Raw genomic sequence first — 54465 nt, forward strand, 5'->3', positions numbered from 1 at the left:
GAGCGCGTGGTGGCCAGCCTGCTCAACGCGGCGCCCGACCTGGCGGCGCGGCTGGCGCAGGACCTCGGCATGGACCTGCCCGCCCCGATGCCGAAGGCGCTGGAGAATCCGGCGTCCCCCGAAGTCGAAAGCTCGCCGGCGTTGTCGCTCCTGGCCAGGCCCGGCGACGGTGGCATCCGGACGCGCAAGATCGCGGTGCTGGTTGCCAACGGCGTCGAAGGCGCATCGCTGGGCAAGCTGCTGACAGCGCTGGTGGCGGCGGGCGCCGTGCCCCGGTTGGTGGCAGCCCGTCTCGGCACCTGTGTGGGGATGGGCGGCGAGAAATTCGCGGCCGACGCGACCCTGGAGAACTCGCCTGGCTTCCTGTTCGACGCCTTGGTGCTGCCGGACGGCGCAGATGCGGTCGCCGCGCTCGATGCGGACGCCCACACGCTCGAGTTCGTGCGCGCGCAATACTGGCACTGCAAGACCATCCTGGCTTTCGGCGCCTCGCAAGCACTGCTCGCCGAAGCGCAGATACCGATGACGATGCCGGATGGCTCTGCCGACCCGGGCCTGATCCTGGCCGACGCGACCGCCGCCGACGAAGCGATCGCAGATTTCATCGGTGCCATGGGCAAGCCTCGGCATTTCGGCCGCGAGAACGATCCGCCATTGGCTTGACGCCCGGAGTCCGCCATGGGGCGCCGATGCAAAATGAGGGCGATCTCAATCGGAGCGACCCATGCGCATCGAACACATCGCCCTCTGGACCCAGGACCTCGAACGCTTCAAGCGCTTCTACGTCGACTACTTCGGTGCCGCGGCGGGCAGCGGCTACGTCAATCCCGCAAAGGGCTTTGCGTCCTGCTTCCTGAGTTTCGGCGACGGTGCGCGGATCGAGGCGATGACGACCAGCACGCTGAATCCGGTCGCCATCGAGCCGGGCGCCCAACGCATGGGCCTGACGCATTTCGCGGTGTCGCTGGGCTCCGAGAGCGCGGTCGACGAACTGACGCAGCGCTTGAAGGCCGACGGCTATCCGGTGCTCGACGGGCCGCGGCGGACCGGCGACGGCTACTACGAGAGCGTGGTGCTGGATCCGGATGGCAACCGGGTAGAGATCACCGCCTGATTCGGGCGGGGCAATTGACAAGACTCCGCGAAAGTATATACTCTTTGTATATACAAAAGGAGCCCGCATGACCTATGCCCGTGTCTTCCAGTCCGGCAACAGCCAGGCGGTGCGGTTGCCCAAGGAGTTCCGCTTCAACGCGGAGCAGGTGGAGATTTTTCGTCAGGGCAACGACGTCGTCCTGCGCGAGCGGCCCGTGAGCGCGGTCACGATCCTCGACGCACTGGTCCGCATGCCGGCCGATTTCATGGCCGGAGGCCGCGGTGACGGTCCACCCCAGGAACGCGAGACCTTCTGATGGCCATCCGCTTCCTGCTTGACACCAATATCTGCATCTACATTGCCAAGCACAATCCACCGGCCGTGCGGGCGCGCTTCGAGCAACTGGCGCCTGATGTGCTGGCCATGTCGGCCATCACCTTCGGTGAACTGCAATACGGTGCCGAAAAGAGCCAGGCCCGCAACAAGGCATTGGTGGTGTTGGAGCAACTGCAACACGCCATCCGGATCGCGCCGCTGACCGAAGCGGCGAGCCAGCACTATGGTGAGATTCGCAGCCGCCTCGAGCGCATCGGCCAGCCTATCGGCAACAACGACCTCTGGATCGCGGCGCATGCGCGCGCCGAAGGCTGGGTGCTCGTCACCAACAACGAGCGTGAGTTTCGCCGTGTGGAGGGGCTGTCGGTCGAGAACTGGGCGACAGCGCCCTGACCCTCAGCGTCCCGGAAGCTCGACCCGATGCGCCAGCGGCAACAGGTAGCCGTCGCGGTAGACCCCCTGGATCAGTCCGCTGACCCGGTCGTTCGAGCGGGCCGTGACGAACTCCCTTTCCGAGGTCTGGTAGACGACGATCGTGCAGGGAATGCGCTTGCTGAGGGTGCGGGCGACACCGGTCGCCTGGCTGGAGGTAGGGTAGGTGTTCATGAGAACCATATCGGCAGCGCATCCGAATGCTGAAGGGCTGCGCCGCCGTATCGATCTCAAGCGCCGCCGCCCTTGAAGAACGCGTTCAACTCGTTCCCTGAAGCAGCCTCCGCGAAGCCGTCGAAGCGCCCCTCGTCGGCGAGGCCGCGTGCGGCCCGGATGAACCCGCCCCACGCCGCGCGCGCGAGCGCGCCGCCGACGCTGACCCGCCGCACGCCCAGCGCCTCGATGTCCTTCATCGTCAGTTCGCTGGTCGAACCGACCAGCAGGTTGACCGGCTTCGGCGCCACCGCGGCGACCACGGCCGCGATCTGCTCGCGCGTGCGGATGCCCGGCGCATAGAGGCAGTCGGCGCCGGCCTCCGAATAGGCCTTCAGGCGTGCGATGGCGTCGTCCAGGTCGGGCCGGCCGGCGAAGAAGTTCTCGGCCCGCCCGACCAGCAGCACGTCGCCGCCGGCTTCGTCGATGGCGGCGCGGGCGGCGCGCAGGCGCGCCACCGCAACATCGATGTCAAACAACGGATGCGCGGGATCGCCGGTCGAATCCTCGATCGACAGACCGGCCACGCCGGTGTCGATCGCCAGCCGGACGCTCTGCGCAACGCCTGTGGGATCGGAGGCGAAGCCGCTCTCGAAGTCGGCATTCACGGGCAGGTCGGTGGCCGCCACGATGGCGCGCAAGTGGGCCAGCACGGTCTCGCGCGACAGCGCGCCGTCAGGCCGCCCGAGCGACCAGGCGCAGCCCGAGCTGGTGGTGGCCAGGGCCTTGAAGCCGAGGCCTTCGAGGTAGCGCGCGCTGCCGATGTCCCAGGGATTCGGGAGCACGAAGGAGCCCGCGGCGTGGAGCGCGCGGAAGTCGGCGCATTTCTGGGCAACGGTGCGTGTCATGGGGGACCTCCAGGAGCCGCATTCTGCACCCTACCGCCCGGTAGGAGCGCGAGTCTCCAAGGCGACGCCGCCTCCGGACAAACCTTAGTCGGCGCCGCCGCGCCTGCTTCCACAATGGCTCGGCGCGTTCGATGCAGCCGCGGCTGCATCGCCTGGGTCACACCGAGGAATCATGTGGAAATGTTCTTTCAGCAACTCCTGAACGGCCTGACCGTCGGGGGTGTCTACAGCCTGGTGGCGCTGGGCCTGACACTGGTCTACGGCATCCTGCACGTGCCGAACTTCGCCCATGGCGCGTTCTACATGGCGGGTGCCTTTGCGGGCTACTACCTGATGGCCAAGATGGGCCTCAACTACTGGCTCGCGATGGCCGGCGCCGCCGCGATCGTGGCGGCGATCTCGATGCTGACGCAGCGGCTGGTGTTCCACCCGCTGCGCAACGCGCCCGAGCTGCACGATATGATCGCCGCCATCGGCGTGCTGCTGTTTCTCGAGGCCGGCGCCCAGGCGCTGTTCGGCGCCGATTTCCATCGCATGCCGACGCCTTACGGCCAGGTGGTCGAGGTCTTCGGGCTGACGGCGCCGCTGCAGCGGCTCCTGATCATCGCCGGCGCCTTCGGCCTGATGGTGCTGCTGCACCTGTTCCTGAACCACACGGTGATCGGCTCGACCATCATCGCGATGGCCCAGAACCGCGACGGCGCCGCCCTGGTGGGCATCGACGCCACCCGCGTGACCCTGCTGGTGTTCGCGATCTCCGGCGCGCTGGCGGCGGTCGCGGCGGTGCTCTACGCGCCCATCAACCTGGTGTACCCGGCGATGGGCAACCTGGTCATCACCAAGGCCTTCGTGATCATCATCCTGGGCGGCATGGGCAGTTTCCCGGGGGCGATCGTGGGCGGGCTGATCATCGGCATGGCCGAGAGCTTCGGTGGCTTCTACTTCTCGACCGACTACAAGGACATCATCGCCTTCGTGCTGCTGGTGGTGATCCTGTCGTTCCGCCCGCAGGGCCTGTTCACCGCCAAGGGAGCGCGCTGATGAACTGGCTGCAAGGCAAGACCGGCTGGGCGCTGCTGGCCGCGGCGGCGCTCGTGTTCCCGCTGTTCGCCCAGAACAACTACCTGATCTCGGTGGCGACACAGGCCTTCATCATGGCCATCGCCGCGCTCGGCATGAACCTGATCACCGGCTACACCGGGCAGTTCAACCTCGCGCACGGCGCCTTCATGGCGGTGGGGGCCTATACGGTCGGCATCCTCACGGTCGACCACCAGGTGCCGTTCTGGATCGCCTTCCTGGCGGCCGGCGTGGTGACCGCGGTGCTGGGCTACTTCATCGGCCTGCTGTCGCTGCGCCTGCGCGGCCACTACTTCTCGATCTTCACGCTGTGCGTGAGCTACATCATGTTCCTGCTGATCGAGAAGTGGGAAAGCCTGACCCACGGACCGGTCGGCATCATGGGCATCCCGGCGCCGACCGGCATCGGTCCGCTGCAGTTCGGCACGCCGCTGTCGCAGTACTACCTGGTGCTGGCCTTCCTGGTGCTCGGCCTGTGGATCATGGCGCGCATCGTGCGTTCGCTGCTGGGCCGCAGCTTCATGGCGGTGCGCAACAGCGACGACCTGGCCGAGGCGCTCGGCATCGACCTGATGCGCACCAAGACGCTGTCCTTCGTGCTGTCGGTGGTGTACGCCGGCTTCGCGGGCGCGCTCTATGCGGGACAGGTGCGCTTTCTCGGCCCCGACCTGGCGAGCGAGGCCGTGACCTTCGACCTCGTGATGTTCGTGCTGGTCGGCGGCATCGGCACCTTGCTGGGCCCGCTGCTCGGCACCTTCATCGTGACCTGGCTGACGCAGAGCCTGCAGTTCCTGCAGGACTATCGCATGGTGGTGTTCGGCCCGGTCCTGATCGCATTGATCATCTTCCTGCCGGACGGCATCGTCGGCACCTGGCTCAAGCGGCGGGCCCAGCGCGCGGACGCGGCGCAGGCCGCGAAGGCGGCCACCCCGGGCGCCGCGGCGCAGGAGGCGCAGAACAATGCTTGAAATCGAATCGCTGACCAAGCAGTTCTTCGGCCTCACCGCGGTCGACGACATCTCGACCCGCTTCGAGCGCGGGCAGGTGAGCGCGATCATCGGGCCCAACGGCGCCGGCAAGACCACCTTCTTCAACCTCGTGGCCGGCACGCACAAGCCGAGTTCGGGGCGCATCCGCTTCAACGGGCAGGATGTCACCGGCCTCAGGCCCGACCACGTGGCCAAGCTCGGCATCGCGCGCACCTTCCAGACCACGCACCTGTTCGACAACGCCACCGTGCTCGACAACCTGATCGTCGGCCACCGCCTGCGCACCAGGTCGGGCCTGTGGGACGTGCTCGCCAACACCCGCCGGCTGCAGGAAGAAGAGCGGCTGTGCCGCGAGAAGGCGCGCGAGGCGCTCGACTTCGTCGGCCTGTCGCATGTGGCCCACCGCATTGCCGCCGACATCACGCAGGAGGAGCGCAAGCGCGTCGCCTTCGCGCTGGCGCTGGCGACCGACCCCGAACTGCTGCTGCTCGACGAGCCGGCCGGCGGCGTGAACCCCGAAGAGACCGTGGGCCTCGCGGCCCTGATCCGCAAGCTGGTGGACCATGGCAAGACCGTCTGCCTGATCGAGCACAAGATGGACATGATCATGCGACTGGCCGACAAGATCGTCGTCCTGAACAACGGCGCCAAGATCGCCGAGGGCACGCCGGAGCAGATCCGCCGCGACCCGCAGGTGATCGAAGCCTACCTGGGAGCCGACCATGTTGCGGTTTGAAGGCGTCGACCTGCATTACGGCAGCTTTCGCGCGCTCTCGGGCGTGACGCTGCATGCGGCGCCGGGCGAACTGGTGGTGCTGCTCGGCGCCAACGGCGCCGGCAAGACCTCGATCTTCATGGCCGCCAGCGGCATCCACAAGCCGAGCGCCGGCAGCATCCGCTTCGGCGAGCGCGAACTGGTGGGCCAGCGGCCGGCCCAGATCGTCGCGTCGGGCCTGGTGCACTGCCCCGAGGGACGCAAGCTGTTTCCGATGATGTCGGTCAAGAAGAACCTCACGCTGGGCGCCTACGTGCACCGGCGCGATGCGGCCGGCATCCAGCGCTCGCTCGACGAGGTGTTCGCGCTGTTTCCAGTGCTGGCGCAGAAACAGGACCATCCGGCGGGTTCGCTGTCGGGCGGCCAGCAGCAGATGGTGGCGATCGGCCGCGCCTTGCTCGGCCGGCCCAGGCTGCTGCTGCTCGACGAGCCCTCGCTCGGCCTCGCGCCGCTGATCGTCAAGCAGGTGTTCGAGGTCATCCAGCGCATCAACCAGGCCGGCACCACGGTGCTGCTGGCCGAGCAGAACGCCTACTCGGCCCTGGCGATCGCCGACCGCGCCTACGTGATCGAGCGCGGCCGCATCGCGCTCGAGGGCGATCGCGATTCGCTGCTGCACAACGAGGCGGTGCGTGCGGCTTACATCGGCGCCTGAGACCTTGCGGGACAGACCAAGAAACTGCGCAGCAGTTTTTGCTCTGTCCTCAACTGACTAGAGAAACGTTCAACCACCTGGAGACACCCCCATGAGCATCAGAACAAAAGCCTTGCCTCTCGTCGCTGCCCTCGCCGCGGCCTTCGGCGCCGGCGCCGCCTTCGCGCAGGAAACGGTCAAGATCGGCTTCACCGGCCCCTTGAGCGGCGGTGCTGCCCTCTACGGCAAGAACGTCGTCAACGGCATGGAGATGGCCATCAAGGAGATCAATGCCGCGGGCCTCGAGGTCGCCGGCAAGAAGGTCAAGCTCGAACTGGTGGCGCTCGACGACAAGTACGCGCCGGCCGAGGCGGCGATCAATGCGCGCCGCCTGGTGCAGCAGTACCAGAGCCCGGCGGTGTTCGTGCCGCACTCGGGCGGTATCTACGCGATGCAGGCCTTCAACGAGCAGGAGAAGTTCATCGTGATGGCGTACTCGAGCACGCCCAAGATCACCGAGACTGGCAACAAGCTCACCATCCGCATCCCGCCGACCTTCAACTCCTACATCGAGCCCTTCACCAGCTACGAGATGAAGAAGTTCGGCAAGAAGGTCGGCATGCTGCCGGGCGACCACGAGTACGCGAAGAACTGGACCCAGCTCTTCGGCCCGGCCTGGGAGAAGGCGGGCGGCACGATCGCCTCGAACAATCCGATGTCCTACAACCGCTCGGCCGACTTCTACAGCGGCGTGAGCCGGGTGCTGGCCGAGAAGCCCGACGTGCTGTTCGTCGGCGGCCCGTCGGAGCCGACCGCGCTGGTGGTCAAGCAGGCACGTGAACTGGGCTTCAAGGGCGGCTTCCTGATCATGGACCAGGCCAAGCTCGACGAGATGGCCAAGGTCACAGGCGGCCTGGCACCACTCGAAGGATCGATCGGCGTGCTGCCGGTGTCGTACGACGAAAGAGTCGGGCCCAAGACCTTCGCCGCCGCCTACCGCAAGGCCTACGGCGCCGACAAGGACCCGACCACCGAGTCTTCCTACAACTACACGCTGACGCATGCACTGGCCGGCGCGATGAAGCTCGCCGGCACCACCACCGACGCGGCCGCGATCCGGGCCAAGATCGGCGAGGCGCTGACCAAGCTGCCGAAGGAGACCAACGCCGGCGAATTCAAGGGCGTCGACGCGGTCGGCGGCACCATCGTCGATCCGCTGGTCGCCACGGTCGAAGGCGGCAAGATCAAGCCGGTCAACCTGAGCGAACTCAAGTAGGCCGGCGCCGGACCCTCAGCGGGTCGGCAGCTGCTCGATCACCGGCGGCGGGGGCGGCACCGGCATCGCCGGCGGCTGCGGATTGAAGGGCGGCGTGATCACCGGCGGCACCACCGGGACGGCCGAGGTGCCCGGGCGCGGCAGCGAGGCCGGCGGCACCGGCACCGGGCTTTGGGTGGCGGCCGAGGGCTGGGTCGGCGAGGCTTCGCTCTGGACGCTCGCGCGGCCGCCGATCGCCAGCGTGTCGTTGATGGGCTGCAGGTCGTCGGCGCTCAGCGTGCCGTTGGCCTGGCGCAGCTTCAGGTTGCCCACCAGCACGTTGTAGCGCGCCACCGCGAGGTCGCGCTTGGTCTGGAACAGCTGCGCCTGCGAGTTCAGCACGTCGATGTTGATGCGCACGCCCACCTGGTAGCCGAGGCGGTTGGCGTCCAGGGCGCTCTGGCTGGAGGCTTCAGCCGCTTCGAGCGCCTTCACCTGGCCGGCGCCCGAGATCAGCCCGAGGTAGGCCGAGCGCGTGGCCTGCGAAACGCTGCGGCGGGTCGCCTCCAGCGTCTGGCGCGAGTTCTCCTCGAGCGCCAGCGTCTCCTTGACCCGGTTCTCGGTCGCGAAGCCCGCGAACAGCGGCATGTTGAAGACCAGCGCGATGCTCGCGGCATTGACGCGCACCTTGCCGGTGGTGGTGCTGGTGGTGCTGCCGTTGGGGTTGTTCGTGACGTTGTAGCCCAGCTGCGCGTCGAGCGTGGGCTTGTGGCCGGCCTGGGCCTTTTCGACCTCGAGCTTCGCGACTTCCAGGCCCAGCCGCGCCTGGTCGATCGCGGGATGGATGTCGTCGGCCTGCGTGACCCAGGCGTTGATGTCGGCTGGCTGGACCGCCGGCAGCGCCACCGGCGCGGCCAGCGGGATCGGCTGGGTGCCGGTGCGGCCGACCAGCTGGTCGAGCACGATCTTCTTCACCTGCAGGTCGTTCTCGGCCGCGATTTCCTGCGCCAGCACCAGGTCGTAGCGGGCCTGCGCCTCGCGCGTGTCGGTGATGGTCGAGGTGCCGACCTCGAAATTGCGCTTGGCCGAGGCCAGCTGCTCGGCCACGCCGATCTTCTGCGCCCGCACCAGCGCCAGGCTGTCCTGGCTCGAGAGCACGTCGAAGTAGGCCTGGCTCACGCGCACCACGAGATCCTGTTCGGCGATCTTGAGGGTGTCCTCGGCGATGCCGAGCTGCCGCTTGCTCTGCTCCCAGACCGCCCAGTTGGCGGGCCGGTAGAGCGGCTGCGTGGCGTTGATGCCGGCGGCCTGCGTCGGGATGCCGCGGGTCAGCGACGCGTTGTCGGTCGAGAGCTCCTGGTGGGTGGAGGTGGCGTTGCCCGACAGCCCGACCGCCGGCAAGATTCCGGCCTTGGCCTGCGCGGCCCGCGCCAGATTGGCGTCGTACTGCGCCCGTGCACCCTGGTAGGTGGCGTCGAAGCCGCGCGCGGCGTCGTAGAGTTCGATCAGGCTCTGGCCATGGGCCGGCAGCGCGATCGCCGCTGCGAACACGGTCGCGAGCGCTGCCGAAAGAGGAAGAGGCCTGGGCACGGGCATGAAGCGTCCTTGGGGATACGAAAATCGGGGCGGGGCGGCGGCGCGGGCCGCTCAGTAGCGCGGCACGGAAGGGTCGTGCTGGGCCGACCAGGCATCGATGCCGCCGGCGATGTTCGCCACCTCGTCGAAGCCGTTCTGGGCCAGGAAGGCGGCCACCCGCTGGCTGCGTGCGCCGTGGTGGCAGAGGCAGGCGATGCGCTGGCCCGGATCGAGTTCGCTGACGCGGGCCGGGATCTCGTTCATCGGGATCGTCGCCAGCGTGAAGCCCGTCGGCGCCACGCTCGCGGTCTGCAGCTCCCAGGGTTCGCGCACGTCGAGCACCACCGGCCTCGCGTTCGGGTTCCTGGCGAACCAGTCGGCAAGCTCGGTCGGGCGGATTTGATCGATCATGAAAGGGCGGGGGATCAGAAGTTGAAGCGCGAGGGCGCGGGGAAGTTCAGGAGCCGCGGCGCCACGGTGTCCCAGGGCTGCAGCACGTCCCACTTGCCTTCGCCGGTGCGGGTCACGAAATGGGCGCGCATCATCGGCTCGTCGCCGACCACGGCCGCCAGCCGGCCGCCGATGTTCAGTGAGCCCAGCAGGCCCTGCGGGATGCGCGCCACCGAGCCGCTCAGCACGATGACGTCGAAGGTCGGGCCGCTGGCCAGCGGCGTGGCGCCATCGGCATGGCGCACCTCGACGTTCATGACGCCGTTGCGGCGCAGGTTGGCGGCGGCGAAGGCGGCCAGGCCGGGGTCGATCTCCAGGCTCAGCACCTGGGCCGCGCGATGGGCCAGCAGGGCGGCCATGAAGCCGGAGCCGGCGCCGATCTCGAGCACGGTCTCGTGCTTCTGGACGTGCAGGTCCTGCAGCATGCGGGCCTCGACCTTGGGCGAGAGCATGCACTGGCCGGGTTCCTTGGCGGTGCTGGCGTCCTCGAGCGGGATCTCCATGTCGAAGAAGGCCAGCGCGCGGTGCGCCTCGGGCACGTAGTCCTCGCGCCGGATCTGGGCCAGCAGGTCGAGGATGTCGAGATCGAGCACGTCCCAGGGACGGATCTGCTGTTCGATCATGTTGAAGCGCAGGCGCTCGAGCGTGGGGGTGGGGTTCATGGGGTTTCTCCTCGCGGACTCAGGACAAACTTTCGATTTTAGGCGCCGCCACGGGCGTGGCTTCGGCGGCCGGCTTCGGCTGGCCGGTCCAGCGGCGGCGGGCCCAGTTGGCCAGGTCGTCCATGTAGCAATAGACCACCGGCACCACCACCAGCGTCAGCAGCGACGAGGTGATGACCCCGCCGATCACGGCCTGGCCCATCGGCGCGCGCTGCTCCGAGCCTTCGCTGATCGCGAAGGCCAGCGGCACCATGCCGAAGATCATGGCCAGGGTGGTCATCAGGATCGGGCGCAGCCGCACGCGGGCCGCCAGCAGCAGGGCCTCGGCGCGCGGCAGGCCCGGTACCGGCGTGCCGTCCTCGGCGACGCCAGGCTCGCGCGAGCGAATCGCGAAGTCGACCAGCAGGATCGCGTTCTTGGTCACCAGGCCCATCAGCATGACCACGCCGATGATCGAGAACATCGACAGCGTCGAGCGGAAGATCAGCAGCGCCAGCACGACGCCGATCAGGGTCAGCGGCAGCGCCGTCATCAGCGCCAGCGGCTGCAGGAAGCTCTTGAACTGGCTGGCCAGGATCATGTAGATGAAGATCACCGCCAGCGCCAGCGCCGAGACCGCGTAGCCGAAGGACTCCTGCATGTTCTTGGTCGAGCCGCTGAACTGCCAGCCGTAGCCCGGCGGGAAGGCGATGCCGGCCAGGGCCGCGCGGACGTCGGCCGAGACCTCGCCGGCCGAGCGGCCGTCGACGTTGGCGTTGATGCTCACCTCGCGCGCCAGGGCCCGGCGGTTGATCTGGTTCGGTCCGGTCGATTCGCGCACCTCGGCCACTTGCGCCAGCCGCACGATGCGGCTCGAGCCGTCGGCATTGGCGCCGACCGCGGTGCTCAGGAAGGGCAGGCGGGCCAGGTCGGCCGGCGAGTTGCGCACCTCGGGCGCCAGGCGCACGTTGACGTCGTAGGTCTGGTCGTCGGGCGCGCGCCAGTTGCCCACCGTGGTGCCGGCCACCAGCGTGCGCAGCGCGGCCGCGATCGGTGCCACGCCGAGGCCGAGGTCGGAGGCGGCGTCGCGCCGGATCACCACGCTGACCGTCGGCTTGTCGGGCTTCAGGCTGGAGTCGAGATCGACCAGGCCGGGGATCGGGCGGATCTTGTCCATCACGCGAACGGTCAGTCGCTCGAGCTCCTTCAGGTCGGGCCCCTGCAGCGAGAACTCGATCGGCTTGTTGCCGCCGACCGAATCGCGCAGGCCGACGTGCGTGACCGTGATGCCCGGAATGGCGCGCAGCCGCTCGCGCAGCACGGTCGACATCTGGTCGACGCTGCGGCTGCGCGCGCGCCGGTCGACCAGCCGCACGTAGATGCTCGCGTAGATCTTGCCCTGGGCGTCGCCGCTGTTGATGGTGCTGAGCGTGTAGCGCACCTCGGGCATCTCGCGCAGCACCGCCTCGACCTGCCGCGCCTTGGCCTCGGTCACTTCGAGCGAAGAGCCCACCGGGGTGTAGAAGCTGATCGAGGTCTCGGAGAAGTCGGCCTTGGGCACGAACTCGGTGCCCAGCAGCGGCACCATGAAGATGCTGCCGACGAAGATGCCGATGGCCGCGAACACGGTGGCGAGCTTGTGCACCAGCGCCCAGCGCAGAATGCCCTGGTAGCCCTCGGCCAGCCGCTCGGTGGCGCGGTCGAACCAGCCGGTGACGCGGCCGATGGTCTTGTCGTAGAAGGTGACGGGGGCTTCGTTCTTGCCGTGCTGGTCGATCGCCGGGTCGTGCCAGATGCTCGACAGCATCGGGTCGAGCGTGAAGCTCACGAACATCGAGATCATCACGGCCGCCACGATCGTGATGCCGAACTCGTGGAAGAACTTGCCGATGATGCCTTCCATGAAGCCGATCGGCAGGAACACCGCGACGATCGACAGCGTGGTCGCCAGCACCGCCAGGCCGATCTCCTGGGTGCCGTCGAGCGAGGCCTGGTAGGGCTTCTTGCCCATCTGCACATGGCGCACGATGTTCTCGCGCACCACAATCGCGTCGTCGATCAAGAGGCCCACGCACAGCGACAGCGCCATCAGCGTGATCATGTTGATGGTGAAGCCGAACATCGCCATGAACCAGAAGGTGCCGATCAGCGCGATCGGCAGGGTCAGGCCGGTGATCACGGTCGAGCGCCAGGAGTTCAGGAACAGGAAGACGATGAGCACCGTGAGCAGGGCGCCCTCGATCAGCGTCTGGCGCACGTTGTCGACCGCCACCCGGATCGGTCGCGAGGCATCCGCGATCGGCTCCAGCCGCACGCCCGGCGGCAGCTGCGGCTTGATCTCGGCGATCGCCTTGACCAGCCCGTCGACCACCTGGATGGTGTTCTCGTCCTGTGCCTTCTGCACCGACAGCAACAAGGTGCGCTGGCCGTTGTAGAGCGCCAGGCTGTCGATCTCCTGGGCGCCGTCGCGCACCGTCGCGACCTGGTCGACCCGGATCGGCGCGCCGCCCTTGCGGGCCACGATGATGCGGCCGAAATCCTCGGGCCGCTCCATGCGGGCGTCGATCTGGACCACGCGGTCTTGTTCGAGTGAGCGCACCGAGCCGACCGGCAGCGCCTGGTTCTCGCTGCGCACCGCATCGACCACCTGGCTGGCGCTGACGCCGAAGCCTTCCATCGCCTGCGGATTGAGGTAGATGTTGATCTCGCGCTTGGTGCCGCCGACCAGCGTCACGGAGCCGACGCCGCGCACGTTCTCCAGCCGTTTCTTGAGCACCTGGTCGGCCCAGTTGGTCAATTCGACTGCGCTGGGCTGCTTGTCCTTGTCGCCCTCGGGGAGCACCGCCACCGACCAGACGGCGCGCGAGGCCGGGTCGAAGCGCAGCACGCGCGGGTCCTTCACTTCGTCGCGGAACAGGGGCCGCACGCCGGCTACCTTCTCGCGCACGTCGTCGGCGGCCTTGCGGCCATCGACATAGAGCTGGAACTCGATGATGACGACCGACTGGCCCTCATAGCTGCGCGAGGTCAGGGCGTTGATGCCGGCGATCGAGTTGACGCCTTCCTCGATCTTCTTGGTGACTTCGCTCTCGACGATCTCGGGCGAGGCGCCCGGGTACTCGGTGATCACCACCACCACCGGGAAGTCGATGTTCGGGAACTGGTCGACCTGCAGGCGCTGGTAGGAGAAGGCGCCCAGCACCACCAGGGCGAGCATGAGCATGGTCGCGAAGACCGGATTCTTGAGACTGACGCGGGTGAACCACATGCCGTGCCCGCCTCAGGGTGCGCTGCGTGCCGAAGCGGCGGGGGCCGGCGCGGCACTGGCCGACACCGGCGACAGGCGCACGGCCGTGCCCTGGCGCAGCGGGCCGAGGCTGCCGGCCACCACCACCGCGCCTTCTTCGATGCCGCGCACCGCGACCATCGTCTGGCCGTCGAGCTGGCCGCGCAGGCCGGTCTCGACCGGCCGATGCGCGATGCGCCCGTCGATCACCACCTGCACGTAGGGCGCCGGCTTGTCGGTGCGCACCGCGGTCAGCGGCAGGGCCAGCGTCTCGGTGCGGCCGACGTCGATCGTGCCCTGTGCGAACAGGCCCTGGCGGAAGCCGGTGCTGCGGTCGAGCCGCAGGTAGACCAGCACACTGCGGCTGCCGGCCTGGGCGCTCGGATTGACGCGCACTACGCTGGCGCCGACCGTGCGCTCGCCGCTCTTCGGGTCGGCGACGCCGCCGCCCTCGATCTGTAGGGTGGCACGCTGGCCCACGCGGACCGCCACCGAATCGGCCGCGGCCAGCGTGGCCTCGACTTCGATGCGGCTCAGGTCGACCACTTCGATGATCTTCGCGTCGATGGCGACGCGCTCGCCGGACTGGGCGAGGCGCTGCGCCACCTGGCCGGCGATCGGGCTCTTGAGCACGGTGTCGTCGAGCGACTTGCGGGTCATCTCGACCGCCGCCAGCGCCGCGCGGTGCGTCGACAGCGCCGAATTCAGATTCGATTGCGAGGTCTCGAGCGCGGTGCGCGAGATGAAACCCTGGTCGACCAGGGCCTTGTTGTTGTCGAAGGTGCGCTGCGCCACCTCGGCCTGGGCCCGGGCCGAGTCGGCCTGTTCCTGGGCCTGCCGCAGGCGCGACTGGTATTCGATCGGATCGATGCGCGCGATGACCTGACCGGCCGCGACCGTGTCGCCTTCGCGCACCGTGAGGCCGATCAGCTCACCGGCCACGCGGGCCTTGACCTGCGCCGAATCGACCGCCCGCAAGGTGCCCGAGACCGGCAGCGTCTCGGCCAGCTCGCGGCGGGCGACGCGCACCACGTCGGTGGCCGACAGCTCCACCACCGTTTCGGTCGCCGCCGAGCCGTTGCCCGCCGCCAGCTTGGCCTGCTGCGCCTTGCGCGCGCCGATGGCACGCAGTGCGCCGCCCGCGATCAGCACCAGGACCAGGGCCGCGATGGCCCATTTCATCGTTCTTTTCATTCGGCAGCCTTCGGCGTGCGGCAGAGGCCGTGCAGGACGGTCTCGGCCTGGAGCGCCAGGTATTTCTCGGGGTCGATCGTGGAGGTGTGATCGAAGCAGATCGCAGGCGAATGCTTGGTCAGCATCAGGAAGATCATCGGCGCGATGACGGTGTAGATCGCCAGGTCGACCTCGACCGGCGCGAACTCGCCGCGGTCGATGCCGCGCTGGACGATGCGCCGCAGCAGTTCATGCCCCGGCTTCACGACTTCGCGGCGATAGAACTCGGCCAACTCGGGAAAGTTGCGCCCTTCGCTCATCATCAGCTTGGTCAGGCCGGAGGCCTTGGTCGCGCCGACCCGCTCCCACCAGACCCGCATGCAATAGCGCAGCATGTCGGCGGTGCTGCCTTCGTATTCGTCGAACTCGCGGTTCCACTCGGTGAAGCGGCCGGCCAGGTTCTCGATCACCACCGCCTTGAACAGCTCTTCCTTGCTCTGGAAATACAGGAAGAGGGTGCCCTTGGAGACGCCGGCACGGGCCGCGACTTCTTCCGAACGGGTGGCGGCGAAGCCTTTCTCGACGAACAGGTCCAGCGCCGCCTCCAGCAGTTCGCCCGGACGGGCTTCCTTGCGCCGCTCGCGCTTGGCGCTGACGGGACACAGCTTGTCCTTGAGGAATCGGGAGGCGGGCATGGTATTAATGACTGGCGGGTTAGTAATGTAGTGAGGGTGTTGCACTGCGTCAAGCCGGCACAATGTGCAGTTCGTCTCGAAACTTCGCCGGAGTTGCCATGTCATCCCCATCCTCGCCCACCGAAACCATCGTCCTCGGCGGTGGCTGCTTCTGGTGCACGGAAGCCGTGTTCGACCGCGTCCAGGGGGTGCTGGACGTCGAATCGGGCTACAGCAACGGCCAGACCCTGAATCCGAGCTACGAGCAGGTCTGCACCGGCCGCACCGGGCACTCGGAGGTGGTCAAGGTGACATTCGACCCGGCCGAGATCTCGCTGCACGAGATCCTCGAGATCTTCTTCGTCGTGCACGATCCGACGACGCTCAATCGCCAGGGCAACGATGTCGGCACCCAGTACCGCAGCGGCATCTACTACCTCGATGCGGCGCAGAGGCAGGTCGCCGAGGACGTGATCAGGGAGATCGGCGAGAGCAAGACCTATCGCTCGCCGATCGTGACCGAGGTCGAGCCGCTGGCCAACTACTCGACCGCCGAGGCCTACCACCAGGACTACTTCCTGAACAACCCGAACCAGGGCTACTGCGCCTTCGTGGTCGGTCCCAAGGTCGAGAAGTTCCAGAAGACTTTCGCGGCTCGGGTCAAATCCTGAGACCTTGCGGGACAGACCAAGAAACTGCGTAGCAGTTTTGCTCTGTCCTCGACCATCCTGATACCTTTCGGGACAGACCAAGAAACTGCGTCAGCAGTTTTTGCTCTGTCCTCAACCATCCTGATACCTTGCGGGACAGACCAAGAAACTGCGTCAGCAGTTTTTGCTCTGTCCTCGACCATCCTGATACCTTGCGGGACAGACCAAGAAACTGCGTCAGCAGTTTTTGCTCTGTCCTCAACTGATTAAATGCCTTCCCCCCAGCGCTCCCCAAGCACCCGCACCCTCTTGTGCGTGCTCGCGTTCGCGCTCTGGGCCGCGACCACGCTGGGCCTCCTGCACGGCACGCTGCACGGTGCGGCGGCACATGCACATCCCCATGCCGATGCCGCCACCGCCGCGGTTGCCGGCAAGGCGGCCGCCTCGCGCGGCTTGTCGGCGCTGTTCGGCGTCCACACCGAGGCCGAGTGCCGGCTCTACGACCAGTTGTCCCACGGAGCGGCCGCGCCTTGCGTGCCGCCGGTTCTCCTGCCGGTGCTGCTGCCGGCCGCCAGCTTCGTCTGGCTCGAGGGCGAGGTCTTCGCCCGCTGGATCGCGCTGTTCGACGCGCGCGGTCCGCCTTCCACTCGCTGAATCCCCCGTGTTTCCCGGTTGCCGACCCCGCCTGGCGGGGCGCGGCCGGCTGTCCATCGATTCAACGAGTGTTCCTTCATGTCTATTCTTTTTCCACGCCACCGCGTCGGCGTCGCGGTGCTGTCCGTCCTGTCCTGCGCGTCCCCGGGTGCCTGGGCGCAGCCTGCGCCTGAGGCGCCTGAGGCGCCTGCCGCCTCGCTCGGCGAGATCACCGTCACCGGCAACCCGTTGGGCGCCACCGACCTGATCGCGCCGACCACCTCGCTGTCGAACGAGGCGCTGCTGCTGCGCTCGCAGTCCACCCTCGGCGAGACGCTCAACGGCCTGCCGGGCGTCGGAAGCACCTATTTCGGCCCCAATGCCAGCCGGCCGACGATCCGCGGCCAGGACGGCGACCGCATCCGCATCCTGCAGAACGGCGGCAGCGCGCCCGACGCCTCGGCGCTGAGCTATGACCATGCGGTGCCGGTCGATGCGCTGGTCACCGAGCGGCTCGAGGTGCTGCGCGGGCCGGCCGCGCTGCAATACGGTGGCAGCGCGGTCGGCGGCGTGGTCAACGTGATCGACAACCGCATCCCGACCGAGCCGATCGAGGGCTTCGGCGGCCGCGCCGACCTGGGCTACGCCACCGGCAACCGCGAGCAGTCCGGCGGCGTGCTGCTCGAGGGTGGCACCGATCGCTATGCGCTGCACGTCGATGCCTTCCGGCGCGATTCGAGCGACGTCTCGGTGCCGATCGAGCTGCCCTGCGCGAACCCGAAGCGTCCTGGTTTCGCACGCAAGATGTGCAACTCGGCCAACGAGGCCGACGGCGGGGCCTTCGGCGGCACGCTGTTCTTCGACCAGGGCTGGATCGGTGCCTCGGCCAGCACCTACCGCAGCAACTACGGCACCGTGGCCGAAGACGACGTCACGATCGGCATGCGGTCCGACCGCTACGCGCTCGAGGGGGAATGGCGGCCGGGTGGATTTTTCAGCAGCGTGCATGCGAAGCTGAGCCGCACCGAGTACCGCCATACGGAGTACGAAGGCCCGGCGCCCGGCACCACTTTCACCAACGACAGCAACGACCTGCGGATCGAGGCGAGGCACCGCCCGATCGGCGGCTTCGAAGGCATGGTCGGCTTCACGAGCGAGAGCGGGCGTTTCTCGGCCAACGGCGAGGAGGCTTTTGCCCCGAACAGCCGCACGACATCGAATGCCTTGTTCCTGCACGAGGAGTTCGGCACCTCTTGGGGTCGGCTGAGCTTCGGTGCCCGCACGGAGGAGGTCAAGGTGCGCTCGCTGGGTGATCCGTCCGACCCGGAGATCACGCGCTTCTTCGTTGGCGAGCGCGATTTCAGTCCGAGCAGCGCCGCTTTCGGCGGGCTGGTCAACCTGTCGCCGCAGTGGCAGCTGACCTCGAACCTGGCCTACACCGAGCGGGCGCCGAAAGACTACGAACTGTTCGCCAACGGCCCGCACGTGGCGACCGCGGCCTGGGAGACCGGCGATCCGAACCTGAAGGTCGAGAAGTCGACCGGGCTGGACCTTGGCGCCCAATGGAAGTCGGGCGCCAACACGGCGAGGCTCAACGCCTACCTGACCCGCTTCAGCAACTACATCGGACTCAGTGCCACTGGCAATGTGCGCAGCGCGGACGGCGAGCTGAATCCGCCGCCGGTCGAGACGGCCKAGGGGCTGCTGTTCCCCGAGGTGTTCGCGGACTACGTCTACCACGGGGTGCGGGCGCGCTTCACCGGCCTCGAGGCCGGCGGCAACCTGCAATTGATCGGCGCCGATGGCTTCTCGCGGGCTGAGGACGGCGGCACGCTCGACCTCGAATGGCGCGGCGACCTGGTGCGGGCCACCAACACCGACACCGGGGAGCCGCTGCCGCGGATCGCGCCGTGGCGCGTCGGCAGCACGCTGGCCTACGGCCGCGGCCCGTGGACCGCGCGCCTGGGCTTCGACTACAACGCGGCGCAGAACCGCGTGCCACCGATGGGCGACCGCGCGACCGAGGCCTACACGCTGTGGACCGCGTCGCTCAGCTACAGGCAGCGGGTCCAGAGCGCCAACCTCACGTGGTACGCGCGGGTCGACAACATCGGGAACACGCTGGCCTACAGCGCGACCTCGATCCTGACGACGACGGTGTATCCGGCTGCGCCGCTGCCGGGGCGCAGCTTGAAGGTGGGGTTGAGGGCTACGTTCTAGGGGTCATGTCGGGGCGTCGGGTGGCGGGTTGGCGGCGGTGGGCGGTATGCCCCGGGCCGGCCGACGTCACCGGCCGCTTCGCGGCTTCCCTGCGCTGCTCGCGGTACGCGGGGTCCGCGCAAACTCGCTCCGCTGCGCTCCACTCAAACACGCGCGGCCCTGATCCGCCTGCCGCTGCGCTGCTCGGCGGTGCCTCAACGGCCGGCCCGGGGCATACCGCCCGCCACCGCTGGTACGTCGGGGTTGCATCGGCGTTGGAACGTCACTGCGCTTTGAACACCCCCAAGCCCGGCCCGCACCGCTTGCCGGGCCCGCACCGACGGTGAGCGGATGGTCCAAAGACCACGTCGGCTATTCTCGAAAGCTCCATGAATGGTCTCGTCGTTTCCTCGCTGCTGCCCGTGGTCATCCTCATCGCGGTCGGCTGGCTGGCAGGGAGGATGCGCTGGATCCGGGGCGACTCGGTCAAGGACCTGTCCAACCTGGTGTTCCTGCTGCTGGCGCCGCCCTTGCTGTTTCGTTCGATGAGCACGGTGCGGATCGAGCAGCTGAGCCTGAAGCCGGTGGCGGCCTATTTCGTCGCCGCCGGCCTGATCTTCGCGGCCACGCTGGTCTGGCGCGGCTTCAATCGCACGGGCGTCGTGCTGGCGCTGGCCAACACCTACAGCAACACCGTGATGATCGGCATCGCGCTCGTCGGCCTGGCCTACGGCCCGCAGGGCATGGTGGTGCTGCTGACGCTGATCTCGCTGCACTCGCTGGTGCTGCTGACCAGCGCCACCGTTTTCCTCGAGCTCGCGCTGGCGCAGGAGGATGCGCAACGCATCGAGCCCGGCGGGGCCGGGCGGCGCGCGATGGCGCGGACCGTGTTGCGCGCCCTGCGCAACGCGATCGTCCATCCGGTGCAGGCACCGCTCCTGCTGGGATTGCTGTTCGCACAGACCGGGCTCGAGATTCCGGCCGCGATCGACAAGCCGATCGCCTTGCTCGGCCAAGCCTTCAGCCCGGTGGCGCTGATGCTGGTGGGCATCACGCTGGCGTTGACGCCGGTCGGCCAGCACTGGCGCACCGCGCTCCTCCATGCTTCGATCAAGAACCTGGTGCACCCGGCGCTGGTCGCGGCGTTCGGACTTGCCTTCGGCCTGCGCGGCCTGCCGCTGACCGTGATGGTGGTGGCGGCATCGCTGCCGATCGGCGCCAACGTGTTCCTGTTCGCGCAGCGCTACCGGACTTCGGAAGGGTTGATCACCGCCAGCGTCGTGGTCTCGACCGTGATGGCGCTGGTCTCGCTGTCGATCGTGATGGCGCTCGCCGGGCGCCTTTGAAGCCGGCTCAGGGCGCCAGCCGCTCGCGCACCCAGGCGCCGCCCTCGGCGCGATAGCGCAGCCGGTCGTGCAGGCGGCTCTTGCGGCCCTGCCAGAACTCCCAGCGGTCGGGCACCAGCCGGAAGCCGCCCCAGTGGGGCGGCCGCGGCGGCGACAGCAGGTGCCTTGCGGCCTGCACCGCGGCGTTCTTCACCAGCACATCGCGGCCGCTGATGACCTCGCTCTGCGGGCTGGCCCAGGCGCCGATGCGGGAGTCGAGCGGGCGACTGGCGAAGTAGGCGTCGCTCTCGGCGTCGTCGACCCTGAAGACCCGGCCCTCGATGCGCACCACGCGTTCGAGTTCGACCCAGTGGAACTGCAGCGCCGCATAGGGGTTGCCGGCCAGCTCCTGGCCCTTGCGGCTCTGGTAATTGGTGTACCAGACGATCCCGCGGGCGTCGTAGCCCTTGACCAGCACGATCCGTGTCGAGGGGCGCAGGTCGCCGCCCACCGTGGCCAAGGTCATCGCGTTGGGTTCGGGCACCTGGGCGTCGATGGCCTCGGCCAGCCAGCGCTCGAACTGGTCGAGCGGATCGGCGGCACTGCTGGTTTCGTCGAGCTCGGCGCGCTCGTAGCTCTTGCGCAGGGCGGCCAGTGATTCATTGGGTGAAGGCATGACGCCATTGTTGCGCAAGCCAAGCGTGGATACTCCGTCGCATGACTCCCGCCGCCGAACCGCCCCTGCCGACCGTCATCGTGCTCGCCTCGGGCCGCGGCGAGCGCTTTCGTGCCGCCGGCGGCAGCGGCCACAAGCTGCAGGCCGCGCTGGCCGGCGCCACAGTGCTCGACCACACGCTGGCCGCGGTGCGCGCCAGCGGGCTGCCCTGGCATCTCGAGGATGTCGGCCACCCGGGCATGGGCGACTCGATCGCCGCCGCCGTGCGGGCCACGCCCGGCGCCGCGGGATGGCTGATCCTGCCGGCCGACCTGCCGCTGGTGCAGCCCGCGACCTTGCAGGCCGTGGCGTCGGCGCTGGCCTGGTCGGTGCAGGCGGCGCAGCCGCACTACCGGGGCCAGCGCGGCCATCCGGTGGGCTTCGCCGCCGGCTGCTTCGATGCGCTTTCGCTGCTGTCGGGAAACCAGGGCGCCGCCCCGGTGCTGCGCGCGCTCCGGGAGGCGCGGCAGGTGGCCGACATCGAGGTCGACGACATCGGCATCGTGACCGACATCGACACGCCCGAGGAACTCGCGCGCGCCGAGGCCTTGATGAAGGCGCGGCTGGGTTAGGGCCTGTTCACCCTAATTCCGGGCGATGATCCCGCAGGCGATCCGCGGGCCTGAATTGCCCGCCGGCTGCGTCGTGAAGTCGTCGCGGTCGCGGTGCACGACCAGCGCACGGCCGATGATGTTGTTGGCCGCACCCTCGGTCATCGAGATGGTGTGGACGTCGACGCTGAAGCGGGCCACTCCGTTGGCGTCGGCCACCAGGCTGGGCAGTTCGCCTGCGTGGCTTCCCGGTGCGGCGAACTTGCCGTGGGTGCCGCCAGCCGGGTTGAAATGGCCGCCCGAGGCATTGCCGTTGTCGCCGCAGTCGCCTTTCTCGTGGATGTGGAAACCATGCTCCGTGCCTGGCGCGAAGCCGCGCACTTCGCCCTTCACGCGCACGCCGTGCTCGAGCGCGGTGAAGCTCACCTTGCCCAGGGTCGGGTTCGGCGTGATGGCGCCGGTCGGCGCCAGTTCGGCGGTCGCGCCGGCTTGCGGCCCCAGCGTGCCGCAGGCCGCGAGCAGGCTGGCCGCGGCCACGGCGATGGCAGGGGCGATGAGGCGAGGGCGCATGGTCGGACTACTCCTTGAATTTTTGGGTGGATGCTGACCCCAGAGGGTATACCGAAGGCTCCGGCTCGGCGCTGTCGGCCGGGGCCGACAGCCGCGTCTGGGCCAGCTTCACCAGGCGCGCCAGCGCGGCATCGTGGATGGCATGGCGTCGCAGTTCGAGCAGGGTCTGCTCGGCATAGTCGAGCGAGCTGCCGTAGCGGCCCACAGCGTTGGCGAAGATGTGGGCATAGCGCTCGTCGCTGAGCTCGCCGGTGAAATTGGGACTGCGCCGCGACAGCGTGAAGGCCAGCGCCCGGACCTTCGAATGCGGCGTCGTGCAGTCGAGCCAGCGCGGGTCGTAGACCCCGGTGGGCATTTCGCGCAGCCAGAGCCGGCCGAGGGTCTCCAGCCCTTCGGCGGCCGGCACCCTGAACACCATGCCGCGGCAGCTGCCGCCCGAGAGCAGCCCGAACACCAGCCCCGGGTTCTCGATCGTGCCGCGGTTGATCCGGCTCCACATCTTGAGCGCGCGGTGCCAGCCATGGACCCGGGCCGGATGTCTTTCGATGAAGCCGAAGTCGGGCCGCCAGATCAGCGAGCCGTAGCCGAACAGCCACAGGTCCTCGTGCCCGCCCCATTCGTCGATCACGCGATCGAGCATCGGCTTGGGGTCGCGCAGGGGCGTGGGCATGGGGTCCAGGCCGGGCGGGCCGGGGTCGCCGCCGGGGGGCCGGGCAGCGACGCCTACAATTTGGCGGTCATGGTTCACCGCACCATTATTTACCGACCCCTCAACTACGGAGCCCCGCCCATGTCCGCCCACAGTGACGACGAGAGCCAGCAGAACTTCATCCTGGCCTTCGTGCTGGGCCTGATCGCCCTGGTGATCCTGTTCGTGATCGGCATCGTGCTCTACACCCGGGGCCATGCGGCGGGCCCGACGGCCGCACCGGTGGCCGCGGCCGCGCCGGCGACCACGCTGGCGGTGGTCACCGAAACGGTGACGGTCGTGATTCCCGACGGCGCCAGCATCCGCGTCGTCGGCGGTGTCGTGAACTTCTATTTCGCCACGGCCAGCGCCGACCTGGCGCCGGGCGCGGCAGAGGCCCTGGCCGTCGTGATCAAGGGGATCGAAAGCGGGCACAAGGCGGTCATTTCCGGCTTCCACGACACCACCGGCGACGCCGCCATCAACGAGGCCCTGGCGAAGAAGCGCGCCGAGATGGTGCGCGACGTGCTGACCGGCCTGGGCGTGCCGGCCGACAAGGTCGACCTGCAGAAGCCGGCCGTCACGGCCGGCAGCGGCAACAATGCCGAGGCGCGCCGGGTCGAAGTCAAGCTGCTGGACTGAAGTCGCAGCGCGCCTCTCAGAAAAAGCCCGGCCTGTCCGGGCTTTTTCATGAGGGCTTGTTACCATGCACTTCCGAGCCGCCCCACGCTGGCTCATCGGCAGAGCGACACAGCCCATGAACACCCATCCCACCGTCCGCGCTGTCACCGAGCGCATTCGTGCGCGAAGCCTGAGCCTGCGCAGTGCCTATCTTCAGGACCTGGCCGAAACCCGCGGCCGCGACCGGGGCTCCGACCGGATGGGCTGCGCCAACGTGGCGCATGCCGTCGCCGGCATCCCGGCCAACGACAAGTTCAGAGTGGTGAGCGAACGCGCACCCAACATCGGCATCGTCACCGCCTACAACGACATGCTTTCGGCCCATGCGCCGTACCAGGGCTACCCCGACATCGTCAAGCACGAGGCCCGCCGGCTCGGCGCCACCGCCCAGGTGGCCGGCGGCGTGCCGGCGATGTGCGATGGCGTGACCCAGGGCACGCCCGGCATGGAGCTGAGCCTGTTCAGCCGCGACGTGATCGCCATGGGCACCGCGGTGGCGCTCACGCACGACATGTTCGATGCGGCCCTGATGCTCGGCGTCTGCGACAAGATCGTGCCGGGCCTGCTGATCGGCGCGCTGCATTTCGGCCATCTGCCGACGGTCTTCGTGCCGGCCGGGCCGATGCCCTCGGGCCTGTCGAACACGGCCAAGTCCAAGGTCCGCGAACAGGCGGCGCAGGGCCTGGTGGGCCGCCAGGGCCTGCTCGACGCCGAGATGCAGGCCTACCACGCGCAGGGCACCTGCACCTTCTACGGCACCGCCAACAGCAACCAGATGCTGCTCGAGGCCATGGGCCTGCATGTGCCGGGTTCGGCCTTCATCCAGCCCGGCGACGCGATGCGCGAGGCGCTCACGCGCGAGGCGGTGCGCACGGTGCTGGGCCGGGCCTCGGACGCGGCCTTCGCGGTGCCGCCGATCGGCGAACTGGTCGACGAGCGCGTGATCGTCAACGCGATGGCGGCGCTGCTGGCCACCGGTGGCTCGACCAATCACCTGATCCACTGGGTGGCGGTGGCGCGTGCCGCCGGCATCCTGATCGACTGGAACGACTTCGCCGAACTGTCGGAGGTGGTGCCGCTGTTGACGCGGGTCTATCCGAACGGCACCGCCGACGTCAACGGCTTCCAGGAGGCGGGCGGCCCGGGCTTCGTCATCGGTGAACTGCTCGATGCCGGCCTGATGCATGCCGACGTGCTCAGCGTGCGCGCCGGCGGCATCCGCGAATTCGCCGGCATCCCGGTGCTGGCCGGCACGCCCTCGGACCAGCGGCCGCTCACCTGGAAGTCGGCCGCGCCGTCGAAGGACGACACCATCGCCCGTCCGGTCTCGGCGCCGTTCAGCGCCACCGGTGGGCTCAAGCTGCTGCAGGGCAACCTGGGGCGCAGCGTGATCAAGATCTCGTCGGTGCCCGGCGACCGCCACGTGATCGAGGCGCCGGCCCGGGTCTTCGACTCGCAAGCCGCGCTGCAGCAGGCCTTCACGGCCGGCGAGCTCGAGCGCGACGTGGTCTGCGTGGTGCGCTGGCAGGGCCCGCAGGCCAATGGCATGCCCGAGCTCCACAAGCTCACGCCGCCGCTGTCGGTGCTGCAGGGCAAGGGCTTCCGGGTGGCACTCGTGACCGACGGCCGCATGAGCGGCGCCTCGGGCAAGGTGCCGGCGGCCATCCACGTCTCGCCCGAGGCCGCGGCCGGAGGCCCGCTGGCCAAGGTGCGCGACGGCGACCTGATCCGGCTCGACGGCGTGGCCGGCACGCTCACCGTGCTGCTGCCCGAGGACGAATGGGCGGCACGAGAAATCTCGAAGATGCCCGACGAAGCACGCGCCGCCAACGGCCGCGGGCTGGGACGCGACCTGTTCGCCGGCATGCGGCGCAATGCATTGACTGCTGAAGAAGGAGCCTGCTCATGGCTGTGAACGACAAGATTTCCGCGCTCGACGTGATGCGCGACGCCCCGGTCATTCCGGTCATCGTGCTGCACGACGTCAAGGACGCGGTGCCGCTGGCGCGGGCGCTGGTGGCCGGCGGCATCCGGATGCTCGAAGTGACCTTGCGCACCCGCGAGGCGCTCGAATGCATCGAGCTCATCTCGAAGGAGGTGCCCGAGGCCGTGGCCGGCGCCGGCACCATCCGCAGCGCCGCCGACGCCCAGGCCTCGGCGCTGGCCGGGGCCCGTTTCGGGGTCAGTCCGGGCTATACGCGGGCGGTCGGCAAGGCCTGCCACGACCTCGGCCTGCCGCTCTTGCCCGGCGTCGCGACCGGCAGCGAGATCATGATGGCCCAGGAAGACGGCCTGACCGAGCTCAAGTTCTTCCCGGCCGTGCAGGCCGGCGGCCTGGCGATGCTGAAGGCTTGGCAAGGCCCCTTCGGCGACGTCAAGTTCTGTCCCACGGGCGGCATTCACGCCGGCAATGCGCACGAGTTCCTCGCGCTCTCCAACGTGGCCTGCGTGGGCGGTTCGTGGATCGTGCCGACCGACGCCATCGCCGCGGGCGACTGGGGCCGCATCGAGTCGCTGGCGCGCGAAGCCTGCCAACTGGCACGTTGAAGGACGGGGCCATGGGGGAGGTCGTGGACGGCAGCGAGCTGAAGGTCATCGCCTTCGATGTCTTCGGCACCGTGGTCGACTGGTATTCCGGCATTGCCGCGGAGGCCGAGCGCCTGCTGCCCGGTGTCGATGGCGGCGCCTTCGCGCTGGCCTGGCGCGCCGGCTACCAGCCGGCGATGAAGGGCGTGATGGAGCGCCTGGCGGCAGGCGAGGGCGGCTTCACCCTGCTCGACGAACTGCACATGGGCATCCTCGGCCAGGTGCTGCAGGACTTCGGCGTGGCCGACCTCGATTCGGACACCAAGCGCGAGCTCAACCGCGCCTGGCACCGGCTGCCGGCCTGGCCCGATGCGGTCGAGGGCCTGGCCCGGCTCAAGCGCAGGTACACGATCTGCACGCTGTCCAACGGCAACATCGGCCTGCTCACCGAGATGGCCAAGCGCGCCGGCCTGCCATGGGACTGCGTGCTGTCGGCCGAGGTGTTCAAGGCCTACAAGCCCGATCCGCGCACCTACCTGGGCGTGGCGGCGGTGTTCGATGTGACGCCGGGGCAGGTGATGCTGGCCGCGGCGCACCACGACGATCTGACCGCGGCGCGCGGCTGCGGACTGCGTACCGGCTACATCGAGCGGCCCCTGGAGTTCGGCCCCGGCCGGCCGAAGGATGTCTCGCCGCAGCCCGACAACACGCTGCATGCGCGGGACATCGGGGCGCTGGCGGATTTGCTGGGCTGCTGATCCGCCGGCCCCCGCCCCCGTCCAGGATCGGACCTTCAGACCTTTCACCCGATGCGCACCATCTCGGTTCACTTCGAAACCGCCTCAGCGCAGGACGCCGAGGACCTTGCCGCGCTCCGCGTCATTGCGATGCGCCCAAGTCTCGAACGGGTAGGCCGCTTCGACCCACAACGTGCGAGAGACCGCTTTCTCGCCAACTTCACGCCGGCGTCCAGCCGTCATCTGGTCGTCGACGGGCATAGAGTCGGATTTGTCGTGGTGCGCCATCAAGGCGACCAACTTCTCCTTGACCACCTCTATGTTCATCCCGCGTATCAGGGCAGGGGAGTCGGGGGCGCCGTGCTTGCAGTCGTACTCGCCGATGCAGATGCACAAGGGATGCCGGTCCGGGTTGGCGCGTTGCGGGCGAGCGAATCGAATCGCTTTTATGTCCGGCACGGTTTTGAGCTGGTTGAAGCGACCGAATGGGACAACTACTACGTTCGGACGCCGGCGGTCGGAGCAGTGAAAGTCGCTACGACAGGCTGACAACCCGCCCGTGGCTCTGACTCAGCACCCGGCACCCGGCGGAGCCGACTGACCGTGTACTCGTCGCGATGATTGTCGATCCAGACACATTTCATCGCGATCCGCACGGCAGATGCACGCCGTCGCTTTTCGATGGATGGCCGCATCCGACGCAGTCGGATCGCAGAATCGTTCAGGTTTACAAGCACGCGCCGTCCCGGTAAAAAGGCCCCGGTCCAGCCCGGAGCCCATCATGATCCTCATCGGACGTCTTGCTGTTGCGTGGACTACGGTGGCGCTGTTTTTCCTGTTCGGAGACGCGTGGCTTGCCGATCTCGCTTCGGGCCTGCGCGCCGCGCTGTTCTTTCTCTGGCTGTTCGTCATCATCCTGTGGTGCGCCTTTGGCGTCGTCGAACAGGCCGACCATCTCGCCGACATGCTCGGCGACCCGCTGGGCTCGCTGGTGCTCACGCTGTCGATCGTGATCATCGAGGTCGTGCTGATCGCCGCGGTGGCGATCGGCAGCGACGCCACGCCGACGCTGGGCCGCGACACGATGTTCGGCGTGCTGATGATCGCGCTGAACGGCGGCGTCGGACTGGCCCTGCTGATGGGCGGGCTGCACCATCGCGAACAGGCCTACAACCTGCAGGGTGCCGTCGCGTATCTCGCGGTGATCATCCCGCTGTCATCGGTGGCGCTCATCCTGCCCAATTTCACGCAAGCGGTTCCGGCCGGCAGCCTGACGGTCATCCAGGCGGCCTTCTTCTCTCTCTTCACGATCCTGCTGTATGCGATTTTCCTGCTGATCCAGACGCGCCGTCACCAGGACTTCTTTGTCGACGCGCAGAGCGGCACGTCCGCCGGGGCCGGCGCAGGCATGCATGCAAGGCGCGGTCCATCCGCTGCCGCGATGGTCCGCCACACGGGTCTGCTGCTTGTCACCTTGCTGCCGATCGTGCTGCTGTCCGGGCGCCTCGCCACGCTGATCGACCACGGCACCGCAGCGCTGGCGGCGCCTTCGGCCCTGGGCGGCGTGCTCATTGCCGTCATCGTCTTCGCGCCGGAGGGAATCAGCGCGCTGGCCGCGGCGCGGGCGAACCAACTGCAGCGCTCGATCAACCTGTGCCTCGGCGCCGCGGCCTCCACCATCGGGCTCACCGTACCGGCGATCCTCATCATCGGCCTCGTGACGGGCAAGACCGTGATCCTGGGCCTGGATCCGACCGGCATGACCTTGCTCGCCCTCACGCTGATCCTGAGCACGCTCACGTTCTCAGGGCCGCGCACGACGGTCCTCGAAGGCGCCGTGCATCTGGTCGTGTTCCTCGTCTACGTGGTCCTGATCTTCAGTCCCTGATGCGGGCATCGGGGCTCGATCAGGCGCGCAGCGGATCGCTCTTGGCGTCTGACGGGCGGCTGTCCGCGGTTGATTCCCTTTGGATCAATTCGATCTTGTAGCCATCCGGATCCGTAACGAACGCGATCACGGTGCTGCCGCCCTTGACCGGCCCGGCCTCTCGCGTGACGTTGCCGCCGGCCGCCTTGATCTTCTCGCAGGCCGCGTAGGCGTCGGGCACGCCGAGCGCGATGTGGCCGTAGGCGGTGCCCATCTCGTAGCTTTCGGTGCCCCAGTTGTAGGTCAGCTCGATCTCGGCCTGGGCCGGGTTGCCTTCGTAGCCGACGAAAGCCAAGCTGTACTTGTATTCGGGGTTCTCGGAGGTGCGCAGCAGCTGCATGCCCAGCACCTGGGTGTAGAAATCGATCGAGCGCTGGAGGTTGCCGACGCGCAGCATGGTGTGGAGGAGTCGCATATCGTGGTCGTCTGGTTGTTGCTGCGACATTGTCGCGCCACTGTCCGCTTCTAGTCTTGCGAGGGGGTGTCCCAGGAACGCAGCCGCCCCTCGTCCATCACGCCGACGCAGTCGGCCATGGCGCGAGCCTCGGCCTCGTTGTGGGTCACCAGCACCGCGGTCTGGCCGGCGGCCTTGAGGATCTCGCGCACCTCGGCGGTCAGCCGTTCGCGGGTGGCGCCGTCGAGGTTCGAGAAAGGCTCGTCGAGCAGCAGCAGCGCCGGCTCGGGCGCCAGCGCACGGGCCAAGGCGATGCGCTGCTGCTGGCCGCCCGAGAGCTGGTGGGGATGGCGCTCGCCGGCATCCGGAAGGCCGACCAGCGCCAGCATCTTCGCGACGCGCCGATGCTGCTCGGCGTGGGGCAGGCGGCGCAGCCCGAAGGCCACGTTGCGCGCCGCGTCCAGGTGCGGAAACAGCGCGTACTCCTGGAACATCATGCCGACCCTGCGCCGCTCGGGCGGCAGGTGGACCTCGGGCGAGGACAAGGTGACGCCGCCCAGCCGGATGCGGCCGGCGCGCACCGGCTCGAAGCCGGCGATCGCACGCAGCACCGTGGACTTGCCGCAGCCCGAAGGGCCGAGCAGGCAGCCGATGTCGCCGGCGTCGAGCGCCAGCGAGAAGTCCTCGACCACCGTGTGCAGCCCGCCTGGGCCTTCGTAGCCGAGGCGCAGCCCCTCGAGGGACAGCGCGGCGCTCATTGGATGACCTCCGTGCTTCGCACTGCGGTGCGAGCCCCCTTCGGAACGGCCGGGCGGGGGCTCATGCGGTGGTCTCCGACAGGCCATGGCGCGCCAGCAGCACCACCGGCAGCAGCCCGGCCACCACGATCGCCAGCGCCGCGATCGCGCCTTCCTCGTAGGTGCCGCGCGCCGCCTCGGCGTAGAGCCGGGTGGCCAGCGTGTCGAAGTTGGCCGGGCGCAGCAGCAGGGTGGCCGGCAGCTCCTTCATCGCGTCGACGAACACCAGCAGCGCGCTGGCGGCGATCGCCGGCCGCAGCAGCGGAAGGTGGACCCGGCGCAAGGTGCCGCCGGTGCTTTCGCCGAGCAGGCGGGCGGCCTGCTCGAGTGCCGGCGGGATGCGCGCGAGACCGGCCTCGATGCCGCCCACCGGCATCGCCAGGAAGCGGATCGCGCAGGCCACCACCAGCACCACGCCAGCGCCCATCAGCGGCAGGCCCGGGTGGCCGATCAGCGTGGCCAGGGCGGCATCGGCGGCCAGCGCCGGGGTCAGCAGGCCGATCGCCAGCACCGTGCCCGGCACCGCATAGCCCAGCGTGGCGGCCCGGCCTTGCCAGCGCGCGCCATCGTGCGTCGAACCTTGGGCCCGGATCGCCCAGGCGACCACCAGTCCGGCAGCCACCGCGACCACTGTGACGCCGGCCGCGACGCCGAGCGTGTTGAGCAGGCTGTCGATCAACGCGCCGGAAATGCCGTTGCCCTGGCGCAGCCGCTTCACGGTCTCCCACACCAGATGGAGCGCCGGCGCCGCGAAGCCGACCAGCACCGGCAGCGCCGCCGCGGCGCTGGCCAGCCAGGCGGCCGTGCCGTGCAGGCGCCGCGGCTGGATGGCGCGCATGCGCTGGGCCGAGCCGAAGCGCTGGCGGCGCCGTCCGTGGCGCTCCAGCAGCACCAGCGCGATCACGACCAGCAGCATCGCCGACGCGATCTGCGCCGCGCCGGCGAGGTCGGAGCGCGTGATCCAGGTGGTGTAGACCGCGACCGTGAGGGTCCGGATGCCGAGGAATTCGGAGGCGCCGATGTCGTTGAGCGTCTCCAGCAGCGCCAGGCTGAGGCCGACGGCCAGCGCCGGCCGGGCCAGCGGCAGCGCGACCCGGAAGAAGGCACCGGCGCGGCTCTCGCCGAGCGAGCGGGCCGCCTCCATCAGGTGGGCCGGCTGGGTCATGAACATGGCGCGAGCGGTCATGTAGACGTAGGGGTAGAGCACGAAGCCGAGCACGAAGATGGCGCCCGGCATCGAACGCAGGTCGGGCAGGCGAAACTGGCGCGGGCTGTCGAAACCCAGCAGCCAGCGCAGCGCGCCCTGCACCGGGCCGAGCGGATGCAGCAGGTCGAGATAGGCGAAGGCCACGATGTAGGTCGGCATCGCGAGCGGCAGCAGCAAGGCCCAGTGCAGCACGCCGCGGCCGGGGAAGTCGCAGGTGCTGACCAGCCAGGCACAGCCGGTGCCGATCACCAGCACCAGCAGGCCGACGCCGGCCAGCAGCACGGCGGTGTCGAGCGCCGCCTGCGGCAGCACGTCGCGCACCAGCCGGGCCCAGTGGCCGAGGCCCGAACCGAAGGCCAGCCACAACAGGCTCAGCACCGGCGCCAGCACGCCGAGCGCGATCGTCATCGAAGCGGTCCGCCAGACCGGGCCGACCGGCCGCAGCCGGGTCACTGGTCGAACGCGACCTTGTCGACCAGCGCGCTGGCCTGCTTTCGGTACTTGGCGATCTCGGCGACCGGCAGCGGGTCGACCTTGAGCTCGCCGATGCTGCTGGCGATGATCGGATCGAGCGCGACGCCCTGGCGGACCGGGAATTCGTGGTTGGCTTCGGCGTAGAGCACCTGTGCCGGCGGCGACACCAGGAACTCGAGCAGCTTGACCGCATTGGCGCGCTGCGGCGCATGCTTCGCGACCGCGGCGCCGCTGATGTTGACGTGGGTGCCGCCGCCCTGGGCGAAGGTGGGCTTGACCACCTTGATCGCATCGCCCCACTTGCGGGCGTCCGAGCCTTCCTTGGCACCCTTGAGCTGACCGACGTAGTAGGAGTTGGCCAGGCCGACGTCGCAGATGCCGCCGAGGATGTCGCGCGCCACGTCGCGGTCGCCGCCGGTGGCCTTGCGTCCCAGGTTGGCCTTGACGCCGCGCAGCCACCGCTCGGCCTTGGCTTCGCCGTCGTGGGCGATCATGGCCGACACCAGCGCCACGTTGTAGGGATGCTGGCCCGAGCGGATGCAGACCTTGCCCTTGTACCTGGGGTTGGCGAGGTCCTCGTAGCGGAAGGCCGTGAGCGGCAGGCTCTTGTCGGCATACAACACGCGGGCCCGCAAAGACAGCGCGAACCACTGGCCGTCGCCGCCGCGCAGGTTCGATGGAATCGCCGTCTGGAGCGCAGCCGATTGCACCGGCTGGGTGACCCCGCCATCGACCAGGTCGACCAGGTTGCCGATGTCGACCGTCATCAGCACGTCGGCCGGCGAGCGCGCGCCTTCGGCCTTGACTCTTTCGAGCAGGCCGTCCTTCACGAAGACGGTGTTGACCTTGATGTCGTTCTGGGCACTGAAGGCCGCCAGCAGCGGCTGCACCAGGCCGGGCTCCCGCGTGGTGTAGAGCGTGACTTCGCCGGCAGCGTGCGCCGGCAGGGCGGCGGCCAGCAGGGTGAGGGCGGTCGCGCCCAGCGCGAGGGTCGCGCGGGCAGGCGCGCGAGGGCGTGCGGTCATGTGGCTTCTCCAGGGGGCAGTGACGAGGGGCACCGGCGGGCGGTGGGTGCGCGCCAATGCGAATAATTATCACTGCCGTCTTTGGGGGTGTTGGGCCGATTCACCCACAATTTCGAAGTGTTCTCCGCGACGCCGGCGCAGGACCCGCCAGGAGCGACCGGTCATTCGGTCCGAGGACCGGCCTTGCGTGCATAGAACGCCGAGACGTCCTCGATTTCCGCGTCCGTCATCGTGCGGGCCACGTTGCGCATCTGCGCCTCGGAATCGTTGCCGCGCTCACCCGAGCGGAATGCCTTGAGCTGCAGCGCGAGATAGCCCTTGGGCATGCCTTCCAGCCACGGGGCGCCGAACTTCTGGTCGATGCCGCCATGGCACGAGACGCAGGGTGCGATATTGCGCAACGGCGCGCCGACCCGCACCAGCGCCGGGAGCTCCTCGTCGTAGGTCGTCGGCGCGGTTCGCGCCTTCGGCAGTTGGGCGTAGTAGGCCGCCAGGTCGGCGATGTCCGCGTCCGACAGGTTCCTGGACAGCGCCACCATGATGGGGCTGCCCCGCTTGCCGCCGCGGTAGTCCATCAGTTGCTTGATGATCACTTCCGGGTATTGGCCGGAGAGGTTCGGCGCATCGGACGTGCTCATGCCCTGGGCGCCATGGCACATCGTGCAGTTGAGCGCCAGCGTGGCGCCGCGTCCGACTGCCTGGCGCGAGCCCTCCTTGCCCATCGATCGATCGAGCACGACATCCGTGGCGGTCGCGGCCTGTCGGGGCGCCGCGCCGAAGGACCAGTCGGCCGGCACCCCGGCCGCCCTGCAGATGCTCGCCCACACCCCCTTGGCGCTGAAGTCGCTGTGCACCGAAGGCAGCAGCACGAAGCCCGCCAGGAAAGCGCCCACGGTCAGGACGATCAGCCACAAGATGCTCTTGCGGAACCAGGGGTTGCGCCAGCCCGTCGTGTCGTGCGCCTTCATCACCGGCTCCCGATCGGTATCACCGGCACATAGGCTTCCTTCAGCGAAGCCAGCTGCACGATGGGGTAGCCGTAGTTGACGATCGTGAGCCCGATCATCATCGCGACCCAGAGGCCGAAGCCGTTCAGCGCGACCGGCGTATGCGCCGACGGATGCGCCGTGCGGCTGAAGGTGAAGGGCGCCACCACCGTGCCTTCCTTCTTGCGGGCAGTGGCGAGCGTATACACCAGCAGGATGCCGGACGCGAGGAGGATGAAGCCGCCGATCGCCGACACGGTCACGGTCCAGGCCTGCGGCTGCAACTCGGGATGCGTGAAGTCGTAGTAGGCCATGCGCCGCGGCATGCCGAGCAGGCCGACCAGGTGCCACGGCATCGACAGGATCATCATCCCGACGAACCACAGCCAGATCTGCCACTTGACGAGCGCGGCCGACAGCGGCGCGCATCCCGTGAGCTGCGGCCACAGCTCGTAGGCGATCATGAAGTACATCAACACGATCGCACCGGCGAAGATCAGGTGGAAGTGCCCCGTCACCCACTGCGTGTTGTGGATGGTCTCGTTGAGCTGGTAGCTCATGTTGATGATGCCGCCCGCGCCGCCGAAGCCGAGCATGATGAAGGAGAACGTCACCGCCAGCATCATCGGGTTGTCCCACGGCAGCGTCCTGAGCCAGCCGAACATTCCCTGGCCGCCGCGCAGCCTGCCGGCGATCTCGACCGACGCCACGATGGTGAACACCGTGAGCAATGTCGGCACCGACACCATCGCCGTCATCACGGCATGCACGAACTTGAAGCCCGCGCCCACCTGCGGGTCCGCGAAGAGGTGATGGATGCCGATCGGCATCGAGAACACGAGGAAGAGCACGAATGCCACGCGCCCCATCGTGTCGCTGTAGAGCCTGCCACCGATGGCGCGCGGCACGATCGTGTAGAACGCGATGTACGAGGGCATCAGCCAGAAGTACACGATGGCATGCAGCGTCCACGAGAAGAAGACGCGCGCGAGCCCGGCGTTGATCGTGTCGGTGAGCCCCAGCGAGGCCGGCAGGATCAGCACCAGCACTTCGATCGCCGCGCCGAGCGAGGTCCAGGCCCACAGGTACGCACCGGCCACGTTGCCGAACATCGCCAGCGGGACGGGCTCGCCGGGGTTCTGCTTCTTCCATGCGCGCAGGTTGATGGCCATGAGCGCGACCCAGATCCACGAACCCACGACCACCAGCACCACGCCCAGGTAGTAGAACGGGCTTGCGAGCATGGGCGGGTAGAAGGTGTAGAGCACCGACGCCTTGCCCGATGCCATCGTCACGGCCGCCACCGCCGTGCCGACCACCACGAGCCAGAAGCCGGCCCACGCCCAGCGCACGCCGATCAGCGGCTTCTTGAGCGCAAGCTCGGAGATGGCATAGCCGAAGCCCATCGCCACCAGCGTGGGCAGGACGTAGGCCATGACCGTTCCGTGCGCGGTGACCGAGCGGTAGTAGTGCTCGGGATTGTTAATCCAGGTCGAAAGCGGGCTGCGGATGTACATCTGCCACGCACCCAGCACCAGCGCGCCCAGAAAGGCGATGAAGGCCACCCAGAAGTGGGCCAGAACGAGCTTTCTAGCGTGCAACACAACTGAGCCTTTCACCCGGCCGGGCCTTGGCCATGAATTCGTCGCGCGGCAGCACCTGCACGCGCCCCCACATCGCCTCGTGGCCCGTGCCGCAGTACTCGTGGCACGGCATCAACTGTTCGCCGGTCCGGCTGAACGACGTCGTGAAGGTCGCCACGAAGCCCGGCACGACCATCGTGTTGGCATTGGTCCGGCCGATGATGAATCCGTGGATGGCGTCCGTCGCCGTTGCGCGAAAGGTCACGGGCGTGTCGGCCGGGACCGCGATGCATTGCGGCTCGAACGAATACTGCTGCGCGATCAGACGCACGACCACCCGGCCGTCCGACTCGATGGCCGTGCCGAGATTGCTCTCGATGAACTCGCCCCGCAGATGCAGCGTCTTCACGTCGATCGTTTCCACGCGCGACGGCGGCATGGAGGCCCAGTGCACGCCGGTGACGACCATCATCAGGATCAGCACCGCGATGATCGCGCCGACGATCCAGGTCCAGCGTCGCTCCGCCGCGACGGCGATCGCTTCGGACTCATGCGAGGGCAGGGTCGCACTCATTGCACCGCACCGCGCGGCAGGTACACCGCGAAATAGAAGATGAAGTAGATCGCCACGACGATGGCCGTCGCGATGCCCGCCACCGCGAACGCGCCCGTGGGCCCTCGGCGCACGATGTCGTCGACGCGGCGGTCTTCTTCTTGTTCGCTGATGCTGGACATGAATGGCTTCCTCACTCGGGCAGCAACTTGCGCAGTTCGCTGATCTGGGATGCGTCGACCGGGGTGCCGCTGTTGTCCCATGCCACGCGGATGTAGGTGACGACGGCGGCCGCTTCTTCATCGTCGAGGATGTGGCTGAATGGCGGCATGCCATGCGGGCGCGGGTTCTTGCGGGTGCCGGGCGCGTAGCCGCCGTTGAGCACCATGCGGATCGAGTTGACCGGCGATGCCATCGTGATGGACTGGTTGCCCGCCAGCGGCGGGAACGACGGTGGATGCCCCTTGCCCTCTTCGCCATGGCACATGGCGCATTGCGTGCTGTAGATCTTGCGCCCCGTTTCCATGACGCTGGGGCTCACGAGCCGGGCCTGGCTGGTCGGCGGCGGCTCGGAGTCGCGCTGGGGCAAGGCCCTGAGGTAGACGGCCATCGCCTTGACGTCCTCGTCGCTGAGGTACTGCAGGCTGTTGTAGACCACCTCCGCCATCGGGCCGTAGGTGGTCCCCCGGTGCGAGACGCCGACTTGCAGCAGGTCGGCGATTTCCTGGATCTCCCAGTTGCCGAGCCCCGCCTCGCGGTTGGAAGTGAGCGATGGGGCGTACCAGTTCTGGTTCGGGATCATGCCGCCTTCGAAGGCCTTCGATTCGCTCGATCCGCCCAGCGCATTGATGGCCGTGTGGCACATCGCGCAGTGGCCGAGCCCCTGGACAAGGTATGCGCCGCGGTTCCATTCGGCGTTCTGCTTCGGGTCGGGGATGAACTCGCCTTCCTTGAAGTAGAGCGTTCGCCACCCGATCAGGAGCTCCCGGTTGTTGAAAGGGAACTTGAGCTCGTGCGGCCGGTTCTGCTGGCGCACTGGCGTGACCGACATCAGGTAGGCGAAGATGGCGTCGCTGTCCGCCCGCGTGACCTTGGTGTAGGAGGCGAACGGCATGGCCGGATACAGCAGCGTGCCGTCCTTGGAAACGCCGGTGTGCATCATCCGGTAGAAGTCATCGGGGGTCCATCGGCCGATCCCGGTCTCGTCGTCCGGCGTGATGTTGGGCACGAAGAGTGCGCCGAAAGGCGTGGGCATCGCGCGGCCGCCCGCGAATGGCTTGCCCGTGGCCTCCGTGTGGCAGGCCACGCAGTCGCCGGCACGCGCGAGGTACTCGCCGCGGTTGATGACCTCGGTGGTCGCATCCTTCGGGGCCGTGCTGGCGCGGCCGGGCTCGGGCAATGCGGAAGGCCGCAACCACCACAAGACGGCGGCGCCCGCCACCGCCAGCACCACGAGCGCGAGGAGGATCTTGAATGCCAGTTTCATGACCGTCACTTCTGGCTGCCGCATGCCAGGGGCATGCGAACGACGTTGGCCGGTTCCGGCGACGGGTCCTTGGGCGCGGCCTGCTGCGACAGAAAGGCCGCGACGGCGTTCATGTCCGCATCGGACAGGCGCGTGGCCACGCGCTTCATGCAGTCGGGTTCGGCCGCGTGGCGCTCGCCGACGCGCCAGCGCGTGAGTTGGGCCACCACATAGGTCGGCCGCAGGCCGACGAGGCCGGGGATGCCCGGTTCCATCCCCGTCAGCGCGACGCCGTGGCAGGCGACGCACGCGGGAATGCCCTTGCCGGCATCTCCGCCCGCCACCAGCGCGCCGCCCCTGCGCATGGTTTCCAGGTCCGCCTTCATCGGGTCCGCCGGCGCGAACGGGGGCCGCTGGCTCGCGAAGTGCTGGGCAATCTCCTTCAGGTAGGCATCCGGCAGATAGGCGACGAGGTAGTTCATCGGCGCGTAGTGCCGCGTGCCGTCGCGAAAGGCCACCAGCTGGTTGTACAGATAGCCCGCGGGCTTGCCGGCAATGCGGGGGAAGTAGCCGTTGCTCGTGCCTTGGCCGCTCTGGCCGTGGCAGGTCACGCAGCCCTGGACGCGGGCCTCCATGGAGTCGACTTCCCGAAACGAAGGAATCGCCTCTGATTGGGCGAGCACGGGGAGGCTGGCGCAGCCCCCTGCGATCGTCGCGCAGGCGCTGATCGTTCGCCAGCGAAGGCATCGGGGCTTCATCGTGGCTTCCTTTCGTATTCCACGGCAGCTCGGGCCGTACCGCTCAACTGGCAGAGACGCGGACTTGGATCGTAGCGATGCCCACCATGCCTTGCAAGAAGATCATTTCGCACCCGGATGCGGGAGCCCGGTCAGCGGTTCGGCATCTCGAACACCAGGCAGGTGGTGGTGGCGTGGGCGTAGAGCGTGCCGTCGGCGCCGATCAGGCGGGCTTCGGCGGTGGCCAGCTGGCGGCCGCAATGCAGCACCTTGCCCTCGGCGCGCACGCGCTGCACCTTGGGCGACAGCGCCTTGACCAGGTTCACGCCGAGTTCGGCGGTGGTGTAGCCGCGGCCGGCCGGCATCATGGTGTGGACCGCGCAGCCCAGCGCCGAGTCGAGCAGGGTGGCGAACCAGCCGCCGTGGATGGTGCCGAGCGGATTCAGGTGCTCGGCCAGCGGCCGGCCCTGGAACACCGCTCGCCCGGGCCCGACCTCGATGATCTGGAACGACAGCGTCTTGGCGATCGCCGCATAGGGGATTTCGGCCCGCAGCATGGCCTCCATCATTTCGAGGCCGGTCTTGCCGGCAAGCTGCTCGGGACGCGCCACGCCGGGGCCAGGCCCGGCGTTCAGGCGTTCCGAAATGGCGTCTTCCTCGGCGATCCAGGCTGCCAGTCGATCGGTGGCTGTCATTCGTGTTTCCTCGTCAAAGTTGCATATGCAATGATTGTAGCTACAATGATCGACATGAATGCCATCGTCAAGCCCCAGGGCTGCACCAATTTCCGGCTCAGGCACCTGGCGCGCCAGGTCTCGCGCCACTACGACGCCGAGGTCGCCCACAGCGGCCTCAAGACTTCGCAGTACTCGCTGCTGTCGCACGTGATGCACCTCGGGCCGATCCGCCCGGGCGAGCTCGCGAAGGCGATGGGCGTCGACGCCTCGACGCTGACGCGCAACCTCAAGCCGATGGTGGCGGCCGGCTGGCTCACGCAGGGCGAGGGGTCCGATGCGCGCAGCCGCCTGGTCGAGGTCACCGAGGCCGGCCGCGTCAAGCGCGCCGAGGCGCAGCGCCACTGGCGCACCGCGCAGGAAAAGCTCAACGCGCTGCTCGGCATCGACCGGGTGCTGGCGCTGCATGCCCTGGTCGACGAAAGCATCGCGTTGCTGAGCGGCCTGGACGAAACGACCGAGGGAGAGCGCGATGAATGACAAGACCACCGTGGGCCCGGCGCCCGTCGCCCGCTACGCCGTCTGGCTGGTGCTGCTGGCCGCGGCCGGCACTTTTGCCCTGACCATGGGGGTGCGCCAGACGATGGGGCTCTTCCTGTCGTCGCTGAACACCGCCACCGGCCTGGGCATCGGCAGCATCAGCCTCGCCTTCGCCTTCGGCCAGCTCTGGTGGGGCCTGACGCAGCCATTCGCGGGCGCGGTGGCCGACCGCATCGGCACCGGCCGCGTGATCTTCATCGGCGTGCTGCTGGTGGCGCTGGGCACCTTCCTCACGCCGCTGATGACCACCACCGGCGGCCTGATCTTCGCGATCGGCGTGCTGGCCGCGGGCGGCGCGGGCATGGCCGGCCCCTCGGTGCTGATGGCCGCGACCACGCGGCTGGTGCCGGCCCACAAGCGCGGCCTGGCCACCGGTGTGGTGAACGCGGGCGGCTCCTTCGGCCAGTTCGCGATGGCGCCGATCGCGATCGGCCTGATGGCGACCGTCGGCTGGGCCAGCGCGATGCAGTGGCTGGCGATCCTGATCCTGCTGGCGCTGCCGGCGGTGTGGGTGCTGAAGGGCAACTCGAAGCAGCTGGCGGCGCAGTCGGCCGCCGCCAGCGGCACCAGGCCGTTGACCGCGCGCCAGGCCATCGGGCAGGCGCTGGCGACACCGAGCTACCGCTACCTGAGCCTGGGCTTCCTGGTCTGCGGCTTCCACGTCGCCTTCCTGGCCACCCACCTGCCCGGCGTGGTCGCGGCCTGCGGCCTGCCGCCCGAGATCGGCGGCTGGGCGCTCGGCATGATCGGCCTGTTCAACATCGTCGGCAGCCTGGCGATGGGCTGGGCGGTCGGCCGTTGGCGCATGAAGTCGCTGCTGGCACTGCTCTATGCGGTCCGCGGCCTGGCGGTGCTGGCGTTCCTGCTGGCGCCCAAGACGCCCGCCGTGATGCTGGTCTTCGCGGCCGTGATGGGCATCACCTTCCTGTCGACCGTGCCGCCCACTGCCGGCCTGGTCGCCAAGATGTTCGGCCCGGCCAACATGGCGATGCTGTTTGGCATCGTGATGCTGGCGCACCAGGTCGGCGGTTTCCTCGGCGCCTTCCTCGGCGGCTATGTGTTCCAGGCCACCGGCAGCTACGACATCGTGTGGTACATCGACATCGCGCTGGCGGCCGGCGCGGCGCTGGTCAACCTGCCGATCCGCGAGGCGCGGCCGGTGCTGGTGGCGAAGACGGCGGCGGTATGACGGCGCTCGACCCCCGCACCCGGCGCCTGCTCGAAGCGCCGATCGTGCCAACGCTGCTGCGGCTGGCCGCGCCCAACGTGGTGGTGATGGTCGCGCAGGCCTCGGTCGGGCTGATCGAGACTTTCTTCGTCGGCAAGCTCGGCACCGATGCGCTGGCCGGCATGGCGCTGGTGTTCCCGATCGTGATGCTGATGCAGATGACCTCGGCCGGCGCGATGGGCGGCGGCATCGCCTCGTCGATCGCGCGCGCACTCGGCGCCCGGCGGCGCGACGATGCCGATGCGCTGGTGCTGCATGCGATCGCGATCGCGGTCGGCTTCGGCGTGCTGTTCATGGCCGCGATGCTGCTCGGCGGCCGCTGGCTGTTCACGCTGATGGGCGGCGACGGCGCCTCGCTCGAGGCGGCCCTGGTCTATTCCCACGTGGCGTTCTCGGGCGCGGTGCTGGTGTGGCTGTTCAACTCGCTGGCGGCGGTGGTGCGCGGCACCGGCAACATGGCGGTGCCGGCCAACGTGACGGTGGTCGGCGTCGTGCTGCTCATTCCGCTGTCGCCGCTGCTGATCTTCGGCTGGGGCCCGGTCCCCGGTCTGGGCATCGCCGGCGGGGCGGTGGCGCTGCTGCTTTACTACCTGGGCGGTACGCTGGCGCTGTGGGCCTACCTGCGCTCCGGGCGCAGCCTGCTGCGGCCTTCATGGGCCGGCATGCGCTTCCGCTGGCCGCTGTTTCGCGACATCCTGCGCATCGGACTGGTCGCCGCCGTGTCGACCGTGGCGACCAACCTGTCGATCGGCATCGCGACCGCGCTGACCGGCCATTTCGGACCCGGCGCGATCGCCGGCTACGGCACGGCCTCGCGGCTCGAGTACCTGCTGGTGCCGCTGGTGTTCGGCCTCGGCGCGCCGCTGGTCGCGATGGTCGGCACCTGCATCGGCGCCGGCCAGCGCGAGCGCGCCTTGCGCGCCACCTGGGCCGGCGCGGCCATCGCCTTCGTGCTCTCCGGCGCCATCGGCCTCGCGGCGGCCCTGTTCCCGCGCCCCTGGCTGCTGCTGTTCGGACACGACCCGGCGATGCTCGAGGCCGGCGCCCAGTACCTGCGCGCGGTCGGTCCGTTCTATGGCTTCTTCGGCGTCGGGCTGGTGCTGTACTTCGCGTCGCAAGGGGCGGGGCGCCTGCTGTGGCCGGTGATCGGCAACCTGGCGCGGCTGCTGGTGGCCGGCCTCGGTGGCTGGCTCGCGCTGCGCTGGGGCGGCGACCTGCTGCATGTCTTCGCGGTCCAGGGCGCTGCGCTGGTGGTCTATGGCGTCGTCATCGCCTCGGCCATCGCCGGCGGCGCATGGTTCGGCCGCGTGGGGTGGCCGCGCACCACGGCGGGGCTGCTGCGCCGCATCCAGCCTTCCTCTTCCTGATTCCCCAAGCCGGATTCTCCGAAAGGGCGGGTTGATCCGGGAGCGTCGCCGGGCCGCGGCTATCATCGGCGTCCCTCGCAGGGATGCCGCAGCGATCCGGCGTGTCTGAACCGGTTGGTTTCTTCACGCATGTTTTCCGCGGGGACCCGGCTGCGAGGATCTCTCCGGGAATTGCATGTTTCGTTCGCTCACAGCCTTCATCAGGAACTGGCGCGCAGCGCGCAGTGCCGGCCATCAGCTCGACGTGCTGCTGGCCATGGCCGATGCAGGCGCGTCGTACACCGAGCGCAGCGAGTGGCTGATCGAACTCGTCCACTGGATCCGCCGGGCCGGGAAGCTGCAGGCCGAAAGCAGCGACGACAGGACATCGGGCGGCGCGCGCCACTTCGCCGAACACACGCGGGTGCGCCATGTGCTGAACGTGCTCGACCGCAATCCGGCATGGAAAGCGAACGTCGCCGGCATCCTGCGCGCGATGCTGCGCGAGAGCGATGGCATCTCGCTGCTGTGCGATGCCGGCATGCCGGTGCATTCGGGCTTCGTCGGCGCGCTGGTCGAGCGTGTGCAGTCGCTGATGATTCCGCCGACGCCGAACCGCCGCGAGCTGAGCGCGCTGTTCACGCTGATGTTCAGCGCCAGCCACGATGCCGAGTGGATCGATGCGCTGCCCATCGATCTGCTCGACCGCATCCGCGCGCTGTTCCGGCACGAGGAGGCCGACGATGCGCGGCGCACCGGTGCGTTCTCGCTCGATTTCCTGGCCGCGCTGCACAACCTCACCTGCCAGATCAGCTCGACCGGCATGTCGCAACTGGTCCGCAGCCGGCTCGGCGATGCGGATGCGCGGGTGGCCACCGAGTCGCAGCCGTTCTACCGGCTCACGCGCGCCATGCTCGCGGTCGAGGCGGCGCACCGGGCGGTGGAGGAGGGCGCGGAGCCGGCGCAGCTCCTGCGCGAGGTCAACTACCTGCGGCTGGTGCTCGACCAGTGCCATGCCGCGATCGATGACGTGTTCAGGAACCTCTACCGCAATGGCGTCAGCGTCGACATCGTGTTCCAGATGGAGCGCATGCGGATGCGCATCGCGCGCACGGAACACCTCCTGGATGCGTGGCTGGCTTCGGACGACATGCGATCCGTCTCGCGCCTCACGGCCGAACTGGTCAAGGCCAACCAGGAAAGCCGAAGTGTTTCGCATCTTCTGAGCAGCAACATTTCGCTGCTCACGCGAAAAGTCGTCGAGTACAACGCCGACACCGGCGAGCACTACATCGCCCGCGACCGCCAGGAGTACCTGACGATGCTGCGGATGGCCGCGGGCGGCGGGCTGGTGACAGTGGCGACCGTGTGCGTCAAGTTCGCGATCACCGGAGCGTACCTGCCCTCGATGCTCGAAGGGCTGCTGGCCGGCATCAACTATGCGGCGAGCTTCCTGCTCATCCACTTCCTGCACTTTTCCCTCGCGACCAAGCAGCCGGCGATGACCGCGCCGACCCTCGCGCGGGAAGTCGACGGCGCCTCGACGCCGGAGGGGCTGGACGGATTCATGTCCTCCGTCTTCGCACTGATTCGCACGCAGGCGGCCGCGGTGCTTGGCAACGTGCTGATGGTCTTTCCGGCGTGCCTGGGCCTGCAGCTCCTGTTTCAGGCGCTGTTCGGCACCGGCATCATTTCGCCGGTGAAGGCGCAGTCGACGCTGGAATCGTTCTCGCTGCTCGGGCCGACGCCGTTCTACGCCGCGCTCACGGGCGTGCTGCTGTGGTCATCCAGCCTGCTGGCCGGCTGGGTCGACAACTGGTTCGTGCTGCACCGCGTCGGCGATGCGCTGGAATACAACCGCCGGCTCCGGCTGACGCTCGGCGCGACGGGCGCGGCGAAGCTGGCTGCGTTCTGGCGTTCGAACATCGCGGGCGTGGCCGGCAACATCTCGCTGGGCCTGATGCTGGGGCTGGTGCCCGCGATTCTTTCCGGCTTCGCGTTCAGCTTCGACGTGCGCCACGTGACCTTGAGCACGGGTTCGGTCGGCGTGGCGGTCGGCGTGCTCGGCTGGGACGTCCTGCGGTCCGGCGCCTTCTGGTGGGCGCTCGCGGGCGTGGGCAGCATGGCGATCCTCAATGTGGCGGTGAGCTTCGCGCTCGCCTTCCACATGGCCCTGCGCTCGCGCGACCTGCGCTTTGCGCAGCTGAAATCCATCTACAGGAGCGTGGTGCTGCGCATGCTCAGCCGGCCGTTGGATCTCTTCTGGCCCCGGTCGCGGGCGCGCGCGTGATCGCCGGTCAGGCGCGCTGCGTGCGGTTGAACGCGGCAACGAAGCGCAGTGCGTCCTCGTGCACCCCGGCGGCACTCTTGCCCGGCTTGTAGAGCGCCGAACCGATGCCGAAGCCGGCCGATCCTGCGGCACGCCAGGCGTCCATGTTGTCGGGCGTGATGCCGCCGACCGGCATCAGCGGCGTGTCCTTGGGCAGCACCGCGAGCAGGGCCTTGACCACTGCCGGCGAAGCCAGCTCGGCCGGGAACAGCTTGAGCCCGGTGGCGCCCGCGGCCAGGGCGCCGAAAGCCTCGGTCGGCGTCATCACGCCGGGCAGGCTCACCAGGCCCAGGCGCACGGCCTCGGCGATCACCTCGGCGTTGAAGTTCGGCGCCACGATCAGTTCGCCGCCCGCACCCTGCACCGCCCGCACCTGCTGCGGGTCGAGCACCGTGCCGGCGCCGACCAGCGCCTGCGGGAAGCGCTGGCGCAGCAGGGCGATGCTCTCGAGCGGCTGCGGCGAATTGAGCGGCACCTCGAGCAGGCGGAATCCGGCGTCGATGATGGCGTCGCCCACCGCGGGCGCTTCGGCCGGCGTGAGCCCGCGCAGGATCGCCACCAGCGGCAGTGCCTGCATGGCGGCGGAGAATTTGGCGAGCGGAATGGTCATGTCTTTCGGTGGCTGGTGGAGTGAAGGGCGTGCAAGCCGGCCCAGGTGGCCTCGGCGCCGAGCGTGCGGGCCTGGGTGCCCGAGGCCTGCAGCGCCAGCTGGTAGCGCTGCGTGAGTGCGGGGCTGCCGATCAGCACCACGTCGACCGCGGCATGGACCGACTGGGTGCGCAGTTCTTCGCCGATCAGGATGCCCGACAGGTAGCTGGCGAGTTCGCGCGTCGGCATGCGGTCGAACAGCGCCAGGGTGCGCGCGCCGAAGGCGTTGTGCAGCAGCCCCTGGCCGTTGTCGGACTGCGTCACGCCTTGCAGGAAGGCGGCTTCGTCGAGCGGCGCCGAGGTGTCGAGCGTGCGCGCCAGGATCGAATGCTGGCTCAGCAGCGCATAGAGCTCGCCGGTCATGAAGGTGCGAAAGCCCGTCACCATGCCGTTCTTGACGCGGGCCCACTTGTTGTGCGTGCCGGGCAGCACGAACAGGCCGTCGCGCAGCCCGGTCAGCGCCATGGCGCCGAAGATCTGGACCTCCTCGCCGCGCATCACGTCGGGCACGCCGTCATGGCTGTCGTTGAGACCCGGCACGATCGAGATCCGCCCGGGCTCGATCTCGAGCACCTTGGCGCGCACCTCGGACAGGCCGGCGGGGCAGGGGCAGTAGGGGGCCTCGACCCAGCCCTGCTTGCTGCCGGCCATGCCGGAGATCAGGCAGCGGGTGCCCAGCGGGCGCATCCAGTCGCCGAACAGGGTCTCGAAGACCTCGGTGAAGCCGCCGGGCTTGACGCTCAGGATGCCGCGCGGATGGCTTTGCTCCTCGCGCACGCTGCCGTCGGAGTCGAGCAGCGCGCCGCGCAGCGAACTGGTGCCCCAGTCGACCGCCACCAGGTGATGGGAAGACATCGGCGCGGTCTCCGTCTCAGCCGCGCGGCTTGTAGGCCGTGACGTCGATCTCGACCTTGGCGTCGATCATCAGCCGCGCCTCGACGGTCGAGCGCGCGGGCCGGTGCTCGCCCAGGCATTCCATGTAGACGCGGTTGAAGCTGCCGAAGTCGCGCGCGTCGTCGAGCCAGACGCTGACCTTGGCAATGTCGGCCAGGGTGCAGTCGGCCAGCGCCAGGGCCTGCTCGATGCGCTTGAAGACCTGGCGCGTCTGCACCTCGATGCCGCCGACGACGACCTGGCCCTGGTCGTCGGTGGGCACCTGGCCCGAGACGAAGACGAAGTCGCCGGCGCGGGTGGCGGGCGACAGCGGACGGGCCTGGCGATCGGAGGCGATCGGCGACTGGCCGAGCATTTCAACTTTGGACATAGCGGTTAGATGTGTAATGAAATTACAGAAAAGTTAAGGGTAAACCCCCGTTTGACGCGCAATTCGCAGAGAAATACGATCGCCGATGTAATGTTATTACTCACGGAGCCGCGATGCAATCTTCCGCCAACACTGTAGCCACATCTGGTTTTCTCCGGTTGAAGCCAACGCGTGGATCGCCATGGCGTCCGCTCGCGGGGGCGTTCGCCGCCTGCGTCGCGCTCGGCCTGTGGGCCGGTGCGGCCCAGGCCGAACTGCCCAAGGGCGGGGCCGCCAATCTCGCCATGGTCGGCGAGCCGCAGGGCCTGGACCCGATGGTCAGCACCGCCGACTTGGTCGGCACGATCATGCAGCACGTCTACGAGCCGCTCTACACCTTCGACGCCAACTGGAACGTGGCGCCGATGCTGGCCGAAGGCATGCCGGTGGTCTCGAAGGACGGCCTCAGCTACAGCTTCACGATCCGCAAGGGCGTCAAGCTGCACAACGGGCGCGACCTCAACGCCGACGACGTGGTGGCCTCGCTGCAGCGCTGGATGGAACTCTCGCCGCGCGGCAAGTCGGTCGCCAAGGAAGTCGAGTCGCTGAGCGCCAAGGGCCCGCTCGGCGTCGAGCTGAAGCTCAAGAACCCGTATGCGCCGCTGCTGGCCCAGCTCGCGCTGCCGAGCGGCATGGCGGCCATCATGGCCAAGGAGAGCATCGCGCCGCAGCTCAAGGACTTCATCGGCACCGGCCCGTACAAGTTCAAGGAGCGCCGGCCCGACCAGTTCACGGTGCTGACACGCTTCGACGGCTACAGCGCGCGCAAGGAAGCACCGAGCGGCTATGCCGGGCGCCGCGAAGCCGTGCTCGACGAACTGCGCTTCGTGCCGGTGCCGAATGCCAACACCCGCGTCGAAGGCTCGCTGTCGGGCCAGTTCCAGTACGCCGACCTGCTGCCGGTCGAGGCCATCGGCCGGATCGAGAAGGGCGCGCCGGCGGTGGTGCCGATCGTCACGAAGAACTTCGGCTTCCCCTACATCGTGTTCAACACCAAGGAGGGCGTGCTGACCTCGCAGCCGCTGCGACGCGCCGTGCAGACCGCGGTCGGGCAGGGCGAGCTGATGGCGGCCGGCTTCGGGGACAACCGCTTCTTCGTGGTCGAGCCGAACTTCTTCCCGAAGGGCACGCCGTACTACGCGGCGACCGGCAGCAACGTCTACAACACGCGCAATCCGCAGGCCGCCAAGGAGGCCGCGGCCAAGGCCGGCTACAACGGCCAGCCGATCCGCATCATGGCCAGCCGGCAGTACGAGTTCCACTACAACATGGCGCTGGTGATGTCCGAGCAGCTCAAGAAGGCCGGCTTCAAGACCGACCTGCAGGTGGTCGACTGGGCGACCCTGGTGCAGCGGCGCAACGACCCGAAGCTGTGGGACGTCTACTTCACCCATTCGGGCCTGTTCCCGGAACCGATGCTGTCGCCGCCGCAGCTCGGCGACGACGCGCCGGGCTGGTGGGATTCGGCGGCGAAGAAGTCCAGCCTCAAGGCCTTCAACCAGGAGACCGACAGTGCCAAGCGCGGCGCCTTGTGGGGCACGGTGCAGCAGACGGTGTATGACGAAGTGCCATTCATCGAGGTCGGCAAGTTCAACGGACTGTCGGCGCGCTCGGCCAAGCTCGAGGGCTACACGCCCGCCATCTGGCCGTTCTTCTGGAACACCGGCCTCGCCAAGTAGGCCGGAACGGAACGCCCCATGCTGCGCTTTCTGCTGACCCGCCTGGCGGGGGCCGTGGTGGTGCTCGCCATCGTCGCGGTGCTCGTCTTCGCGCTGACCCGGCTGGCTTCCGGCGATCCGGTCGCCCTGCTGCTCGGCGACCAGGCCACGACGGCCGACATCGCCCAGGCCCGCATCCAGTACGGCCTCGACAAGCCGCTGCCGACGCAGTTCGTGCTGTGGGTCGGCGAGCTGCTGCAGGGCAACCTCGGGCAGTCGCTGTTCCTGCAGCGGCCGGTCTCGCAGGCGCTGCTCGAGCGCGCCGAGCCGACCTTGTTCCTGGCCCTGTTCGCGGTCGGCATCGCGGCGCTGATCGGCATCCCGGCCGGCATGTCGGCGGCGATCTGGCGCGGCAGCGCGGCCGACCAGGCCGTGAGCAGCGTCGCGATGCTCGGCGCCAGCATCCCGAGCTTCTGGCTCGGCCTGATCCTGATCCAGTTCTTCGCCGTCAGGCTCGGCTGGTTCCCGGCCTCGGGCTACGGCGACCCGAGCGCGTCATTCGGCGAGCGCCTGCAGCACCTGCTGCTGCCGGCGCTGGTGCTGGGCCTGCTGAATTCGGCCTTGATCATCCGCTTCACGCGCGCCTCGATGCTCGACATCCTCGGCGAGGACTATGTGCGCACGGCCCGGGCCAAGGGGCTGCCCGAGCGGGTGATCATGGTCAAGCACGTGCTGCGCAACGCGCTGGTGCCGATCGTCACGGTGCTCGGCCTCACGCTGGCGCTGATGATCGGCGGCACGGTCGTGACCGAGACGGTCTTCAACCTGCCCGGCGTCGGCAACCTGGTGGTGCGCGCGGTGCTGCGGCGCGACTATCCGGTGATCCAGGGCACGCTGCTGGTCATTGCCGCCATCTACGTGTTCATCAACCTCGGCGTCGACTTCATCTACACGCTGGTCGATCCGCGCATCCGGCTGGAGGGAAAATGAGAGCCGCGATCGTTTCCCGCTGGAACAGCGCGATGCCGGTGGCGCGGCGCCTGTTCGGGCGCAAGATCGTGCTGGCGGCGGCCCTGGTGCTGCTGCTGGTGACCGGTGTCGCGGTGCTCTACCCGCTGCTGTCGGACGCCGACCCCGGCGCCATCGAGATCGGCCAGCGCCTGCATGCGCCTTCGCTCGAACACTGGGCCGGCACCGACGAGCTGGGCCGCGACGTGATGCTGCGCATCGTGCACGGCGCGCGCTACTCGCTGCTGATCGGCGTCGTGACGGCCGCCGGCGCGGTGTTGTTCGGCACCTTGATGGGCATGCTCGCGGGCTTCTTCCGCCGGCTCGACGCGCCGCTGATGCGCGTGGTCGACGCCATGATGTCCTTCCCCGACATCCTGCTGGGCATCGCGCTGGTGTCGATCCTCGGCGTCTCGCTTTGGAACGTGATGTTGGCGCTGGTGATCGTCTACACGCCGCGCGTCGCCCGCGTGGTGCGCGCCACCACGCTGGTGCTGCGCGAGCTGCTGTTCGTCGACGCGGCGCGCGCGCTCGGCGTGCGCACCCCGAAGATCCTCTGCAAGCACATCCTGCCGAACCTGATGTCGCCGATCCTGGTGCAGGTGACTTTCATCTTCGCCTACGCGATCCTGGCCGAGGCAGGACTGTCGTTCCTCGGCGTCGGCGTGCCGCCCGACATCCCGACCTGGGGCACGATGATCGCGGGCAGCCTCGACTATGCCGACCGCGCCTTCTGGACCATCTTCTGTCCCGGCCTGGCCATCGTGCTGACGGCGCTGTCGCTGCAGATGCTGGGCGACGGCGTGCGCGACCTGCTCGACCCGAAGCTGAGGAAGGCCGCATGAACGCGATCGCATCCGCAACGCCCCGCCTCGAAGTGCAGGGCCTGTCGACCTCCTTCGCCACCGAGGCCGGCCGCATCCAGAGCGTGGCCGATGTCTCGTTCGCGATCCGTCCAGGCGAGACGCTGGCGCTGGTCGGCGAATCGGGTTCCGGCAAATCCGTCACCAGCCTCACGCTGATGGGCTTGCATGCCAAGACCTCGCATGCGCAGGTCGAGGGCCAGGCCTGGTTCGTGCGGCGCGACGGCCGGCGCGTCAACCTGCTCGACCTGCCCGAGTCCGAAAAGCGCGCGCTGCGCGGCAACGAGCTCGGAATGATCTTCCAGGAGCCGATGACCAGCCTGAACCCGGTGCTGACCATCGGCGAGCAGATCGCCGAATCGGTCCGGCTGCACCTGAAGCTCGACCGCAAGGCTGCGCACGCCCATGCGCAGCGCATGCTCGAACTGGTCGAGATCCCGGCCGCGGCGCAGCGGGTCAACGAGTACCCGCACCAGCTTTCGGGCGGCATGCGCCAGCGCGTGATGATCGCGCTCGCGATGGCCTGCAACCCGACCCTGCTGATCGCCGACGAGCCGACCACCGCGCTCGACGTCACGATCCAGGCGCAGATCCTGGCGCTGATGGGCCGGCTGCAGAAGGAGACCGGCATGAGCATGCTGTTCGTCACCCACAACCTCGGCGTGGTCGCGCAGTACGCCGACGCGGTGGCCGTGATGTATGCGGGCCGGATCGTCGAGTCGGCGCCGGTGCACGACCTGTTCGCCCGGCCCGCGCATCCCTATACGCGCGGCCTGCTGGCCTGCCTGCCGGGCGTGGCGCGGCGGCGCGCCTCGCCGGTGCTGCCCGGCCGGCGCCCCCAGCTGGTCGCCATCCCCGGCCAGGTGTCGAGCCCCTTCGCGCCGCCGCCCGGCTGCGCCTTCGCGCCGCGCTGCACGCACCGCCGCGAAGCCTGCGACGCCCGCATGCCGATGCTCGATGCCAGCGGCGGCGATCGCCGGGTGCGCTGCATCGGATTCACCGAGGAGTTGGCCGCATGACGAGCGCAACATTGGCGAGCGAGAACCTGCTCGAGATCCGCAACCTGAAGAAGTACTTCGGCAAGGGCAGCCATCCGGTGCGCGCGGTCGACGACGTGAGCTTCGACATCCGCAAGGGCGAGACGCTCGGGCTGGTCGGCGAATCGGGTTCGGGCAAGAGCACCATCGGGCGCCTGCTGACGCGGCTGGTCGATCCGACCGGCGGTGCGATGTCCTACCAGGCGCAGGGCTCGGATGCGCCGCCGCAAGACCTGGCGCAGCTGTCGCAGTCGCAGTTCCGCCCCCTGCGCTCCAAGGTGCAGATCATCTTCCAGGATCCCTACGCGAGCCTCAACCCGCGCATGCGCATCCGCGAGGTGCTGGCCGAGGCGCTCGACACGCACGGGCTGGCCAAGGGGGCGGCGCGCAAGCCGCGCATCGAGCAGCTGCTCCAGCAGGTGGGCCTGCGCCCCGAACACGCCGAGCGATTCCCGCACGAGTTCTCCGGCGGGCAGCGCCAGCGCATCGGCATCGCGCGCGCACTCGCGGTCGAGCCGCAGTTCATCGTCGCCGACGAGCCGCTGTCGGCACTCGACGTCTCGATCCAGGCCCAGGTGGTGAACCTGCTGGGCGAACTGAAGGAGCAGCTCGGCCTCACGCTGCTCTTCATCTCGCACGACCTGGACGTGGTCGAGTACCTGTGCGATCGCGTGGTGGTGCTGTATCTCGGCCGGGTGATGGAGATCGCGCCGACGCAAGCGCTCTATGCCAGCCCGCAACATCCCTACACGCGCGCGCTGCTGGCGGCGGCGCCGATCCCCGACCCGGCCCAGCGGCGCGTGGTCCCGCTGCTGCAGGGCGACCTGCCGAGCCCGGCGAATCCGCCCTCGGGCTGCGTGTTCCGCACCCGCTGCCCGCTGGCCGAGGAGCGCTGCGCCAGCGCCGACATGCAGCTGCGCGAAGTGCAGACTGGCCACTGGCACGCCTGCTGGCGCAACGATCTTTGAGTACGCTGGCGGCACACGAAGCACCAAACGGAACGAACATGACTGAAGAGCTGATCCTCGACCACCGAAGCAAGAGCTATCCGCTGGGCGCCGCGCCATGCCGGGCCGCCGACATCGGCCAGAAGGGCTGGAACGTGCTGGCCGATGACCTGGCCTATCCGCTGGCCGTCATCCGCCGCTCGGCGCTGGCGCACAACATCGCCTGGATGCAGGACTACGCCCGCCGCAAGGGCGTGACCCTGGCGCCGCACGGCAAGACCACCATGTCGCCCGAGCTGTTCGCGCAGCAGCTGGCCGGCGGCGCCTGGGGCCTCACCTTCGCGACCATCTTCCAGCTCGCCGTGGGCGTCGAAGCGGGCGCGCGGCGGGCCATCATCGCCAACCAGGTGCTCGCCGATGCCGATCTCGACGGCCTCGACGTGCTGCTGGCCGGGCACGGCGACCTGCGGGTCTGGTTCCTGGTCGATTCGCTGGCGCAGCTGGCGGTGATCGAGGACTGGGCACGGCGCCGGCAAAGCCCGCGGCGCTTCGACGTGCTGCTGGAGATCGGCATTCCCGGCCAGCGCACCGGCTGCCGCACGCTCGAAGAAGCGCTCGCACTGGCTGCCGCGATCTCGCGCTCGCCGGCCGTGCACCTCGGCGGCATCGAATGCTACGAAGGCGGCCTCGCCCGTTGCGACAGCGAGCACGACGCGCGTGAAGTCACGGCGCTGGTGCAGCGCGTGCTCGAAGTCGCGCGCTGCTGCGATGCGCAGAACCTGTTCGGCGACGACAGCGTGATGCTCACGGCCGGCGGCTCCGCGGTGTTCGACCTGGTCGTGCCGCTGCTGCGAGCACAGGGGCTGTCGCGCCCGGTGCTCGGCGTGCTGCGCTCGGGCTGCTATGTCACGCACGACAACGGCAACTACGCCCGCTTCCTGAGGCAGGTGGAGCAGCGCGAAGGGCTGGACGCCTCGCTGCGCGCGGCGCTGGAGGTCTGGGCGATGGTGCAGTCGGTGCCCGAGCCCGGGCTGGCGCTGCTGACCTGCGGCCGCCGCGACATCTCCTACGACCTGGAGCTGCCGGTGCCGGTGCGGCATGCGCCGCGCGGCGCCCGCGTGGCGGCCGATGCGCCGCCCGGCTGGACGATCAGCGCGCTCAACGACCAGCATGCCTACCTGCGCTTCGATGCCGCGGGCACGGTGCCGCAGGTCGGCGATCGCGTCGCGCTGGGCATCTCGCACCCATGCACCACCTTCGACAAGTGGCGCTGGCTCGCGCTGGTCGACGACGACCTGGCGGTCAGCGGCGCCATCAGCACGCGCTTCTGAGGGCCGACATGCACAACCCTTCCGTTCATCTCCTGCAGCGCCTGCGCGAGCGCATGGCGCTGCTGCCGGCAGCGCAGCGCAGCGTGGTGCAGTGCGTGCTGGAGGACCCGCGCGCGGCGGTGGCCGCCACGGTCGAGCAGCTCGCGCAGCAGGCCGGCGTGTCGATGCCGACCATCGTCCGGACCTGCCGCAGCTTCGGCTTCGAGTCGGTGCGCGAGTTCATGCTGGCGCTGGCCCAGGACCTGGCCGTCACGGGCTCCTACCTGCACCGCAGCGTGCTGGCCGAGGACAGCGCGGGCGACGTGGCGAGCAAGATCGTCCACGCCGCCGTGTCCTCGCTGACCGAGCTGGGCCGCCGCATCGACGTCGAGGTGCTCGACAAGGTCGCGAGCCGCCTGGCCGAGGCCCGGCGCATCGACTGCTACTCGGTGGGCGCGGCGTCGACCTTCATGGCGAACGAGCTGCAGAGCCGGCTGTTCAGGCTGGGCTGCACCGCCAACGCGATCTTCGATGCCCACCAGCAGCTGGTCTCGGCCAGCACGCTGGGGCCCGATGGCGTGGCCTTCGTGATCTCGCACGTCGGCCGCATGCCCTACACGCTCGAGGCCGCGCGTTTTGCGCGCTCGCAAGGCGCCACCGTGGTGGCCCTGACCCAGCCGGGCACCCAGCTGGCCGAGATCGCGGACCTGGTGCTCGCGGTCTCGGTGCCGCAGGACGCGGTGATGCGGGTCGGCACCGAAGCCTATCTGGCGCACCTGGTGGTGATCGAGATCCTGATGGTGCGGCTGGCGCAGAAGCTCGGACCGGTCGCGACGCGCGGCCTTCAGCAATTCAAGCAGCTGCTGCACAAGCACGGCTTCGACAGCGCCGAGTATTCGGGCGCGTCGGAGACATTCGAGGACGAACGATGACCATCCCGGACACTGGCGCCACGGGACCCGGCCACGCGACGCTGCTCAGGGGCGGCACGGTCGTCGATGGCAGCGACAGCCCGGGATGGCAGGGCGACGTGCTGCTCGCCGGCGAGCGCATCGTGTCGGTGGCGGCGCCTGGCCGGACATCCACCGATCTGCTCGCCAGCCTGCGCGCGCTGGGCCCCATCGACGAGATCGATTGCACCGGCCTGGTGGTCGCGCCCGGCTTCATCGACGTCCATACGCACGACGACTCGGCCGCGATCGAGAAGGCCGACATGCTGCCGAAGATCTCGCAGGGCGTGACCACCGTGATCGTCGGCAACTGCGGCATCTCGCTCGCGCCGATGGTGACCGACACGCCGCCGGCACCGTTGTCGCTGCTGGGCCGGGGCCAGTTCCGCCACGCCACGATGCGCGCCTATGCCGAAGCGGTGAACGCGGCGCGGCCGGCGGTCAACGTGGCTGCGCTGCTGGGCCATACCGCGCTGCGGATGCGCCACATGCCGGTGCTCGACCGGGCCGCCAACGCGGCCGAGCGCGCGGCCATGGCGGCCGACATGCAGGAGGCGATGGACGCCGGCGCACTGGGCCTGTCGTCGGGCGTGTTCTACGAAGAGGCGTTCGCCGCCGACGTCGACGAACTGGTCGCGGTCGCCAGCGTGGCGGCGCGCAACGGCGGTGTCTACGCCACCCACA

The 54465-nt window shown here is 68.9% G+C and carries 57 protein-coding genes (1 of these 57 only partly in view); 32 read left to right on the top strand and 25 right to left on the bottom strand.

The window, feature by feature from the left end:
* From AC1DF3_RS20670 to vapC, 4 genes are all read left to right on the top strand, one after another.
* On the top strand, positions 1–663 hold a 663-nt coding region (locus tag AC1DF3_RS20670), incomplete at its 5' end, for a DJ-1/PfpI family protein (protein WP_478140717.1).
* Between the two features lie 61 nt (positions 664–724).
* On the top strand, positions 725–1114 hold the full coding sequence (locus AC1DF3_RS20675) for a VOC family protein (RefSeq protein WP_478140718.1): 390 nt from the start codon (positions 725–727) through the stop codon (positions 1112–1114).
* A gap of 67 nt (positions 1115–1181) precedes the next feature.
* Positions 1182–1412, top strand: coding sequence for an antitoxin (locus AC1DF3_RS20680; RefSeq protein WP_478140719.1), 231 nt, complete (start codon positions 1182–1184; stop codon positions 1410–1412).
* Positions 1412–1825, top strand: a complete 414-nt coding sequence (gene vapC / locus AC1DF3_RS20685; RefSeq protein ID WP_478140720.1) for a type II toxin-antitoxin system tRNA(fMet)-specific endonuclease VapC — start codon at positions 1412–1414, stop codon at positions 1823–1825. Before AC1DF3_RS20680 ends, vapC begins: the two co-directional genes overlap by 1 nt.
* Before the next feature lie 3 nt (positions 1826–1828).
* On the opposite strand, the gene AC1DF3_RS20690 is transcribed toward vapC, so the two are convergent.
* Together AC1DF3_RS20690 and AC1DF3_RS20695 are read right to left on the bottom strand one after the other, a co-directional pair.
* Positions 1829–2038 carry a hypothetical protein gene (locus AC1DF3_RS20690; protein WP_478140721.1) on the bottom strand — a complete coding sequence of 70 codons (210 nt, stop codon included), beginning with the start codon at positions 2036–2038 and terminating at the stop codon, positions 1829–1831.
* 56 nt (positions 2039–2094) lie between these two features.
* On the bottom strand, positions 2095–2925 hold the full coding sequence (locus AC1DF3_RS20695) for an isocitrate lyase/PEP mutase family protein (protein WP_478140722.1): 831 nt from the start codon (positions 2923–2925) through the stop codon (positions 2095–2097).
* Between the two features lie 174 nt (positions 2926–3099).
* Between AC1DF3_RS20695 and AC1DF3_RS20700 the strand changes: the two genes are divergently transcribed.
* The 5 genes from AC1DF3_RS20700 (at position 3100) to AC1DF3_RS20720 (ending at position 7679) form a co-directional block, all read left to right on the top strand.
* Positions 3100–3966 carry a branched-chain amino acid ABC transporter permease gene (locus AC1DF3_RS20700; RefSeq protein WP_478140723.1) on the top strand — a complete coding sequence of 289 codons (867 nt, stop codon included), beginning with the start codon at positions 3100–3102 and terminating at the stop codon, positions 3964–3966.
* Complete coding sequence (locus AC1DF3_RS20705; protein ID WP_286536464.1) at positions 3966–4973, top strand: branched-chain amino acid ABC transporter permease; 1008 nt, start codon at positions 3966–3968, stop codon at positions 4971–4973. Before AC1DF3_RS20700 ends, AC1DF3_RS20705 begins: the two co-directional genes overlap by 1 nt.
* Positions 4966–5730, top strand: a complete 765-nt coding sequence (locus tag AC1DF3_RS20710; RefSeq protein WP_286523009.1) for an ABC transporter ATP-binding protein — start codon at positions 4966–4968, stop codon at positions 5728–5730. Before AC1DF3_RS20705 ends, AC1DF3_RS20710 begins: the two co-directional genes overlap by 8 nt.
* Entirely contained in the window at positions 5717–6424 is a 708-nt protein-coding gene (locus AC1DF3_RS20715) for an ABC transporter ATP-binding protein (RefSeq protein ID WP_478140724.1), read from the top strand. Before AC1DF3_RS20710 ends, AC1DF3_RS20715 begins: the two co-directional genes overlap by 14 nt.
* Positions 6425–6515: 91 nt before the next feature.
* Complete coding sequence (locus AC1DF3_RS20720) at positions 6516–7679, top strand: ABC transporter substrate-binding protein (RefSeq protein ID WP_478140725.1); 1164 nt, start codon at positions 6516–6518, stop codon at positions 7677–7679.
* A gap of 15 nt (positions 7680–7694) precedes the next feature.
* Here the strand turns inward: AC1DF3_RS20720 and AC1DF3_RS20725 are convergent, their stop codons facing one another.
* The 6 genes from AC1DF3_RS20725 to AC1DF3_RS20750 are packed head-to-tail and all read right to left on the bottom strand — an operon-like array spanning position 7695 to position 15478.
* The gene (locus AC1DF3_RS20725; protein ID WP_478140726.1) at positions 7695–9254 is read right to left on the bottom strand and encodes a TolC family outer membrane protein; all 1560 of its coding nucleotides are present in this window, start codon (positions 9252–9254) and stop codon (positions 7695–7697) included.
* 51 nt (positions 9255–9305) lie between these two features.
* Entirely contained in the window at positions 9306–9644 is a 339-nt protein-coding gene (locus AC1DF3_RS20730) for a rhodanese-like domain-containing protein (protein WP_478140727.1), read from the bottom strand.
* A 14-nt stretch (positions 9645–9658) separates the two neighbouring features.
* Positions 9659–10345 (bottom strand): protein-L-isoaspartate O-methyltransferase family protein, encoded by a 687-nt coding sequence (locus tag AC1DF3_RS20735; protein ID WP_286536468.1) that lies wholly within the window; start codon positions 10343–10345, stop codon positions 9659–9661.
* Positions 10346–10364: 19 nt separating this feature from the next.
* Positions 10365–13592 carry an efflux RND transporter permease subunit gene (locus AC1DF3_RS20740; RefSeq protein WP_286536469.1) on the bottom strand — a complete coding sequence of 1076 codons (3228 nt, stop codon included), beginning with the start codon at positions 13590–13592 and terminating at the stop codon, positions 10365–10367.
* A 12-nt stretch (positions 13593–13604) separates the two neighbouring features.
* Positions 13605–14792 (bottom strand): efflux RND transporter periplasmic adaptor subunit, encoded by a 1188-nt coding sequence (locus tag AC1DF3_RS20745; RefSeq protein ID WP_353506728.1) that lies wholly within the window; start codon positions 14790–14792, stop codon positions 13605–13607.
* 8 nt (positions 14793–14800) lie between these two features.
* Positions 14801–15478 carry a TetR/AcrR family transcriptional regulator gene (locus AC1DF3_RS20750; RefSeq protein ID WP_286522995.1) on the bottom strand — a complete coding sequence of 226 codons (678 nt, stop codon included), beginning with the start codon at positions 15476–15478 and terminating at the stop codon, positions 14801–14803.
* Positions 15479–15576: 98 nt separating this feature from the next.
* Between AC1DF3_RS20750 and msrA the strand changes: the two genes are divergently transcribed.
* The 4 genes from msrA (at position 15577) to AC1DF3_RS20770 (ending at position 20285) form a co-directional block, all read left to right on the top strand.
* The gene (msrA, locus tag AC1DF3_RS20755; RefSeq protein ID WP_478140728.1) at positions 15577–16128 is read left to right on the top strand and encodes a peptide-methionine (S)-S-oxide reductase MsrA; all 552 of its coding nucleotides are present in this window, start codon (positions 15577–15579) and stop codon (positions 16126–16128) included.
* 249 nt (positions 16129–16377) lie between these two features.
* On the top strand, positions 16378–16761 hold the full coding sequence (locus AC1DF3_RS20760; protein WP_286536472.1) for a hypothetical protein: 384 nt from the start codon (positions 16378–16380) through the stop codon (positions 16759–16761).
* Between the two features lie 78 nt (positions 16762–16839).
* On the top strand, positions 16840–18960 hold the full coding sequence (locus tag AC1DF3_RS20765) for a TonB-dependent receptor (protein WP_478140729.1): 2121 nt from the start codon (positions 16840–16842) through the stop codon (positions 18958–18960).
* Between the two features lie 368 nt (positions 18961–19328).
* Positions 19329–20285 (top strand): AEC family transporter, encoded by a 957-nt coding sequence (locus AC1DF3_RS20770; RefSeq protein ID WP_478140730.1) that lies wholly within the window; start codon positions 19329–19331, stop codon positions 20283–20285.
* A gap of 7 nt (positions 20286–20292) precedes the next feature.
* Here AC1DF3_RS20770 and pdxH read toward each other — a convergent pair whose 3' ends face one another.
* A complete protein-coding gene (pdxH, locus tag AC1DF3_RS20775; protein ID WP_478140731.1) occupies positions 20293–20958 on the bottom strand; it encodes a pyridoxamine 5'-phosphate oxidase in 666 nt (221 codons plus the stop codon).
* Positions 20959–20981: 23 nt separating this feature from the next.
* Here pdxH and AC1DF3_RS20780 point away from each other — a divergent pair, with 23 nt between their 5' ends.
* On the top strand, positions 20982–21551 hold the full coding sequence (locus AC1DF3_RS20780; RefSeq protein WP_478140732.1) for a nucleotidyltransferase family protein: 570 nt from the start codon (positions 20982–20984) through the stop codon (positions 21549–21551).
* A 12-nt stretch (positions 21552–21563) separates the two neighbouring features.
* Here the strand turns inward: AC1DF3_RS20780 and AC1DF3_RS20785 are convergent, their stop codons facing one another.
* Positions 21564–22100, bottom strand: coding sequence for a superoxide dismutase family protein (locus AC1DF3_RS20785; protein WP_286536478.1), 537 nt, complete (start codon positions 22098–22100; stop codon positions 21564–21566).
* A gap of 7 nt (positions 22101–22107) precedes the next feature.
* On the bottom strand, positions 22108–22770 hold the full coding sequence (locus tag AC1DF3_RS20790; RefSeq protein WP_478140733.1) for a gamma-glutamylcyclotransferase: 663 nt from the start codon (positions 22768–22770) through the stop codon (positions 22108–22110).
* A gap of 120 nt (positions 22771–22890) precedes the next feature.
* Between AC1DF3_RS20790 and AC1DF3_RS20795 the strand changes: the two genes are divergently transcribed.
* The 6 genes from AC1DF3_RS20795 (at position 22891) to AC1DF3_RS20820 (ending at position 28620) form a co-directional block, all read left to right on the top strand.
* Complete coding sequence (locus AC1DF3_RS20795) at positions 22891–23430, top strand: OmpA family protein (protein WP_478140734.1); 540 nt, start codon at positions 22891–22893, stop codon at positions 23428–23430.
* A 115-nt stretch (positions 23431–23545) separates the two neighbouring features.
* Positions 23546–25384, top strand: coding sequence for a phosphogluconate dehydratase (gene edd / locus AC1DF3_RS20800; protein WP_478140735.1), 1839 nt, complete (start codon positions 23546–23548; stop codon positions 25382–25384).
* Positions 25375–26016 carry a bifunctional 4-hydroxy-2-oxoglutarate aldolase/2-dehydro-3-deoxy-phosphogluconate aldolase gene (eda, locus tag AC1DF3_RS20805; protein ID WP_286522979.1) on the top strand — a complete coding sequence of 214 codons (642 nt, stop codon included), beginning with the start codon at positions 25375–25377 and terminating at the stop codon, positions 26014–26016. The genes edd and eda overlap by 10 nt, the downstream gene beginning before the upstream one ends.
* Before the next feature lie 11 nt (positions 26017–26027).
* Positions 26028–26753 (top strand): haloacid dehalogenase type II, encoded by a 726-nt coding sequence (locus tag AC1DF3_RS20810; protein WP_478140736.1) that lies wholly within the window; start codon positions 26028–26030, stop codon positions 26751–26753.
* Between the two features lie 60 nt (positions 26754–26813).
* The gene (locus tag AC1DF3_RS20815) at positions 26814–27281 is read left to right on the top strand and encodes a GNAT family N-acetyltransferase (RefSeq protein WP_478140788.1); all 468 of its coding nucleotides are present in this window, start codon (positions 26814–26816) and stop codon (positions 27279–27281) included.
* Positions 27282–27417: 136 nt separating this feature from the next.
* Positions 27418–28620: a calcium:cation antiporter gene (locus AC1DF3_RS20820; protein WP_478140738.1), complete on the top strand. Its 1203-nt coding sequence runs from the start codon at positions 27418–27420 to the stop codon at positions 28618–28620.
* 19 nt (positions 28621–28639) lie between these two features.
* Here AC1DF3_RS20820 and gloA read toward each other — a convergent pair whose 3' ends face one another.
* From gloA to AC1DF3_RS20875, 11 genes are all read right to left on the bottom strand, one after another.
* On the bottom strand, positions 28640–29074 hold the full coding sequence (gene gloA / locus AC1DF3_RS20825; RefSeq protein ID WP_286372713.1) for a lactoylglutathione lyase: 435 nt from the start codon (positions 29072–29074) through the stop codon (positions 28640–28642).
* 50 nt (positions 29075–29124) lie between these two features.
* Positions 29125–29811, bottom strand: coding sequence for an ABC transporter ATP-binding protein (locus tag AC1DF3_RS20830; protein WP_478140739.1), 687 nt, complete (start codon positions 29809–29811; stop codon positions 29125–29127).
* Positions 29812–29872: 61 nt separating this feature from the next.
* The gene (locus tag AC1DF3_RS20835) at positions 29873–31465 is read right to left on the bottom strand and encodes an ABC transporter permease (protein ID WP_478140740.1); all 1593 of its coding nucleotides are present in this window, start codon (positions 31463–31465) and stop codon (positions 29873–29875) included.
* 41 nt (positions 31466–31506) lie between these two features.
* On the bottom strand, positions 31507–32556 hold the full coding sequence (locus AC1DF3_RS20840) for an extracellular solute-binding protein (protein WP_478140741.1): 1050 nt from the start codon (positions 32554–32556) through the stop codon (positions 31507–31509).
* Between the two features lie 161 nt (positions 32557–32717).
* A complete protein-coding gene (locus tag AC1DF3_RS20845; RefSeq protein WP_286536493.1) occupies positions 32718–33524 on the bottom strand; it encodes a c-type cytochrome in 807 nt (268 codons plus the stop codon).
* A complete protein-coding gene (locus AC1DF3_RS20850) occupies positions 33524–35146 on the bottom strand; it encodes a cbb3-type cytochrome c oxidase subunit I (RefSeq protein ID WP_286536494.1) in 1623 nt (540 codons plus the stop codon). Before AC1DF3_RS20850 ends, AC1DF3_RS20845 begins: the two co-directional genes overlap by 1 nt.
* Positions 35133–35699: a cupredoxin domain-containing protein gene (locus AC1DF3_RS20855; RefSeq protein ID WP_286536496.1), complete on the bottom strand. Its 567-nt coding sequence runs from the start codon at positions 35697–35699 to the stop codon at positions 35133–35135. Before AC1DF3_RS20855 ends, AC1DF3_RS20850 begins: the two co-directional genes overlap by 14 nt.
* Complete coding sequence (locus AC1DF3_RS20860) at positions 35696–35860, bottom strand: hypothetical protein (RefSeq protein ID WP_286536497.1); 165 nt, start codon at positions 35858–35860, stop codon at positions 35696–35698. Before AC1DF3_RS20860 ends, AC1DF3_RS20855 begins: the two co-directional genes overlap by 4 nt.
* Positions 35861–35871: 11 nt before the next feature.
* Entirely contained in the window at positions 35872–37164 is a 1293-nt protein-coding gene (locus AC1DF3_RS20865) for a c-type cytochrome (protein WP_478140742.1), read from the bottom strand.
* 5 nt (positions 37165–37169) lie between these two features.
* The gene (locus AC1DF3_RS20870) at positions 37170–37901 is read right to left on the bottom strand and encodes a c-type cytochrome (RefSeq protein WP_478140743.1); all 732 of its coding nucleotides are present in this window, start codon (positions 37899–37901) and stop codon (positions 37170–37172) included.
* A 131-nt stretch (positions 37902–38032) separates the two neighbouring features.
* Positions 38033–38575 (bottom strand): PaaI family thioesterase, encoded by a 543-nt coding sequence (locus AC1DF3_RS20875; RefSeq protein WP_286536501.1) that lies wholly within the window; start codon positions 38573–38575, stop codon positions 38033–38035.
* 54 nt (positions 38576–38629) lie between these two features.
* On the opposite strand from AC1DF3_RS20875, the gene AC1DF3_RS20880 reads away from it, so the two are divergent.
* The 4 genes from AC1DF3_RS20880 to AC1DF3_RS20895 all read left to right on the top strand — a co-directional run bounded on the left by AC1DF3_RS20880 (position 38630) and on the right by AC1DF3_RS20895 (position 44018).
* The gene (locus tag AC1DF3_RS20880) at positions 38630–39094 is read left to right on the top strand and encodes a MarR family winged helix-turn-helix transcriptional regulator (RefSeq protein ID WP_286536502.1); all 465 of its coding nucleotides are present in this window, start codon (positions 38630–38632) and stop codon (positions 39092–39094) included.
* Entirely contained in the window at positions 39087–40343 is a 1257-nt protein-coding gene (locus tag AC1DF3_RS20885) for an MFS transporter (RefSeq protein WP_478140744.1), read from the top strand. Before AC1DF3_RS20880 ends, AC1DF3_RS20885 begins: the two co-directional genes overlap by 8 nt.
* Positions 40340–41749: an MATE family efflux transporter gene (locus tag AC1DF3_RS20890; RefSeq protein ID WP_478140745.1), complete on the top strand. Its 1410-nt coding sequence runs from the start codon at positions 40340–40342 to the stop codon at positions 41747–41749. Before AC1DF3_RS20885 ends, AC1DF3_RS20890 begins: the two co-directional genes overlap by 4 nt.
* A gap of 175 nt (positions 41750–41924) precedes the next feature.
* Positions 41925–44018, top strand: a complete 2094-nt coding sequence (locus AC1DF3_RS20895) for a site-specific recombinase (protein WP_478140746.1) — start codon at positions 41925–41927, stop codon at positions 44016–44018.
* Between the two features lie 7 nt (positions 44019–44025).
* Here the strand turns inward: AC1DF3_RS20895 and AC1DF3_RS20900 are convergent, their stop codons facing one another.
* Genes AC1DF3_RS20900 through AC1DF3_RS20910 form a run of 3 tightly spaced genes read right to left on the bottom strand, consistent with a single transcriptional unit; the run spans position 44026 to position 45969 of the window.
* A complete protein-coding gene (locus AC1DF3_RS20900; protein ID WP_478140747.1) occupies positions 44026–44667 on the bottom strand; it encodes a 2-dehydro-3-deoxy-6-phosphogalactonate aldolase in 642 nt (213 codons plus the stop codon).
* Positions 44664–45560 (bottom strand): 2-dehydro-3-deoxygalactonokinase, encoded by an 897-nt coding sequence (locus AC1DF3_RS20905; RefSeq protein ID WP_478140748.1) that lies wholly within the window; start codon positions 45558–45560, stop codon positions 44664–44666. Before AC1DF3_RS20905 ends, AC1DF3_RS20900 begins: the two co-directional genes overlap by 4 nt.
* Positions 45561–45576: 16 nt before the next feature.
* The gene (locus tag AC1DF3_RS20910; protein ID WP_286536510.1) at positions 45577–45969 is read right to left on the bottom strand and encodes a RidA family protein; all 393 of its coding nucleotides are present in this window, start codon (positions 45967–45969) and stop codon (positions 45577–45579) included.
* Positions 45970–46196: 227 nt separating this feature from the next.
* Between AC1DF3_RS20910 and AC1DF3_RS20915 the strand changes: the two genes are divergently transcribed.
* The 8 genes in view from AC1DF3_RS20915 to AC1DF3_RS20950 are tightly spaced (at most 38 nt apart) and all read left to right on the top strand, a layout consistent with a single transcriptional unit that may run on beyond the window.
* A complete protein-coding gene (locus tag AC1DF3_RS20915) occupies positions 46197–47687 on the top strand; it encodes an ABC transporter substrate-binding protein (protein ID WP_478140789.1) in 1491 nt (496 codons plus the stop codon).
* Between the two features lie 18 nt (positions 47688–47705).
* Complete coding sequence (locus AC1DF3_RS20920) at positions 47706–48656, top strand: ABC transporter permease (RefSeq protein ID WP_286536514.1); 951 nt, start codon at positions 47706–47708, stop codon at positions 48654–48656.
* Positions 48653–49519 (top strand): ABC transporter permease, encoded by an 867-nt coding sequence (locus AC1DF3_RS20925; RefSeq protein ID WP_286536515.1) that lies wholly within the window; start codon positions 48653–48655, stop codon positions 49517–49519. Before AC1DF3_RS20920 ends, AC1DF3_RS20925 begins: the two co-directional genes overlap by 4 nt.
* Positions 49516–50556 (top strand): ABC transporter ATP-binding protein, encoded by a 1041-nt coding sequence (locus AC1DF3_RS20930; protein WP_286536517.1) that lies wholly within the window; start codon positions 49516–49518, stop codon positions 50554–50556. The genes AC1DF3_RS20925 and AC1DF3_RS20930 overlap by 4 nt, the downstream gene beginning before the upstream one ends.
* Positions 50553–51542 carry an ABC transporter ATP-binding protein gene (locus AC1DF3_RS20935; RefSeq protein ID WP_478140749.1) on the top strand — a complete coding sequence of 330 codons (990 nt, stop codon included), beginning with the start codon at positions 50553–50555 and terminating at the stop codon, positions 51540–51542. Before AC1DF3_RS20930 ends, AC1DF3_RS20935 begins: the two co-directional genes overlap by 4 nt.
* A gap of 38 nt (positions 51543–51580) precedes the next feature.
* Positions 51581–52852: an amino acid deaminase gene (locus AC1DF3_RS20940; RefSeq protein ID WP_286536519.1), complete on the top strand. Its 1272-nt coding sequence runs from the start codon at positions 51581–51583 to the stop codon at positions 52850–52852.
* A gap of 8 nt (positions 52853–52860) precedes the next feature.
* A complete protein-coding gene (locus AC1DF3_RS20945; RefSeq protein WP_286536520.1) occupies positions 52861–53763 on the top strand; it encodes a MurR/RpiR family transcriptional regulator in 903 nt (300 codons plus the stop codon).
* Positions 53760–54465, top strand: the beginning of a protein-coding gene (locus tag AC1DF3_RS20950) for an N-acyl-D-amino-acid deacylase family protein (protein ID WP_286536523.1). The gene runs 800 nt beyond the window's last position; 706 of the gene's 1506 nt are visible here — the first part of the coding sequence; it begins with the start codon at positions 53760–53762; the stop codon falls past the right edge of the window. Before AC1DF3_RS20945 ends, AC1DF3_RS20950 begins: the two co-directional genes overlap by 4 nt.

Source organism: Variovorax sp. 10N432 (assembly GCF_056394465.1).

Excerpts from the sequence above, each read along its gene's own strand:
- AC1DF3_RS20860 (WP_286536497.1), bottom strand. The coding sequence starts at position 35,860 with ATGTCCAGCATCAGCGAACAAGAAGAAGACCGCCGCGTCGACGACATC.
- AC1DF3_RS20780 (WP_478140732.1), top strand. The coding sequence starts at position 20,982 with ATGACTCCCGCCGCCGAACCGCCCCTGCCGACCGTCATCGTGCTCGCC.
- AC1DF3_RS20925 (WP_286536515.1), top strand. The coding sequence starts at position 48,653 with ATGAGAGCCGCGATCGTTTCCCGCTGGAACAGCGCGATGCCGGTGGCG.
- AC1DF3_RS20715 (WP_478140724.1), top strand. The coding sequence starts at position 5,717 with ATGTTGCGGTTTGAAGGCGTCGACCTGCATTACGGCAGCTTTCGCGCG.
- AC1DF3_RS20910 (WP_286536510.1), bottom strand. The coding sequence starts at position 45,969 with ATGTCCAAAGTTGAAATGCTCGGCCAGTCGCCGATCGCCTCCGATCGC.
- AC1DF3_RS20830 (WP_478140739.1), bottom strand. The coding sequence starts at position 29,811 with ATGAGCGCCGCGCTGTCCCTCGAGGGGCTGCGCCTCGGCTACGAAGGC.
- AC1DF3_RS20890 (WP_478140745.1), top strand. The coding sequence starts at position 40,340 with ATGACGGCGCTCGACCCCCGCACCCGGCGCCTGCTCGAAGCGCCGATC.
- AC1DF3_RS20695 (WP_478140722.1), bottom strand. The coding sequence starts at position 2,925 with ATGACACGCACCGTTGCCCAGAAATGCGCCGACTTCCGCGCGCTCCAC.
- AC1DF3_RS20740 (WP_286536469.1), bottom strand. The coding sequence starts at position 13,592 with ATGTGGTTCACCCGCGTCAGTCTCAAGAATCCGGTCTTCGCGACCATG.
- AC1DF3_RS20770 (WP_478140730.1), top strand. The coding sequence starts at position 19,329 with ATGAATGGTCTCGTCGTTTCCTCGCTGCTGCCCGTGGTCATCCTCATC.
- AC1DF3_RS20940 (WP_286536519.1), top strand. The coding sequence starts at position 51,581 with ATGACTGAAGAGCTGATCCTCGACCACCGAAGCAAGAGCTATCCGCTG.
- AC1DF3_RS20790 (WP_478140733.1), bottom strand. The coding sequence starts at position 22,770 with ATGCCCACGCCCCTGCGCGACCCCAAGCCGATGCTCGATCGCGTGATC.
- AC1DF3_RS20705 (WP_286536464.1), top strand. The coding sequence starts at position 3,966 with ATGAACTGGCTGCAAGGCAAGACCGGCTGGGCGCTGCTGGCCGCGGCG.
- AC1DF3_RS20810 (WP_478140736.1), top strand. The coding sequence starts at position 26,028 with ATGGGGGAGGTCGTGGACGGCAGCGAGCTGAAGGTCATCGCCTTCGAT.
- AC1DF3_RS20900 (WP_478140747.1), bottom strand. The coding sequence starts at position 44,667 with ATGACCATTCCGCTCGCCAAATTCTCCGCCGCCATGCAGGCACTGCCG.
- AC1DF3_RS20840 (WP_478140741.1), bottom strand. The coding sequence starts at position 32,556 with ATGACCGCACGCCCTCGCGCGCCTGCCCGCGCGACCCTCGCGCTGGGC.
- AC1DF3_RS20895 (WP_478140746.1), top strand. The coding sequence starts at position 41,925 with ATGTTTCGTTCGCTCACAGCCTTCATCAGGAACTGGCGCGCAGCGCGC.
- AC1DF3_RS20675 (WP_478140718.1), top strand. The coding sequence starts at position 725 with ATGCGCATCGAACACATCGCCCTCTGGACCCAGGACCTCGAACGCTTC.
- AC1DF3_RS20725 (WP_478140726.1), bottom strand. The coding sequence starts at position 9,254 with ATGCCCGTGCCCAGGCCTCTTCCTCTTTCGGCAGCGCTCGCGACCGTG.
- AC1DF3_RS20835 (WP_478140740.1), bottom strand. The coding sequence starts at position 31,465 with ATGACGATCGCGCTCGGCGTGCTGGCGCCGGTGCTGAGCCTGTTGTGG.
- AC1DF3_RS20745 (WP_353506728.1), bottom strand. The coding sequence starts at position 14,792 with ATGAAATGGGCCATCGCGGCCCTGGTCCTGGTGCTGATCGCGGGCGGC.
- AC1DF3_RS20820 (WP_478140738.1), top strand. The coding sequence starts at position 27,418 with ATGGCCGCATCCGACGCAGTCGGATCGCAGAATCGTTCAGGTTTACAA.
- AC1DF3_RS20760 (WP_286536472.1), top strand. The coding sequence starts at position 16,378 with ATGCCTTCCCCCCAGCGCTCCCCAAGCACCCGCACCCTCTTGTGCGTG.
- AC1DF3_RS20945 (WP_286536520.1), top strand. The coding sequence starts at position 52,861 with ATGCACAACCCTTCCGTTCATCTCCTGCAGCGCCTGCGCGAGCGCATG.
- AC1DF3_RS20870 (WP_478140743.1), bottom strand. The coding sequence starts at position 37,901 with ATGAAGCCCCGATGCCTTCGCTGGCGAACGATCAGCGCCTGCGCGACG.
- AC1DF3_RS20795 (WP_478140734.1), top strand. The coding sequence starts at position 22,891 with ATGTCCGCCCACAGTGACGACGAGAGCCAGCAGAACTTCATCCTGGCC.
- AC1DF3_RS20690 (WP_478140721.1), bottom strand. The coding sequence starts at position 2,038 with ATGAACACCTACCCTACCTCCAGCCAGGCGACCGGTGTCGCCCGCACC.
- AC1DF3_RS20865 (WP_478140742.1), bottom strand. The coding sequence starts at position 37,164 with ATGAAACTGGCATTCAAGATCCTCCTCGCGCTCGTGGTGCTGGCGGTG.
- AC1DF3_RS20875 (WP_286536501.1), bottom strand. The coding sequence starts at position 38,575 with ATGACAGCCACCGATCGACTGGCAGCCTGGATCGCCGAGGAAGACGCC.
- AC1DF3_RS20920 (WP_286536514.1), top strand. The coding sequence starts at position 47,706 with ATGCTGCGCTTTCTGCTGACCCGCCTGGCGGGGGCCGTGGTGGTGCTC.
- gloA (WP_286372713.1), bottom strand. The coding sequence starts at position 29,074 with ATGCGACTCCTCCACACCATGCTGCGCGTCGGCAACCTCCAGCGCTCG.
- AC1DF3_RS20735 (WP_286536468.1), bottom strand. The coding sequence starts at position 10,345 with ATGAACCCCACCCCCACGCTCGAGCGCCTGCGCTTCAACATGATCGAA.
- AC1DF3_RS20930 (WP_286536517.1), top strand. The coding sequence starts at position 49,516 with ATGAACGCGATCGCATCCGCAACGCCCCGCCTCGAAGTGCAGGGCCTG.
- edd (WP_478140735.1), top strand. The coding sequence starts at position 23,546 with ATGAACACCCATCCCACCGTCCGCGCTGTCACCGAGCGCATTCGTGCG.
- AC1DF3_RS20905 (WP_478140748.1), bottom strand. The coding sequence starts at position 45,560 with ATGTCTTCCCATCACCTGGTGGCGGTCGACTGGGGCACCAGTTCGCTG.
- AC1DF3_RS20935 (WP_478140749.1), top strand. The coding sequence starts at position 50,553 with ATGACGAGCGCAACATTGGCGAGCGAGAACCTGCTCGAGATCCGCAAC.
- AC1DF3_RS20710 (WP_286523009.1), top strand. The coding sequence starts at position 4,966 with ATGCTTGAAATCGAATCGCTGACCAAGCAGTTCTTCGGCCTCACCGCG.
- AC1DF3_RS20845 (WP_286536493.1), bottom strand. The coding sequence starts at position 33,524 with ATGAAGGCGCACGACACGACGGGCTGGCGCAACCCCTGGTTCCGCAAG.
- msrA (WP_478140728.1), top strand. The coding sequence starts at position 15,577 with ATGTCATCCCCATCCTCGCCCACCGAAACCATCGTCCTCGGCGGTGGC.
- AC1DF3_RS20730 (WP_478140727.1), bottom strand. The coding sequence starts at position 9,644 with ATGATCGATCAAATCCGCCCGACCGAGCTTGCCGACTGGTTCGCCAGG.
- vapC (WP_478140720.1), top strand. The coding sequence starts at position 1,412 with ATGGCCATCCGCTTCCTGCTTGACACCAATATCTGCATCTACATTGCC.
- AC1DF3_RS20720 (WP_478140725.1), top strand. The coding sequence starts at position 6,516 with ATGAGCATCAGAACAAAAGCCTTGCCTCTCGTCGCTGCCCTCGCCGCG.
- AC1DF3_RS20785 (WP_286536478.1), bottom strand. The coding sequence starts at position 22,100 with ATGCGCCCTCGCCTCATCGCCCCTGCCATCGCCGTGGCCGCGGCCAGC.
- AC1DF3_RS20855 (WP_286536496.1), bottom strand. The coding sequence starts at position 35,699 with ATGAGTGCGACCCTGCCCTCGCATGAGTCCGAAGCGATCGCCGTCGCG.
- AC1DF3_RS20680 (WP_478140719.1), top strand. The coding sequence starts at position 1,182 with ATGACCTATGCCCGTGTCTTCCAGTCCGGCAACAGCCAGGCGGTGCGG.
- AC1DF3_RS20880 (WP_286536502.1), top strand. The coding sequence starts at position 38,630 with ATGAATGCCATCGTCAAGCCCCAGGGCTGCACCAATTTCCGGCTCAGG.
- eda (WP_286522979.1), top strand. The coding sequence starts at position 25,375 with ATGGCTGTGAACGACAAGATTTCCGCGCTCGACGTGATGCGCGACGCC.
- AC1DF3_RS20885 (WP_478140744.1), top strand. The coding sequence starts at position 39,087 with ATGAATGACAAGACCACCGTGGGCCCGGCGCCCGTCGCCCGCTACGCC.
- AC1DF3_RS20750 (WP_286522995.1), bottom strand. The coding sequence starts at position 15,478 with ATGCCCGCCTCCCGATTCCTCAAGGACAAGCTGTGTCCCGTCAGCGCC.